Annotated in this window: 43 protein-coding genes; 11 read left to right on the forward strand and 32 right to left on the reverse strand. The window is 67.7% G+C overall.

Translation table 11 applies throughout. The features are described from left to right. The 3 genes from RJ03_RS16555 to RJ03_RS16565 form a co-directional block, all read right to left on the reverse strand. A partial coding sequence (locus RJ03_RS16555; RefSeq protein WP_157163441.1) for an LLM class flavin-dependent oxidoreductase occupies window positions 1-619 on the reverse strand: 619 nt, incomplete at its 3' end. Window positions 620-662: 43 nt separating this feature from the next. After that, entirely contained in the window at window positions 663-1,907 is a 1,245-nt protein-coding gene (locus RJ03_RS16560; RefSeq protein WP_036503383.1) for an LLM class flavin-dependent oxidoreductase, read from the reverse strand. Continuing rightward, window positions 1,904-3,178, reverse strand: a complete 1,275-nt coding sequence (locus tag RJ03_RS16565) for an acyl-CoA dehydrogenase family protein (protein ID WP_036503386.1) — start codon at window positions 3,176-3,178, stop codon at window positions 1,904-1,906. Before RJ03_RS16565 ends, RJ03_RS16560 begins: the two co-directional genes overlap by 4 nt. 329 nt (window positions 3,179-3,507) lie before the next feature. Between RJ03_RS16565 and RJ03_RS16570 the strand changes: the two genes are divergently transcribed. Both RJ03_RS16570 and RJ03_RS16575 read left to right on the forward strand, forming a co-directional pair. Further along, the gene (locus tag RJ03_RS16570; protein WP_083870870.1) at window positions 3,508-5,328 is read left to right on the forward strand and encodes an ABC transporter ATP-binding protein; all 1,821 of its coding nucleotides are present in this window, start codon (window positions 3,508-3,510) and stop codon (window positions 5,326-5,328) included. Then, window positions 5,325-7,127 (forward strand): ABC transporter ATP-binding protein, encoded by a 1,803-nt coding sequence (locus tag RJ03_RS16575; RefSeq protein ID WP_036503388.1) that lies wholly within the window; start codon window positions 5,325-5,327, stop codon window positions 7,125-7,127. The genes RJ03_RS16570 and RJ03_RS16575 overlap by 4 nt, the downstream gene beginning before the upstream one ends. Before the next feature lie 12 nt (window positions 7,128-7,139). Here RJ03_RS16575 and RJ03_RS16580 read toward each other — a convergent pair whose 3' ends face one another. Further along, window positions 7,140-7,616, reverse strand: coding sequence for a winged helix-turn-helix transcriptional regulator (locus RJ03_RS16580; RefSeq protein WP_051024768.1), 477 nt, complete (start codon window positions 7,614-7,616; stop codon window positions 7,140-7,142). A 77-nt stretch (window positions 7,617-7,693) separates the two neighbouring features. On the opposite strand from RJ03_RS16580, the gene RJ03_RS16585 reads away from it, so the two are divergent. Beyond that, on the forward strand, window positions 7,694-8,554 hold the full coding sequence (locus RJ03_RS16585) for an enoyl-CoA hydratase/isomerase family protein (RefSeq protein ID WP_036503390.1): 861 nt from the start codon (window positions 7,694-7,696) through the stop codon (window positions 8,552-8,554). A gap of 100 nt (window positions 8,555-8,654) precedes the next feature. Here RJ03_RS16585 and RJ03_RS16590 read toward each other — a convergent pair whose 3' ends face one another. The 11 genes from RJ03_RS16590 to RJ03_RS16640 all read right to left on the reverse strand — a co-directional run bounded on the left by RJ03_RS16590 (window position 8,655) and on the right by RJ03_RS16640 (window position 22,260). Then, window positions 8,655-9,689 carry an aldo/keto reductase gene (locus RJ03_RS16590; RefSeq protein ID WP_036503392.1) on the reverse strand — a complete coding sequence of 345 codons (1,035 nt, stop codon included), beginning with the start codon at window positions 9,687-9,689 and terminating at the stop codon, window positions 8,655-8,657. Then, window positions 9,686-10,726: an aldo/keto reductase gene (locus RJ03_RS16595; RefSeq protein WP_036503394.1), complete on the reverse strand. Its 1,041-nt coding sequence runs from the start codon at window positions 10,724-10,726 to the stop codon at window positions 9,686-9,688. The genes RJ03_RS16590 and RJ03_RS16595 overlap by 4 nt, the downstream gene beginning before the upstream one ends. An 11-nt stretch (window positions 10,727-10,737) precedes the next feature. Continuing rightward, window positions 10,738-12,081, reverse strand: a complete 1,344-nt coding sequence (locus RJ03_RS16600) for an NtaA/DmoA family FMN-dependent monooxygenase (protein WP_036503396.1) — start codon at window positions 12,079-12,081, stop codon at window positions 10,738-10,740. Then, window positions 12,078-13,415, reverse strand: a complete 1,338-nt coding sequence (locus RJ03_RS16605) for an LLM class flavin-dependent oxidoreductase (protein WP_036503457.1) — start codon at window positions 13,413-13,415, stop codon at window positions 12,078-12,080. The genes RJ03_RS16600 and RJ03_RS16605 overlap by 4 nt, the downstream gene beginning before the upstream one ends. 103 nt (window positions 13,416-13,518) lie before the next feature. Further along, window positions 13,519-14,424 carry a LysR substrate-binding domain-containing protein gene (locus RJ03_RS16610; protein WP_036503399.1) on the reverse strand — a complete coding sequence of 302 codons (906 nt, stop codon included), beginning with the start codon at window positions 14,422-14,424 and terminating at the stop codon, window positions 13,519-13,521. A gap of 102 nt (window positions 14,425-14,526) precedes the next feature. Then, window positions 14,527-16,143: a dipeptide ABC transporter ATP-binding protein gene (locus RJ03_RS16615; protein WP_036503401.1), complete on the reverse strand. Its 1,617-nt coding sequence runs from the start codon at window positions 16,141-16,143 to the stop codon at window positions 14,527-14,529. Then, on the reverse strand, window positions 16,140-17,030 hold the full coding sequence (locus RJ03_RS16620) for an ABC transporter permease (protein WP_245552302.1): 891 nt from the start codon (window positions 17,028-17,030) through the stop codon (window positions 16,140-16,142). Before RJ03_RS16620 ends, RJ03_RS16615 begins: the two co-directional genes overlap by 4 nt. 221 nt (window positions 17,031-17,251) lie before the next feature. Beyond that, complete coding sequence (locus RJ03_RS16625) at window positions 17,252-18,205, reverse strand: ABC transporter permease (RefSeq protein ID WP_036503405.1); 954 nt, start codon at window positions 18,203-18,205, stop codon at window positions 17,252-17,254. Between the two features lie 2 nt (window positions 18,206-18,207). Further along, window positions 18,208-19,863: an ABC transporter substrate-binding protein gene (locus RJ03_RS16630; protein ID WP_036503407.1), complete on the reverse strand. Its 1,656-nt coding sequence runs from the start codon at window positions 19,861-19,863 to the stop codon at window positions 18,208-18,210. A 191-nt stretch (window positions 19,864-20,054) separates the two neighbouring features. Further along, complete coding sequence (locus tag RJ03_RS16635) at window positions 20,055-21,353, reverse strand: LLM class flavin-dependent oxidoreductase (protein ID WP_036503410.1); 1,299 nt, start codon at window positions 21,351-21,353, stop codon at window positions 20,055-20,057. A 22-nt stretch (window positions 21,354-21,375) separates the two neighbouring features. Beyond that, on the reverse strand, window positions 21,376-22,260 hold the full coding sequence (locus RJ03_RS16640; protein WP_036503412.1) for an LLM class flavin-dependent oxidoreductase: 885 nt from the start codon (window positions 22,258-22,260) through the stop codon (window positions 21,376-21,378). A 521-nt stretch (window positions 22,261-22,781) separates the two neighbouring features. Between RJ03_RS16640 and RJ03_RS16645 the strand changes: the two genes are divergently transcribed. Beyond that, entirely contained in the window at window positions 22,782-24,248 is a 1,467-nt protein-coding gene (locus tag RJ03_RS16645) for an NAD(P)-binding domain-containing protein (RefSeq protein WP_051024769.1), read from the forward strand. Window positions 24,249-24,360: 112 nt separating this feature from the next. On the opposite strand, the gene RJ03_RS16650 is transcribed toward RJ03_RS16645, so the two are convergent. After that, window positions 24,361-24,618: a hypothetical protein gene (locus RJ03_RS16650; protein WP_051024770.1), complete on the reverse strand. Its 258-nt coding sequence runs from the start codon at window positions 24,616-24,618 to the stop codon at window positions 24,361-24,363. Between the two features lie 82 nt (window positions 24,619-24,700). Then, entirely contained in the window at window positions 24,701-25,126 is a 426-nt protein-coding gene (locus tag RJ03_RS16655) for a pyridoxamine 5'-phosphate oxidase family protein (protein ID WP_036503414.1), read from the reverse strand. Between the two features lie 171 nt (window positions 25,127-25,297). Here RJ03_RS16655 and RJ03_RS16660 point away from each other — a divergent pair, with 171 nt between their 5' ends. Continuing rightward, on the forward strand, window positions 25,298-25,927 hold the full coding sequence (locus tag RJ03_RS16660) for a GrpB family protein (protein WP_245552303.1): 630 nt from the start codon (window positions 25,298-25,300) through the stop codon (window positions 25,925-25,927). Window positions 25,928-26,023: 96 nt separating this feature from the next. Here the strand turns inward: RJ03_RS16660 and RJ03_RS16665 are convergent, their stop codons facing one another. Both RJ03_RS16665 and RJ03_RS16670 read right to left on the reverse strand, forming a co-directional pair. Further along, window positions 26,024-26,920 carry an aminoglycoside phosphotransferase family protein gene (locus tag RJ03_RS16665; RefSeq protein WP_036503417.1) on the reverse strand — a complete coding sequence of 299 codons (897 nt, stop codon included), beginning with the start codon at window positions 26,918-26,920 and terminating at the stop codon, window positions 26,024-26,026. A gap of 43 nt (window positions 26,921-26,963) precedes the next feature. After that, a complete protein-coding gene (locus tag RJ03_RS16670) occupies window positions 26,964-27,329 on the reverse strand; it encodes a VOC family protein (protein ID WP_036503419.1) in 366 nt (121 codons plus the stop codon). 371 nt (window positions 27,330-27,700) lie between these two features. Here RJ03_RS16670 and RJ03_RS16675 point away from each other — a divergent pair, with 371 nt between their 5' ends. Together RJ03_RS16675 and RJ03_RS16680 are read left to right on the forward strand one after the other, a co-directional pair. Further along, window positions 27,701-28,789, forward strand: a complete 1,089-nt coding sequence (locus RJ03_RS16675) for a terpene synthase family protein (protein WP_083870878.1) — start codon at window positions 27,701-27,703, stop codon at window positions 28,787-28,789. Between the two features lie 135 nt (window positions 28,790-28,924). Beyond that, complete coding sequence (locus RJ03_RS16680; protein WP_063820395.1) at window positions 28,925-30,211, forward strand: sensor domain-containing diguanylate cyclase; 1,287 nt, start codon at window positions 28,925-28,927, stop codon at window positions 30,209-30,211. Between the two features lie 10 nt (window positions 30,212-30,221). Here the strand turns inward: RJ03_RS16680 and RJ03_RS16685 are convergent, their stop codons facing one another. Both RJ03_RS16685 and RJ03_RS39065 read right to left on the reverse strand, forming a co-directional pair. Then, the gene (locus RJ03_RS16685; protein ID WP_036503467.1) at window positions 30,222-30,764 is read right to left on the reverse strand and encodes a dihydrofolate reductase family protein; all 543 of its coding nucleotides are present in this window, start codon (window positions 30,762-30,764) and stop codon (window positions 30,222-30,224) included. A 102-nt stretch (window positions 30,765-30,866) separates the two neighbouring features. After that, window positions 30,867-31,475: a cytochrome P450 gene (locus tag RJ03_RS39065; protein WP_373281706.1), complete on the reverse strand. Its 609-nt coding sequence runs from the start codon at window positions 31,473-31,475 to the stop codon at window positions 30,867-30,869. An 853-nt stretch (window positions 31,476-32,328) separates the two neighbouring features. Here RJ03_RS39065 and RJ03_RS16695 point away from each other — a divergent pair. Then, window positions 32,329-33,192 carry an alpha/beta fold hydrolase gene (locus RJ03_RS16695; RefSeq protein ID WP_036503422.1) on the forward strand — a complete coding sequence of 288 codons (864 nt, stop codon included), beginning with the start codon at window positions 32,329-32,331 and terminating at the stop codon, window positions 33,190-33,192. Between the two features lie 31 nt (window positions 33,193-33,223). On the opposite strand, the gene RJ03_RS16700 is transcribed toward RJ03_RS16695, so the two are convergent. Further along, window positions 33,224-33,859, reverse strand: a complete 636-nt coding sequence (locus RJ03_RS16700) for a TetR/AcrR family transcriptional regulator (RefSeq protein WP_036503424.1) — start codon at window positions 33,857-33,859, stop codon at window positions 33,224-33,226. Window positions 33,860-34,062: 203 nt separating this feature from the next. Here RJ03_RS16700 and RJ03_RS16705 point away from each other — a divergent pair, with 203 nt between their 5' ends. Then, entirely contained in the window at window positions 34,063-34,836 is a 774-nt protein-coding gene (locus tag RJ03_RS16705) for an IclR family transcriptional regulator (protein WP_245552304.1), read from the forward strand. Window positions 34,837-34,907: 71 nt separating this feature from the next. Here RJ03_RS16705 and RJ03_RS16710 read toward each other — a convergent pair whose 3' ends face one another. Genes RJ03_RS16710 through RJ03_RS16735 form a run of 6 tightly spaced genes read right to left on the reverse strand, consistent with a single transcriptional unit; the run spans window position 34,908 to window position 40,552 of the window. Beyond that, entirely contained in the window at window positions 34,908-35,237 is a 330-nt protein-coding gene (locus RJ03_RS16710; RefSeq protein ID WP_218000974.1) for an SDR family oxidoreductase, read from the reverse strand. 49 nt (window positions 35,238-35,286) lie between these two features. Then, a complete protein-coding gene (locus tag RJ03_RS16715; protein WP_051024777.1) occupies window positions 35,287-35,517 on the reverse strand; it encodes a hypothetical protein in 231 nt (76 codons plus the stop codon). Window positions 35,518-35,549: 32 nt separating this feature from the next. After that, window positions 35,550-36,686, reverse strand: a complete 1,137-nt coding sequence (locus RJ03_RS16720) for a 3-ketosteroid-9-alpha-monooxygenase, oxygenase component (protein ID WP_036503433.1) — start codon at window positions 36,684-36,686, stop codon at window positions 35,550-35,552. A gap of 2 nt (window positions 36,687-36,688) precedes the next feature. After that, entirely contained in the window at window positions 36,689-38,398 is a 1,710-nt protein-coding gene (locus RJ03_RS16725) for a 3-ketosteroid-delta-1-dehydrogenase (protein WP_036503436.1), read from the reverse strand. A 14-nt stretch (window positions 38,399-38,412) separates the two neighbouring features. Then, window positions 38,413-39,318 (reverse strand): VOC family protein, encoded by a 906-nt coding sequence (locus RJ03_RS16730; RefSeq protein ID WP_036503439.1) that lies wholly within the window; start codon window positions 39,316-39,318, stop codon window positions 38,413-38,415. Between the two features lie 49 nt (window positions 39,319-39,367). Continuing rightward, window positions 39,368-40,552 (reverse strand): acyl-CoA dehydrogenase family protein, encoded by a 1,185-nt coding sequence (locus RJ03_RS16735; RefSeq protein ID WP_036503442.1) that lies wholly within the window; start codon window positions 40,550-40,552, stop codon window positions 39,368-39,370. Between the two features lie 215 nt (window positions 40,553-40,767). On the opposite strand from RJ03_RS16735, the gene RJ03_RS35055 reads away from it, so the two are divergent. Both RJ03_RS35055 and RJ03_RS35060 read left to right on the forward strand, forming a co-directional pair. Beyond that, entirely contained in the window at window positions 40,768-44,451 is a 3,684-nt protein-coding gene (locus RJ03_RS35055; protein WP_051024772.1) for an NACHT domain-containing protein, read from the forward strand. 375 nt (window positions 44,452-44,826) lie between these two features. After that, the gene (locus RJ03_RS35060; RefSeq protein WP_051024773.1) at window positions 44,827-46,491 is read left to right on the forward strand and encodes a phospholipase D-like domain-containing protein; all 1,665 of its coding nucleotides are present in this window, start codon (window positions 44,827-44,829) and stop codon (window positions 46,489-46,491) included. A 334-nt stretch (window positions 46,492-46,825) separates the two neighbouring features. Here RJ03_RS35060 and RJ03_RS16750 read toward each other — a convergent pair whose 3' ends face one another. From RJ03_RS16750 to RJ03_RS16765, 4 genes are all read right to left on the reverse strand, one after another. Continuing rightward, window positions 46,826-47,560: an SDR family oxidoreductase gene (locus RJ03_RS16750; RefSeq protein WP_036503445.1), complete on the reverse strand. Its 735-nt coding sequence runs from the start codon at window positions 47,558-47,560 to the stop codon at window positions 46,826-46,828. A 229-nt stretch (window positions 47,561-47,789) separates the two neighbouring features. After that, complete coding sequence (locus tag RJ03_RS16755) at window positions 47,790-48,416, reverse strand: TetR family transcriptional regulator (RefSeq protein WP_036503448.1); 627 nt, start codon at window positions 48,414-48,416, stop codon at window positions 47,790-47,792. Beyond that, the gene (locus tag RJ03_RS16760; RefSeq protein WP_036503451.1) at window positions 48,413-48,799 is read right to left on the reverse strand and encodes a hypothetical protein; all 387 of its coding nucleotides are present in this window, start codon (window positions 48,797-48,799) and stop codon (window positions 48,413-48,415) included. Before RJ03_RS16760 ends, RJ03_RS16755 begins: the two co-directional genes overlap by 4 nt. Window positions 48,800-48,858: 59 nt before the next feature. Next, on the reverse strand, window positions 48,859-49,779 hold the full coding sequence (locus RJ03_RS16765; RefSeq protein ID WP_036503453.1) for an NADP-dependent oxidoreductase: 921 nt from the start codon (window positions 49,777-49,779) through the stop codon (window positions 48,859-48,861). Window positions 49,780-49,963 lie beyond the last annotated feature (184 nt).

Genomic DNA, 49,963 nt, shown 5'->3' on the forward strand with positions numbered 1-49,963 from the left:
ACGACGGACCGTCCAAGGGCCCGGCGACGCGATAGCCGCGGCCCTCGTGATCGATTCCCGCGATCAGCGCCGGATCGACGACCCGCGCACGCTCCCGATCGCCGAGCAGCGCCGCGCGGGGAAACGATTCCCACAGGCGGGCAAGGACTTCCGTGTACTCCGCCCAGCGTCGTCCGGGAGGCAGCGGAGGCGAGGGCACGGTGACCGCATCGCTCACCTCGTCACCGTCACCGGGACGCAGCACCACTCCCGAGCGGCCGCCGGTGGCCCGGTCGAAGGACAGCACCCGGCGGGCGACGTTGTAGGGCGCGTTGTGCGTGGTCGCGATATCGACCAGATAGCCGATATCGCCGGCCTGCCCGGCCAGATAGGCGGCGGCGATACTGGGATCGAGGGCGCGCCGGCCCCCGGCCGAGTCGAGAATCCGCAGGGCGGCGACACCGGCCTGCTGCGCGGCAGCGGCGATACGCGCCGCCCACTCGATCGACATGAGCTCACCGGCATCGATTGCCGATGCGGCAGCGCCGGAAGCGGATCGGGCGCCGGACTCCGAGGCGGTCGCATCCGATGCCGCCGCCCCGACGGCGACATCGATCAGGATCGGAACGGTGCTCATCATGCTGTCCTCCGTTCGGGCTGCGGGTCCGGGGCGAGCGGAATGCTCATCGCGCCACCTCCAGTGGTCCGCGGTCCCACACCCCCACGGGGACATCGGGAATTCCCAGACCGAGGTGATCGCGCAGCGTCCTGCCGTCGTATTCGGTGCGGAACAACCCGCGCCGGCGCAGTTCCGGGATCACGTGGTCGGCGAAATCATCGAATCCGGACGGCAATACGTCGGGCATCACGTTGAATCCGTCCGCCGCGCCGGCCCGGAACCACCGTTCGATGTCGTCGGCGATCCGTTCCGGGGTGCCGACCACGATGCGGTGCCCACCGCCACCGGACAGCTTCTTCAGCAGCTGCCGCAGTGTCGGGCGCTCCCGATCGATGATGTCCTTGACGACCCGGTAGAAGGTTTGCGAACCGCCGGCGTCGTCGGGTTCGGGCAGCAGGCCGGCGGGGATGCGCTCGTCGTCGGCGAGACCGTCCAGCGAGATGCCGAGTTGTCCGGCCAGCCGGGTCCGCGCATAGGCGTCGGGCAGGAGTTCGTCGAGCAACTCACGGCGCCGAGCCGCCTCCGCCTCGGTGCTGCCCACCACGGTGGACAGCCCGGGCAGAACCACGATCTCATTCGGATTCCGGCCGAACGCCCGTGCGCCGTCCCGCAATTCGGTGCGGAACGCCCGCGCGGTGTCGAGGTCCTGTTCGGCGGAGAAGATCACCTCCCCCACCCGCGCGGCCAGCCGCTTACCGTCACTGGAGCCACCGGCCTGCACGACCACGGGCCGGCCCTGCGGCGAACGGAATTCGGTGCGCTCGGCCCAGCTCGCGACGACCCGCTCGACGAATTCCGCGGCCCGGCGATACCGCAGCGCGTGGTCGGGTTCGGCATCGCGGCCGAAGTTGCGCGCAGCGACGGGCCCGGCCGTGGTGACCACGTTCCAGCCGAAGCGGCCACCACTGAGATGGTCGAGATCACCGAGGCGGCGGGCCAGTTCGACGGGATCGTTGTACGACGACGAGAGCGTGGCGATCAACCCGATCCGCTCGGTGCGCGCCGCGATCCGGGCCAGCACCGTGGTCGGCTCCAGATTGTTGCCCGGGCGATATTCGATGCTCGGATCCAGCGCCGGCCCGTCGGCGAGGAATACCGCGTCGAGGGTGGCTTCCTCGGCCTTCTTCGCGATCGAGGTGTAGTGGTCGATGCCGTAACTGGCCAGCGGGTCGGTCCCGGGGAAGCGCCACGACCCGCCGAACACTCCGGCGTTGAGGATGTTGACGTTGATGTGCAGACGGTCGCTCACCGGTCGTTCCCCACCTCGGCGGCCGCCTCGCCCGCATCGGCGACCGAGGGCCGGTCCCGGTAGTAGCCCGGCTGCGGCGTCACCCCGTTGACCAGATGATCGCCGATGAGCCGCGGTTTGTAGACGACGGGGTTGTGCGAGGCGAGCGTGCGCGCGTTGCGCCAATGGCGGTCCAGGTGCACGCTGTTGCGCACCGCCGAGGAGCCGAGTGCGTCGAAGGCGGTGGTCGCGGCGTCGAGCACCGCCTCGATGACAGCCACCTGGGCCGCGGACGTCTCGACGTACGCGTACCCGAAATCGGCCTCCGCCCCGCTGGTGTGGGCCGCCTCCAGGGTCACCGCGGCGTGGCGCAGCAGGGTTTCGGCGGTGCGGCGCCGGACCTCCAGCCGCCCGACGACACCGAGCACCTCGGGATCCTCGGCGGCGTTGCGGGTCAGCGCGTGCAGACTGGTGCGCGTGCGCCCGCGCACCAGATCCACGGTTTCGGCGACGATACTGCGCGCGATACCGGTCAGATTCGCCAGATGCACGATCTGCACGAACGAGTCCAGACCGCGCAGCGACTCCCGGTAGCGGCCGATGTCACCGTGCTCCTCGACCGGAACATCGTGGAAAAGTGTAGTGCCACTACCGGTTTGGCGTTGCCCGATACCGTCCCAGTCGTCGGCGTGGGTGACCCCCGGATGGTGCGCGGGCACGACGACGAAACCGCGATTGCCGTCCTCGTCGGCCACCGCCGCGCGGATGAAGTCGGCGAAACGCGAGCCCGTGGAATAGAACTTCGTTCCCGAAACGAGCCGCCGGCCGTGTTCGTCGATACGCACCCGGGTGGTGGTCGAGCCCCATTCACCGGTCACGGTGCCGGCGGCCTCCGCCGCGGCGATCACGGCCGACGGTTCCGATTGCGCATTGCCGAATACCGCGCCGGCGCCGATCCGGTGCAGCCAGTAGGCCCGCACCTCGGAGTCGGTTTCGGCGCGCAGGATTTCGGTGGTGGTGAAATGTCCACGCCAAATCTGCGGAATGTTGGAGTCGGCGCGGCCGGCTTCGGCGAGCAGATCGAACAGTGTCGGCAGGTCGACGTCGAAGCCGCCGAATTCGACGGGCACCCGCAGGCGTCCGAATCCGGCGTCACCCAGTGCGCGGATCAGTTCGTCGGGGTGTTCGAAGGACAGGTCGCGTTCCCCGGCGCCCTTCGCGAATTCGGCCAGCACCTCGCGGATGCGTACCAGTGCTTCGGCCGGCGAATCCGGTCGTGATATCGGGGTCATGACAGTCCTCCTGGAGCCGGAATCGTCCGCGGCCTGAGTGGTCGCCACAGTGGAACACCCGAGCCGGGAGAAATCGACGGGTGCGCTCACGATGATTGAAATCCCTTGCCCTGCCTAATCATTGACGCCCGAAGCATTCAGTTGAACTGAACGATTCGATAAGCGGAACTGTCTTGTTCTCCCCCGGCCGGGACACCGATGGTGGTTTTGGAATCACGCCGATCAAGTTCGTTGCCATAAACAACGAACTTCGCGACAGTGGACGAATCGACAGATGAGGAGGTGCCGGTGGCACGCGTGGCAGATTCGGTGCACCGGCAGTCGGCTTCATGAGCATGGGGGGCAATCCCGTCCTGGCCGTGGCGGGGATCGAGACCGAGCGGGGCGCGAACACGCTGCGCCGCGGGCTGGCGAGCCTGGCGCGCGGCTGCCGCCGGCATCCGCGGATGGCGGCGATCGCCTTCTTCTGCAGCATCGTCAACGGCGGCTGCATGGTGCTGGGCGCCAAGGCGGTGGGCTGGTGTACCGACCACATCGTGGTAGCCGGATTCGCCCACCACGGGTTCGGGTGGGCCGCCGGGGCCGTCGGCGCCGTCTTCGTACTCGGGGTCTCGCTGCTGCGAGCGGTCACCATCATCGGGCGGACGGTCGCGACCGGGAACATCCAGTTCGGGTCCACCGCGGCGGCCCGCAAGGCCGTGGTCGCGCAGTATCTACGCCTGGGTGTGTCCTGGCATCGGCGTCACCAGGCCGGATATCTCGTCTCGCATGCGGTTTCCGACACCGAGATGGCCTGGGATCCCATGCAGCACTTCCCGTTCGCCGTCGGCATGACCGGGATGCTGACGCTGGTGATGGTCGATATCGCGCTCGCGGACGCCTGGCTCGCGGTGATCGCCGTGATCGTCATACCGCTGGTACTGGCCGCGAATCTCACCTATCAGCGCGTGCTGGCACCGCGAGCACAGCGGGCCCAGCAGCAGCGCGCCGTACTCAGCGCTCTGGCGCACGAGGCGATCGAGGGCCGTCAGGTCATCGCCACCCTGGGCATCACCGACCAGGAGATCGCGCGGTTCGAGGCATCGGCCGACCGGCTGCGGGTGGCGAATCTGCGGGTCGGCGGCGCCACCGCGATCTTCGAACCGGCGATCGAGCTGCTGCCGCCGCTGGCCGCGCTGGTGATCCTCGCGGTCGGGGTCGGCCGCATCGAAGCCGGGCAGCTCGGCGTCGGCACGCTCGTGGAGGTCGTCTATCTGCTGATCACCACCGCGATCCCGCTGAACGTCCTGGCGCGCTTTCTCGGGGTGCTCCCCCTGGGCGTCGCCGGACAGGACAAACTGGCGGCCACCGCGGCCGAAACCGAACGCCCCGCGCAGGGGCGATGTCGGCCCGGACTGCCTGTCTCCGGAAGCGCGGTCCATCTCACCGCGGCCGAATTCGGCTACACCGCGGCGCGGGTGGTGCACGACATCGCGCTGTGTATTCCGCCCGGCGGCCTGGTCGCCGTCGTCGGCCCGACCGGCTCCGGGAAGACCACCCTGCTGGCCCTCATCGCCCATCTGCTGGAAGCCGATCGGGGCACGGTAACCGTCGACGGCGTCGACACCCGCGAGCTCAGCCCCGCGGCATTGCGCGATCGCACCGCCCTGGTGACGCAGAACGCCTTTCTGTTCACCGACACCCTGCGGGCCAACATCACCCTCGGCGCGACCGCCGGCGACGACGCGGTCCGGCGCGCGCTGCGTGTGGCCGGCGCGGACGATTTCGTCGCGGCGCTCCCCGGCGGGCTCGACACCGTGGTATCCGAATCCGCGCAGCTGTCGGGCGGGCAACGGCAACGAATCGCTCTGGCCCGCGCGGTGTTTCGGAGACCGCGCCTGCTGCTGCTGGACGACACCACCTCCGCGTTGGACCCTCTGGTCGAGCACACCGTGGTGGAGCGGCTACGCACGGAATACGCGGGAACCGACCGGCACACCACCGTCGTGCTGGTCGGCCATCGGGCCGCGACGATCTCCCTCGCCGACACCGTCGTCTACCTCGAGGCCGGTCGCATCGTCGCGCACGGCCCGCACGAGGAACTGGCGGCGACCGTACCCGGGTATCGACATCTGCTCGGCGCCTACGACACGGCGGAGACTCTGCGATGACATCTGCTGTAGCGCACCGTGATTCGATTCCCGCACTGCTGCGCCGGCTCGACCGCCACGCGCCCGTGCCGCGCCCCGCACTGCTGGGTATCGCGCTGCTGGTCGTGGTCGCCGGCGGCGGTCGCATCGTCATCCCGGTCACCATTCAGTACGCGCTCGATCACGCCCTGCTCGCCGACACCACGCCGTCCGCGCGGTCCCATATCGTGTTCGCGGCGGTCGGTGTCGGCGTGGTGGCAGTCCTGGCCGCGATGCTGAGCTCTTCGCTGGTGAACCGCCGCCTGATCCGGATCGTGGAACGATTCCTGTTCGAATTGCGCACCGCGGCCTTCACCCGCGTCCTGCGTCGTGATCCCGCCGACCGCGGCGCCGATTCCGGCGGCGACCTGGTCGCCCGCGTCACCAACGACCTGGACATGGTCACGGTCTACGCGCAGTCGGGCGGAGTCACCCTGGTGCAGAACATCTGCCAGATGGTGCTGGCTCTGGCCGTGATGGCGGTGTACTCGTGGCCGCTGGCGGTGCTGGTGCTGATCATCGGCACGCTCGTCCCGATCGCCGGTCGCCGGTTGCAGCGACTGGTATCGCAACGCTTCGACGCGGTGCGCGTGCGCATCGGCGAACTGTACGCCGGACTACTGGAACTGCTGCTCGGCATCGACACCATCCGGGGCTACGGCATCGAGGAGCGGATGCGCGCGGGTACCGAGCGGCGCATCGACGCCGTCCTCACCGCACAGCGGAAAACCCTGTGGCCGGTGGGATTCAACATGTCGGTCGGTGAGTGGGCCAGCGGACTGATCACCACCTCGGTGATCGTGGTCGGCACCGCCGCGGGCATCGGCCCGCTGCACGCGAGCGCCGGTGACATCGTGGCATTCCTGTTCCTGGCCACCTTCTTCGTGCGGCCCATGCAGTTCGCCGTCACCAGCCTCGCCGATGCCCGCAACGCCGAGGCCGGACTGCGCCGGGTGGCGGCCGTTCTGGACGCTCCGACCAGCTCGCGGACGCCCCGGCATACCGCCCTTCCGTCCGGCGCGGCGACCGTCGAGCTGGCCGGGGTGACGTTCGGCTACGTGCCGGGAAGGCTCGCGCTGGGTCCGGTGAATCTGCGGATCGGCGCGGGTGAGCACATCGCGGTCGTCGGCGAAACCGGTTGCGGTAAGTCCACATTCGCGAAACTGATCACCCGGCAGCTACTGCCCTCGGGAGGGCGGGTCGCACTGTGGGATATCGATACCGGCGACATCGACGGCGGGGTGCTCGCGCGGCGGGTGGCGATCGTGCCGCAGGATCCGTTCCTGTTCGACCGGAGCATCGAGGACAACATAGCGCTCGGGCGCGACGGCGCCTCCCGGGAGGCGGTGCTCGACGTGCTGGACCGGCTCGGCCTGCGCGAATGGATCGACCACCTTCCCGACGGCCTGCAGACAGTGGTGGGCCGCCGCGGCGAAGCGCTGTCGGCGGGTGAACGGCAACTGGTCGCCCTGGCGCGCACCGCCCTGACCGATCCGGATCTGCTGGTGCTCGACGAGGCCACCAGCGGCGTCGACGCGGCCACCGATGTGCGATTGCAGCGCGCCTTGGTGCAGCTGACCTCCGGCCGCACCACCGTCACCATCGCCCACCGGCTGCACAGCGCGGAGATCGCCGATCGAATCCTCGTCTTCCACGCGGGCCGGATCGTGGAAGACGGCCCCCACGAGCAGCTTTCGACCGCCGGAGGCCGCTACGCCAGGCTGCACGCCGCCTGGGCGCCCGATGCCGCGAACCGTTCCCGCGGGGAGCTCATCGGCTGAGCGCCGACACCCTCACTCCGGCCCGCCGGCGACCCGCCGAATCGATGCCCCGGCGATCACCTCGATATCGGCGGGATCGCAGGCGGGCGTGTCGGCGGGTACCACCGCGGCGACGACCTCTTGCCCGGTGCGGCCGTCGACAAGGCGCACCGGCGGGCCTTCCGGATCCGCGAGATAGCGGTCGCCCCATTGCGTCAGGCCCACGACCACGGGATACAGATCCCATGCCTTTTCGGTGGGCAGATACTCGTACCGTTCGCGCCGTCCGTCGGCACGGTAGGGCCGCCGCTCGGCGAGCCCCTGGTCGACCATGTCCGCCAGCCGCTTGCTGAGCACCGAGGTCGACACCCCCAGATGCTGCTGGATGTCTTCGAAACGCCGGACGCCGTTGAACAGTTCGCGCAGGACGATCAGCGTCCACCGGCTGCCGACCACCTCCAGTGCGCGGACCACCGGGCAGTTGTCCAATCCGACCGATGCCCATTCCATGGCGGCGATTCTACCGGTTGAGTTCTGAATGCGAAGTCAGCTAGGGTCTGAGTTCTACAAAAGAAGTCAGGAGTGTCATGTCCGCTCACTTCACCGCTCTGACCGTCGATTCCGACCGCGGCGTCACCACCGTGACCATCGACCATCCCCCGGTCAATCTGCTCGACGAAGCACTGGTAGCCGACCTCGACCGGCTGCACACCGAATTGCGCGACGATCCCGGCACCCGGGTCGTCGTCTTCGCGAGCGCGAACCCGGAATTCTTTCTCGCGCACGGCGATATGCGTCTGGTCACCGATCCGCAAGCGCTCGAAACCTATGCCACCGGTCCCGGGCCGACCCTGCTCGAACGCTACCGAGCTCTGCCGCAGCCGACGATCGCGAAAATCACCGGACGGGCCCGCGGCGGTGGTGCGGAATTCCTGCTCGCACTCGATTTGCGTTACGCCGCAATCGATCACGCGTGGTTCGGCCAGCCCGAGGTGGCGCTCGGCATCTTTCCCGGTGGTGGCGGCACACAGCTGCTGCCACGGCTCATCGGCCGCTCCCGGGCGCTGGAGGTCGTCCTCGGGGCGCAGCTCTACGACGCGCGCACCGCCGAACGCTACGGCTGGATCGACCGCGCCCTGCCCGCCGATGAACTCGACGCCTTCGTCGACGACCTCGCCCGCCGCATCGCCGGTCATCCCCCGGCCGCGGTCGCCGCCGCCAAACGCGCCGTGCGGGCCGCGGGCGAGCTGCCGTTGACCGAGGGCCTGGCCGCCGAGCTCGAGCTGCTCATGCCGCTGTTCACCGGATCCGATGCGGTACAACGGTTTTCCGCCGCACTCGAGGCGGGCGCGCAAACCCGCGCCGGGGAGCTCGAGTTGGAAGAGTTGATCGAGCGCACCGGCTCGGCCACGCCACAACCGTCGCGCGGTCGTCACACCGGCGCCTGAACTAATCGTGCAAACCTCGACGAGATTGCGAGAAAACTGCGTAACAGGGCCAAGTTTGCACGATTAGTTCAGGCCTCCCGAGGCGGCGGACCGAACCGCGTCAGGCCGAGCGGCGCAACGCCGGATCGGCGAGGGCGTCGGGGATCTTGCCGGTGTCGCGTTCGTGGAAATACGTACCGGGCGGGACGATCTCGTCGATCCGGTCCAGCACCTCGGATTCCAGCACCACATCGGCGGCGCGCAGGTAGGTGTCCAGATGCTCGCCGGTGCGGGGGCCGATGATGATGCCCGAGACGTCCGGATGCGAACCCGCGAAACCGATCGCCAGCTCGATCAGGCTCAGGCCCGATTCCTCGGCCAACCGGCCCAGCGCGTCGGCGGCGGCCAGTTTCGCCGCGTTGGCCGGGGCGTCGATATCGAAGCGGCCCGGGATCAGGTCCGCGCGGTGCGATGCCGGCTGGTCGGCGCCGATCCGGTACTTACCGCTGAGCCAGCCGGCGGCCAGCGGACCGTAGGTGAGGACGCCGAGACCGTATTTCCTTGCGATCGGCAGAGTTTCGCGTTCGATGCCACGGACCAGCAGCGAGTAGGGCACTTGTTCGCTGACCGCGCGGTGCCACCGGCGCCGATCGGCCGACCACTGCACCTCGATCAATTCGGCGGGCGAGAACACCGAGGTGCCGTAGTAACGGATCTTGCCCGCGCGCACCAGATCGTCGAGCGCACCCACGGTCTCGTCGATCGCGGTGATCGATTCCGGCCGGTGCACCTGATACAGGTCCAGATGATCGGTGCCCAAGCGGCGCAGCGAATCCTCCACCGCGCGCACGATCCAGCGCCGGGAGTTACCCCGATGCGACGGATCGTCGTCGACCGAATTGTGAAATTTGCTGGCCAGGATCACCTGGTCACGACGACCGGCCAGCGCTTTGCCGACGATGATCTCCGATTCACCCCGCGAGTAGGTGTCGGCGGTGTCGATGGTGTTGATCCCGGCGTCGAGTGCGCGATGGATCAGGGCGACGGATTCCTCGTGGCTGGTGTTGCCGCGCGCCCCGAAGTTCATGGCGCCCAGGACGAACGGGCTGATCCGCACGCCGGTGCGGCCGAGGGTGCGCAGGTCGGACAGGCTCATCGGCGGGCTCCTGGCTGGTGGCGGCGAAGGGTGGATTCGGTCAGTGACGGCGGCAGGTAGCCCTCGTCGGCGGGGCTGATCGTGACGCCGGGCGCGACGATCTCGTCGATGCGGTCCAGCACATCGGTGCTCAAGCGCACGTCGACCGCGCCGAGCTGGCCTTCGAGCTGGTCGAGGGTGCGTGGTCCGATGATCACCGAGCTCACCGCCGGATGCTGCAGGACGAACGCCAGGGCCAGGTGGACGAGCGAGAGCCCCGCCTCGTCGGCCAGTTTCGCGAGCTCCTCGGCCACGGCGCGTTTGCGCTGATTCACCGTCAGTGCCGGATCGTGACGATGCGGCTGGCGTTGCAGCCGTGAGGATTCCGGCGCCTGCCCACCGTCGCGGTAGCGTCCCGACAGCCAGCCACCGGCCAGCGGACTCCAGGTCAGCACCCCGAGCCCGTAGCGCTGGGCCACCGGCAGCGTGGCCCGTTCGGCACCGCGCGCCAGGATCGAATACGGCGGCTGTTCACTGACCGGCCGGTGCAGCTGCCGATCCTCGGCCACCCATTGCGCCTCCACCAGCTGATGGGGTTCGAACGTGGTGGTGCCGTAGTAGCGGATCTTGCCGGCTCTGACGAGATCGTCGAGCGCGCCCAGCGTTTCCTCCAGCGGGACGTCCGGATCGGGCCGGTGGATCTGATAGAGATCGAGGTGATCGGTGCCGAGGCGGCGCAGGCTGTCCTCGACCGCGCGCAGAATCCAGCGGCGCGAATTGCCGCGGCTGTTCGGATCGGTGCCGATCTGCCCGTGGAATTTCGTGGCCAGGAACACCTCGTCGCGCCGGCCCGCGAGTGCCTTTCCGACGATCTGCTCGTTCTCGCCCTGCGAGTACACGTCGGCGGTGTCGACCACCGTGATGCCGGCGTCCAGTGCGCGATGGATGATCCGGATCGCGTCGTCGTGATCGCGGTTGGCCCAGGCGCCGAAGTTCATGGCGCCCAGGGTGAGTGGGCTGACCAGTACACCGGTGCGGCCCAGATAGCGGGATGTCATGCGGTGGGTTGTCACTTTCTGTCGGCGGCCGCGAGGGCCGGTGCGAAGGAATTCGACGGCTCCGCCAGCCCGAGGTGGTGACGCAGGGTGGTGCCGGTGTATTCGCGCCGGAACAGTCCTCGGGTGCGCAGCAGCGGCACCACCTGGTCGACGAAATCGGCCAGCGACGCCGGCAAGACGGCGGGAATGATGGTGAGCCCGTCCACCGCGCCGGTACGAAACCAGTGCTCGATGTGGTCGGCGACCGCGTCCGGCGTAGCGGCGACGACACGGTGACCGCCGAGGAATTCGGTCAGCAACCGCCGCACGGTATATCCGGTTTCGGCGGCGTACCGGGTCAGCGAATAGAAGAAGCCCTGCGGGCCGATCCGCCCCTCGGGCAGCGTGAGCAACCGTGGCGGCAGCGGTGCGTCGAGATCGAGCACCTCGTCGGGATGTCCGAGCCAGGCGGCCAGCGATCGCACCGGATCGCTGTCGGGGTGCAACCGCTGCTGCAGCCGATCGAACGCCGCCTGCGCCTCCCGCTCGGTCGAGCCCAGCACCGGGATCAGGCCGGGAAGAATCCGGACAGCATCCGGATCGCGGCCGGAAGCTGTTGCGGCGCTGCGGATCTCGGCGGCGAACTCCTGCGCACCGGTCAGGCTCAGATGGGTGGTGTAGATCGCCTCGGCCCACGCCGCGGCGAAGGACCGGCCGGGCCCCGACGCACCCGCCTGCACGAGCACCGGCCGCCCCTGCGGCGAGCGCGGCACGTTCAGCGGCCCGGCGACCCGGTAGAACTCACCGTCGTGGTCGACCGCGTGCACCCGGGCCGGATCGGCGAACCGACCGGCGGCCTGGTCCCCGATGAGGGCGTCGTCCTCCCAGCTGTCCCAGAGCCGGAGGGTGAGGTCGACATATTCGGCGGCACGCCGGTAACGCTCCTCCCGCTCGGGCAGGTCGTGGAGACCGAAGTTGCGGGCGGCATCCGGGGCGAAGGTGGTGACCACGTTCCATCCCGCCCGGCCGCCGGAGATCCGGTCCAGCGACAGGATTCGCCGCGCCAGGTTGTAGGGCCGGTTCAACGTCGTCGTGGCGGTGGGGATCAAGCCGATCCGCTCGGTACTCACCGCCAGGGCGGAGGTGAGCAGGATGGGATCGAGGGTGGCCGCCGGCGCGCGGGCGATCGACGGTTGCTGCACGGGGATGTCCGGGAACAGCAGCCCGTCCAGCGCACCCCGTTCCGCGATCTCGGCCGTCCGGCGATAGTGCGACAAACGGATGAAGGCGTCGGCGGGCAGATCGTCTTCGCGCCAGGCCGCGGGGTGGTAGCCGGAGCTGCCGACATTGACGAAGAAATGCAGTTCGCGCGTCATCGCGCCACCTCCGGGGTGCGGATCGGTTCCGGTATCGGCAAGCCGAGATGCGATCGCAGTGTGCTGCCGCGGTATTCGGCGCGAAAGACGCCGCGCCGCTGCAGAATCGGCACCACACCCGTCACGAAGTCGTCCAGGCCGCCGGGGAGCACATCGGGCATCAGGTTGAATCCGTCGGCCACCCCGGCCTCCACCCACTCGACGATGGTGTCGGCGACCTGCTCCGGTGTGCCGGTCACGATGCGGTGCCCGAGCCCGCCGCCGAGGCGTCGCAGCAGCTGCCGCACGGTCAGGTTCTCGCGACGGGCCAGGTCGACGGCCACCCGGCGGAAGGTGTGCGAACCACCCGCCGCCCGCGGATCGGGGAGGCTGTCGAACGGCAGCGGCGAATCCGGTTGCAGCACTTCCGGATCCACACCGAGTTGGTCGGCCAGACGATTGAGCGCGTATTCGGTGGGCACCAGTTCGTCCAGCAGGGCTCGGCGCTCGGCCGCCTCACGCTCGGTGGCGCCGATCACCGTGGACAACCCCGGCAGCACCAGGAAACTGCCGGGCGGACGGCCCGCCGCTGCCGCGCGCGCGGACACATCGCGTCGGTACTCGGACGCTTCGGCGACGGTCTGCGCGGCGGTGAAGATCACCTCGCCGACCGTCGCGGCGAGCGCCCGCCCCGCGTCCGAGGCGCCGGCCTGGACGATCACCGGCTCACCCTGCGGTGAGCGCGGGACGTTCAACGGCCCTGCCACATCGAAAAATTCACCGCGATGGTCGATCCGGTGGATGCGGTCCACATCGGCGAACCGGTGGGCCGCTTTGTCCCCGACGAGGGCGCCGGGTTCCCAGCTGTTCCACAGTTGGCGCACCACGTCGACGAATTCGGCCGCGCGGCGATATCGCGTGGCGTGGTCGAATTCGTCGTCGTAGCCGAAATTGCGGGCCGATTCGGCGCCGGCGGTCGTGACCACGTTCCATCCGGCCCGGCCGCCGCTGAGCAGGTCGAGCGTGGCGAAGCGGCGCGCGACGTCGTACGGATCGTTGTAGCTCGACGACAGTGTCGCGATCAATCCGATCCGTTCGGTAGCCGCCGCCACGGCGGCCAGGATCACCGACGGTTCCAGGCTGTTGAACGGCCGGAACCGGATATCGTCGCGGAGCGCGGGCCCGTCGGCGAGGAAGATCGCGTCGAACTTCCCGGCCTCCGCAGTCCGCGCGATCCGCACATAGTGGTCCAGGCCGAAACTCGCCTCCGGATCGGCCCCCGGGAAACGCCACGCCCCGCCGAAGACGCCCGCATTGAGAATATTGACATTGAGATGGACCTGGCGACGCGCCACGGTCACTCCTTTCCGGATCGCCGGCCCAGCAGCCGCGCGACCGTATCGGGATGAACGATTCCCTTCGACCTGCGACAGCTTCGCGGCGACGCAGGCCGCGATGTCACGACGCCAGGCGCAGCGGCTGGGCGACCGAGCGCAGCGCACGGATCGCCGCCGCCACGGCCGGTCGTTCCAGCGAGGCTTGCCGATACGTCACACCGACGTGCCGGACGCCGTTGTCGATCGAGCACGCGACCAGTCCGGTATGCCGGTCGGCGACCGAGATCTCCGGCACGATCGTCACTCCCAGCCCGTGCTCGACCATCTCGGCCATACCTTCGAAGCTTCCGCTGCGATGTTCGATCCGCGGCGCGAATCCCGCTTCCCGGCAGGCGAAATGCACCGACGCCACCGACGGCTCCCCGTCCAGGGCGGTGATCCAGTCGGCATCGCGAAGACTGCTCAACCCGTGCTCCCGGACCCGCTCCCGCCACTGCGGCGGGGCGAGCAGGACCAGCGGGTCGCTGAACAGGTATTCCGAGGCCAGCCCCAGGGGCAGATCCCGGGAGCGGAACGAATACGAATAGGTGATCGCCAGGTCCACGTCCTGCTGACGCACCGCCGGAACGGAATCCACCGGCCGCAGATCCACCAGCCGCACCCGCAGCCCGGGATGGTCGGCGCGCAGTCGCACGGTAACCGGCAGCGCCAAGCGCATCTGAGCGGTGCGGAAGGTGGCGACGGTCAATACCCCGGTCACCGCCTCCGAGGTGGCGCTGACCGCGGATTCCGCCTCCTCCAGCGCTGCCACGATCCGCGACGTGTGATCCACCAGGACACGCCCGGCGTTGGTCAGCCGCAGTACGCGGCCCTCGCGGCGGGTCAGCACGACGCCGACCTCGTCCTCGAGGATGCGCAGTTGCTGCGATACCGCCGAGGTGGTGATGCCGTGCAGTTCGGACACCGCGGTCATCGTCGTATGTTCGGCCAGATCCCGCAGGAGGATCAGCCGTCGAATGTCGTACATGGTCCCTCGCTTCGACTGCGGGACATCCGGTGTTCATCATTGCCAGCGGGTGATCGTGGAGGAAATCCTTACGATCAGAACGATTCTGTGTAGCTGCCGGTCTCACGCCGGCACCGGCAGCCGTACCCGCGCCCCCGGCACCGCGGCCAGCAGCGTGCGGGTGTACTCCTCCTCCGGCGACTCGAAAACCGAAGTCACCGAACCTGTTTCGACCACCCGGCCGTTGCGCATCACGGTCACGTCGTCGGCGATCAGCCGCACCACACCCAGATCGTGCGTGATGAACAGATAGGTGAGCCCGTGTTCGGCCTGCAGATCGGTCAGCAGCTGCAGAATCTGCGCCTGCACCGACACATCGAGTGCGGAGACGGCCTCGTCGAGCACCAGGACGCGGGGTTCGGCGGCCAGCGCCCGCGCGATCGCGACACGCTGGCGCTGGCCTCCGGACAATTCGGCCGGACCCCTGCTCAGGTGTGCGCGGTCCAGCGCCACCGCGTCCAACAGCTCGGCCACCCGCCGGCGCCGCGCCGCGCGGTCCCGGATCAGGCCGAACGCCTGCAGCGGCTCGCCGATGATCGAAGCGATGTCGAAGCGGGGGTCCAGGGAGGTGTACGGATTCTGATACACCAGCTGGATCTGCCGGCGCAGCGGGCGCGGGCGGCGGCCGTTGCCGTCGACGCGGACGTCGTCCAGCCACACCGCGCCCGCCTCCGGGCGTTCGAGGCCCACCACGAGCCGGGCCAGGGTGGATTTCCCCGCACCCGACTCTCCGACGATCGCATGTGTGGTCCCCGCCCGCACCGCGAGCGAGACCTCGTCCACGGCCCGCACTCCCCCGCCGAACCACTTCGTCACCTCCGACAGCCGCAGAACCGGTGGCGCGGAGGTCACCTCGGCTCGGACGGGCGCCCCCGAGGAGGGCACGAGCCGCCCGGAATGCGCGGCGGGCGCCGCGGCGAGCAGCCGGCGGGTGTACTCGTGGCGCGGCGCGGACAGCACCGCGGCCGCCGCCCCCTGCTCCACGATGCGGCCGCGCTGCATGACCAGCAACCGGTCCGACCGCTCCGCCGCGACCCCCAGATCGTGGGTGACCAGCAGCACGCCCAAACCCAACTCTTCGCGTAATACCGTGAGCCGGTCCAGAATTCGCTTCTGCACGGTGACATCCAAGGCGGAGGTGGGCTCGTCGGCGACCAGCAGCACCGGATCGTTGGCGAGCGCGATCGCGATCAGCACGCGCTGTTTCATACCGCCGGACAATTCGTGCGGATACTGCCGGTACACCCGCTCCGGTGCGGCCAATCCCGCCGCCGCCAGCTTCTCGACGACCAGCTCACGTCCAGCGTCGGCGCGCCGATGCAGTCGCAGCGCCTCGAGCACCTGCCAGCCCACCGGTTTCACCGGATTCAGCGACGTTCCCGGGTCCTGCGGCACGAAGCCGACCACCGGGCCGCGCACCCGCGCCAGTCGCCGGTCACTCCACCGCGACACATCCTGTCCGCCGATCTCGAGTGCCCGGGCGCGCACCTGCGCGGCCGGCGGCAGGAGCCGGAGTGCGGCGTGGATGGTGGTGCTCTTGCCGGAGCCGGATTCGCCGACGATCGAGACGAATTCGCCGGCGGCGACCTCGAGCGACACCCCCGACACCGCGGGCGCGGCGGCATCGCGATACCGGACGGTGAGATCGTCGATCCGCAGCAGGGGTCCGGTAGTGCTCATCGTTGTTCTCCCAACGCGCGTCCGATTCGATTCACCGACAGCACGACCACGGCGATCAGTACGCCGGGGCACAGTGCGATCCACGGATAGGTGGCCAGGAAGTCGCGGCCTTCGGAGACCGCCAGACCCCATTCCGGCTGCGGCGGCGGTGCCCCGTAACCCAGGAAGCCCAGCGCGGCGACCGCCAGCACCGCGGTACCGCATTCGAGTGCCGCCAGCGAGAGCACCGCCCGGATCGAATTGGGCAGCACGTGCCGCACCACCACGCGGACGAATCCGGCTCCGGAGCCGTAGGCGGCGGCCACGAAATCACTGCCCGCCACGGTCAGGACCTGCGAGCGCATCACCCGGGCGAACGAGGCGACCGCCGAAACGCCCACCGCCAGCGCGATATTCACCGTGCCGAAGCCGAGCGCGGTGACCATTGTCATCGCCAGCAGCAAGGCCGGGATCGACAGCAGCACATCGACACAGCGCATGACCGCGGCGTCGGGCCGGCCGCCGACGATCCCGCTGAGCAATCCGATCAGGGTTCCGACCAGAAATCCGAGGGCAACCGCGAGCAGGGTCGCGGTCAGGGTGGTCGAGGTGCCGTAGATGGCGCGGGCCAGCAGATCCCGACCGAGCCGGTCGGTGCCGAACGGATGGGCGAACGACGGCGGCAGGAACCCTGAATCCGGGTCGCCCTCGACCGCGCTGTGATCGGTGAACCAGGACGGAGCCACCGCCCAGCCGATCACCACGAGCACCACCAGCCACGCGAGAACCAGTCCCGGCCGAGTGCGCGCCGTGCGCACCAGCCGATGAAAACGATGGCGCCGCACTTCGTTTGCGTGCAGCTCCACCTCGTCGAGCACAGCCACCGCCTCCGGCCCCGACCCGCTCATGCCGTGTTCGACGGGCACGAGCGGGGGGCCTGCGTGGTGACGCTGCGCTGCCGCCTCCGGCCCCGACCCGCTCATGCCGTGTTCGACGGGCACGAGCGGGGGGCCTGCGTGGTGACGCTGCGCTGCCGCCTCCGGCCCCGACCCGCTCATGCCGTGTTCGACGGGCACGAGCGGGGGGCCTGCGTGGTGACGCTGCGCTGCCGCCTCCGGCCCTGACCCGCTCATGCCGGGCTCCGCGCGTACAGCCGAGCCCGCAGCCGCGGGTCCAGCACCGGATACACCAGATCGACCATCAGATTCACCACCACGAAAATCACTGCCGCGAGCACCACCACGGCCTGCACGACCGCGACGTCCTGGGTGCGCACCGCCGTCTCGGTCAATCGGCCCAAACCCGAACGGGAGAACACGGTTTCGACGATTACCGCGCCCGCCAGCAGATTCCCGAAGGTCACCCCGGCGATGGTCAGCGCGGGCAGTGCGGCATTGCGCAGCACCTCGCGCACCACCACCCACAGCCGGGTCGCGCCCTTGGCCAGCGAGACCGTCACATAGCCCGCCCGCATTCCACTGTCGAGGTTCTCCAGCAGCAACCGCGCGATCGGGGCCGACACCGGGATCGCCAGCGTCACCGCCGGCAGCACCAGGCTGGCGACGCCGTCGTTGCCGATCGGCGGAAACCAGCCCAGCCGGAACGAGAACACCTGCAGCGCCGCCAATCCCAGCAGGAACACCGGAATCGACACCCCGGCCGCCGGCAACGTCGCGAACAGTTCCGCCAGCCACCGCCATCGCGTATACGCGGCCACGATCGCGACCACCGTGGCCAGGACCACCGCCAGCACCAGCGCGGTGACCGCGAGCACCGCGGTCTGCGGCAGCACCCCGCTGATCATCGCCCACGCGTCCAGTCCGGTCCGGGTGGAGCGCCCGAAATCACCGTGCACGGCCTGCCCGAGACGGTGCAGGTACTGGCCGAACAGCGAGTGGTCCAGACCGTAGTAGACCCGGGCCTTCTGCTTGTCGCCCGCCGTGATCAGATCACCCTGGGCCGGATCGAACAGCACGTCCACCGCGTCGTAGGGCAGGACGTAGAGCAGCGCGAAGGTCACGGTGTAGGCGCCCCACACCACGAACACGGCCTGCGCGAGTTTCGCGGCCACATAGCGCAGCACGACTACCCCTGCTCGATCCAGGTGTCGTAGAACACATTTCGCGACTGCGCCTCGTAGCCGATGTTGTGCACCTTGGCACCGGCGGCGGTCACCTGCGCGGGGTTGTACACCGGCACGGTCAGCACCTGCTCGTCGAGCAGATACCGCTGCGCCTGCTCGGCGGCCTTCGCCCGCTGGGCGGGGTCGAGGGTTTTGCTCAGCGCGCTGAGTTTCGCGACCGCCTCGTTCGCCTCCGGACTTCCCAGCGCGAGTTTGGCCATATTCCCGTACTGCGGGGAGTACACCTGCTCGAGCACCGAGATATCCGCGCGACTCTGGTTGGCGACCTGGATGTTCCAGCGGCCCTGCTGGGTACTGGCGGCGGTGTAGTCGGGAATCGGCAGCACATTGAGCTGCAGGTCGATGCCGATCTTGCGCAGATCCTGCTGGATCAGCTGGTAGGCGGGCTTGTTGTTGACCAGATTGTCGATGCCCAGCAGATCGAGTTGCAGGCGCCGCCCGTCCTTGACCCGGATGCCGTCGGCGCCCTTGTGCCAGCCGTCGGCCTCGAGGATCTGTTCGGCCTTGCCCTGGTCCTCACGCAGATGCGCGGAGAAGTCCACGTATCCCGGAACACGCTCCGACACAACCGAACTCGATACCTTGTAGCTGGACGTCAGCACCGTCTTGACCAGCGCGTCGCGGCTCCAGCCCAGCTGCACCGCCTGACGCACGGCCTTGTCGTCGGTCGGGAAGCGGTCGGTCTTGAGATCCAGCGAGATGTCGCGGCCCGGAATGAGCTGCGGCACGATCCGGTATCCCTGCGCCTGCAGTGGCGCCTCGTCGGTGTTGTTGACGTCGAGGATGGCGTCGACGGTTCCCGATCGCAGCGCACCGGTGCGCACCCCGGCTTCGGGGATGACGTCGATCTCGACCGCGTCCAGATACGCGTCACCGTTGTGTTTACGGCTCGCCGGCGCCCAGTGGTAACCGGGCCGCTTCTTCAGGACCGTCTTCTGCTGATAGACGTGCTGGGCGAGGGTGAACGGCCCGGTTCCGACGACATTCTGGGCCTGGCTGCGTTGTTCTTTCGGCAGAACCAGCGTCGAATGCGCCACGATTCCGGAGAAGTACAGCGACAACGCTTGCAGAAACCCGGCACTGGGCCGATCGAAACTGACCCGCACCGTCGTCGGATCGACCACCTCGGTGCCCTGATATCCCACCCAGTAGGCGGTCACCGGAACGATTCCCAGTCGCTGATCGCCCCGGCCGAGCAGATCGAAGTTCTCTTTCACCGAATCGGCGGTGAACTTCGTTCCGTCGCTGAAGGTGACGTCGTCGCGCAGGTGGAAGGTGAACTGGGTCAGAGTGTCGTTGTACTGCCACGAGGTGGCCAGCCACGGCTCCAGCGCACCGGTCTTCGGATTCTGGTAGACGAGCTTGTCGGTGATGTTGCTGGTGATCAGCGATTCGGGATAGGAACTGCCGGAGTGCGGGTCGAGATTCGCCGGAGCGTCGAGCACGCCGAAGCGCAACGTCCCGCCGGGTACGGGCGTGGCGTTGTCGTCGCTCACGGCGACCTGCCGGGCGGGTGTGGCGCATCCGGCGACCACCGCCGCGGTGAGCAGGGCGAGCGCCAGCGCAACCGGACGGCGATGAATTCTTCTGTGTGACATAGGTTTCGATTCGTTTCAGGGGCGGCGCGATGCGCTCGTCAGATCGGACGCCTCGGGGCGTGCGCTCAGGCTAGGCCGGTCTCGGGACGGTTCCGAGGGTTGTGATCGGCCAGATCGACTACACCGTCGTTGAAGCGGATCTGAACGAAGACGAGAGATACCGTGCAGATACGTCGAGGGGCCATATCCGTTCACACTCGCACGGCGGCGGGAGCCGGCACCGGTAACCCGAAGCGTTCCCGCAGCGTCGACTCGCCGTATTCGTGCCGGATCAGCCCGCGGCGGCGCAGAATCGGGACCACTTCGTCGACGAAGGTGGTCAGGCCCGAGGGAAAGGCATCGGGCATGAGATTGAAGCCGTCGGCCGCGCCGCGGCGGAACCAGTCCTCGATCGTGTCGGCGACGTCCTCGGGTGTCCCGATCACCGCGCGATGGCCGGCGCCGCCGTGTAGTTCCCGAATCAACTCCCGCAGCGTCAGATCGCGTTCGCGGGCCAGTTCGACGATCGACTCCCGGAAGCCCAGGGAGGCGGAGAAGGTACTCGGATCCGGCGGACCGGCCAGCACCGCCTCCGGGAGTGGGCGATCGAAATCCAGCGAATCCAGCGGCACGCCGAGAGTCGCCTCCAGCCGTCGTCGCTCGGGGCCCTCGTCGACCGACCGGAACAGGGTCTGAAACCGTTGCAGCGCTTCGGCTTCGGTGGAGCCGATGATCGTGGTCAGTCCCGGCAGGATCTTCACCTCGCCGGGATCGCGACCGGCTTCGCGCGCAACCGATTTCACGTGCCGGTAGTGCCGGATCGCCGCGGCCGCCGTCAGTTCCGCCGAGAACACGGCGTGCGCGCTGCGGCCGGCCAGGATCCGCCCGGCCGGCGAACCGCCGGCCTGGACGAACAGCGGATAACCTTGCGCCGAGGGCGGCGTGCGCAGTCCCCACTCCACATCGAAGTGTTCGCCGTGGTGGTGGACGACACCCCCGTCGATCGCACTGTCCCACAGTGCGCGCACCACGTCGACGAATTCCTCGGCCCGGCGGTAGCGCGCATCGCGATCGGGCATCTCGCTCAACCCGAAATTGCCGGCCGCCGCGGGCGAATAGGTCGTGACCACATTCCAGCCCAGCCGCCCGCCGGAGGCGTGGTCGAGCGACAGCAGCCGCTCGGCCAGTTCGACCGGATCGTTGAATGTGGTCGACAAGGTGCCGATCAGCCCGAGGTGCTCGGTCTCGGCGGCGACCGCCGACAGGATGACGCCGGGCTCGAGCGCGCGTCCGGGTTTGTGCCGGGGATCTTCGCGCAGGGCCGGTCCATCGGCGAGGAACAGCGCGTCGAGGGTGCCGCGTTCGGCAGTCCGGGCGGCCCGCACGAAATGCCCGGCGTCGACGAAAGCGCCCGCGTGCACGTCGTCGAGAGTCCACGCGCCGGGCGCGATTCCTACGTCGAGAACGTTGACGTTCAAGATCACATGCGCGGGCTGCGCGGTGGCGGTCATGGAGTCTCCTCGTCGATCCGGATCAAGCGGCGGGAAAGGCGCTGCGCGCATCGCGCGGAAGCACCGGTGCGGGCGCCGGAAGGCCGAGCCGCGCACGCAGTGTGGTGCCGGGCGGCGGCGCGGCAGTCGCCGTGACATGGCGGGCGGCTGCGGCGACGATCGCCGCGGGCGACCCCTCCCCCGCGATCACGACGCCGGCGGCTTCGGTGGTGGACGATGGGGGCGACCCGGCGTCGACCCATCGCAGCACCGGCCCACGCACCGGCGTAGCCGGCAGGCCGAGCACGACGTCAGCGAGATCGCCGAGGTCGTGGTATTCGGCGGGCACCGGGGACTCGGCGAAGATCGGTGGTTTGATCTGTGGCGGTTCCGGAATGTTCAACGGGCCGGTAATACTGTGTGCACCAGTGTGATCCACATATCGGATGCGCGCGGAATCAGTGAACACGCCGTGCTCACGGTCGTCCACGACGGCGTCCGGCGGCCAGCTCTCCCACAGTTCGCGGACGGCGCGCACCGCGTCGGCCGGAACGTCGCCACGCAGCGCCGAGGTCCACACACTGCGCCCGTCGGCGGCCGCCGGCTCGCCGAGCAGCACCAGCCAGCCGACCCTGCCACCGCTGGCGTGGTCGATCGAACCCAGCCGCCGGGCCAGGTTGTAAGGGTGATCGCGCAGCGGGGCGGCGGCCACCACCAGGCCCACCGACCGGGTGTGCCGCGCCAACACCGCGGCGGCGACCGAGGGGTCGAATCGCACGGTCGCGGAGTCCGGGCGCAGCACGACGAAATCGATTCCCGAACCGTCCAGGAGGGCACCGAATTCCGCTGTTCCGGTACCGTGCCGATCGAATATCGCTGCTACCTGCGCCCCGTCCAGGGCGGCGCCGACAATGTGGTGATGGGTCACGGCAGGTGAACTTTCGTCGTCGCGGTCATCGGCAATTCCGGCTCGGGAGAAATGCGGGCCGCCATTTCAGGAGCGCCCGCAGAATTTCGGCGGCACGGTGATGGCGGCAAGGTGGCCGAATGGCGAATCGGCCACTGCGGCTCGGTTTGTCATCGCGCCGACCACCTGGAGGTTCGATGTTTGGATGTCCGGCCCAGACTATGCCCACCGCTTCGAATCGCACCCGTTTGCGATCGGCAAGATTATCTACACGGTCACTACAGTCGGCCTTCACGTGCGGTGGCCAGGATTCCCATAAACGTTCGACCGCAGCGAATCAGGCTTTAAATTTGGCCGGACCGTAAATCGTGTGCGCGCCGGGCTCCGCCCCTACATTGTCGAAGGCGGCGCGCGGTGTTCCGTCGCCGTGACCGCGTGACGCATCGGGTGTCACGTGAAGCTCCCGGTGTGCCGACGGCCGCCGCGCCGCGCGGTGGTGACAGTCGGGCAGTATCCCCGGGCCGAGTGAAATGGGTTGTCCTGTGGTCGAATCCAATACATCCGCCGATCGGCATACGACGCGTGTGCTGCGCCGTTTCGGTCCCGATCCGGCGAACTGGGTGCAGCCCTCGGCGGCCGATCACGATGTCGTTGTGGTGGGCGGAGGCCAAGCCGGTCTGGGCATCGGATTCGCGCTGCGCCGTGCGGGTATCGCCCGCGTCTCGGTTATCGACGCCGCCGCGCCGGGTGCGAAGGGAGTGTGGACCACCACCGCGCGCATGATCGATCTGCGCACGCCGAAGCAGTGGCCCGAGCCCGAATTCGGCTATTCCGAACTGAGTTTCCAGGCCTGGTACGAATCGGTGCACGGGGAGGAGGCCTACGAGAGCCTGTCGCGTATTCCGCGGTTGACCTGGGCACGCTATATCGAGTGGATCGAGACCCACCTCGGCGTCCCGGTGCGCCACCACACCCGATTGACCGATATCGCGCCGGCACCGGACGCCCTCACCCTGACGGTGCGCCGACCCGACGGCACCGAAACCACCATCCAGGAGACCACTCGAAAGCTGGTGCTGGCCAACGGTGTCGAGGGAACAGGCGGCCCGTATCTGCCGCCCGAACTCGGCGACATTCCGGCGAGCCTGCTCGCCCACACCGGCCACCACATCGATTTCGCCCGGCTGGCCGGGAAAACGGTCGGCGTGCTCGGCGCCGCGGCCTCGGCCTTCGACGCGGCGGCGACCGCACTGGAGGCGGGCGCCGCCGAGGTGCATCTGTTCACCCGCAGGCCCGATCTGATCGTGCAGGGCGCGGGCGGGGCCGGACCGTCCGGAAATCTCGGCGCCCGCAACAACTATCATCGGCGCGGTGACGAGGCTCGCTGGCGCCAGCGGGTGCTCGCCGCTCGGGCGGGGCGCAGCGTGCCGCTCGAATCGGTCAGGCGCGCCACGGCATTCGCCGGTTTCCACATCCACCTGGACGCACCCTGGTCCGCCGCGACGCAGGCCGGCGACCGGGTGGTCGTCGAGGCGGCCGACGGCAGGCACATTTTCGACTTCGTGATCGCCGGAACGGGATACCAGTACGATCCGCGCACCCGCGCCGAACTGCGCGGCATCGCCGACGATATCGCGCTGTGGGGCGACCGGCACCGCCCCGGCCCCGATCTCACCGATCCCGCCTTGGCGCAAACCCCTTACCTGGACAACGGGTTCCAGCTGACCGAGAAACACCCCGGCCGAGCGCCGTGGATCGGCCGCATCCATATCTTCTCCGCGGCAGCACATCTCAGCTTCGGCTATCCCATCGGCGACACCCAGAGCCTGGCTCACCACATCCCCCGGCTGGTCGACGCCCTGGGCCGCGATCTCTACTTCGAGGACCAGCAATCGTCGCCGACCCCCTCCCCCGCAACACCACCCGCGTCGTTGCGCGATCACTATCGCCACTCGATCTGGTCACCACAACAAGCGCACGAGCGAGACTTGGGTGTCCCCCTCCCGTAGAAACATGTCGACCTCGGGTGCATCACGTCGCCCGTCCGTCGGGAAGATCCACAGTCTCGGCTCCCATCCTGCTCTCTCGAGGTTCACGGCGGGGTTCGCCGGTCGAGAAGACTCACCCAGCAGTTCGGGCAATCGCCAGAAGATGCGCGCTGGTGTTGATGATGTCCGGATCCTGCTCCAGCAGTCGTGCGCACCGTAGCGCGGCTGTCAGGAGCGCAGGGACGTCGACCGGGTCGGCGCGGTCGAGCGCCGGCCAGGTCGGCCCCTCGATGCCGTAGATCTGGACCTCGCGGAGCCCAGCGGCTTCGATTTCGTCGCTGAGAAGTTCCAGGCGGCCGTGGACAGATCTGGCCAGGCGATCGCTCTCCACGCAGTCGAATAGTGTTGTACGAGATTGGAAGTCATACCGAATCCTGTCGGCAGAGCGTGTGCGGCTTCAACGGAATTCCCGATCAAATACTCGCGACGGCCGTGATGGTGCGCGGAACCACCGTGATAAGTGCCCTTTCCCGGTGCGCCGCGTGCTGGGCTGCGAGGGTCACGGCATCGACATACTTGGTTCGGATGCGTGCGGTCCACACGCTGCCACGATCAGGCGACACGGTAGCGTCACCGATCACCCGGACCTGCTTGTTCGGACGCTCGCCGTCGGGACGGAGCGCGGCCTCCACGTCGATGACCAGGCCCACCCGTGGATTTCGCACGATTCGGTCCAGGTGCGGGCGGCCCGCGTAACTGGTCAGGTAGAAGACTCCGTCGACCCACAGAAACCAGATCGGCGTGACGTGCGGATAACCGTGCGAATCGATCGTCGCGAGGCGGGCGACAGTGTCGGAGAACAAGAGGTCTTCGACTTCGAGTTCGTCGAGTCGGCGCATGGATACCCGACCTTCGTTGCCGGTGAACAGGTCTCATCACTATGCTTTCGGACCCCGCGCCATGCATGTCATGTCGATGCCAGAGGCCGTCTCACCAGCCAACGAACTCCACACCCTCGCCGGCGAGGTAGGTTCATAAGCTTGCTATCGGTGCCAGGAGGTGTGTCTACCGTGCCGTTTCCGCCTGAAATCACCCAACGACTGCGCAGTACCCCCGAACAGATGGCCGCCGCGTGGGTCGGAGGAAGTCCCCCGAAGGGCGAACCTGTCGTGCTCGTTCCCTACGACCCGTGCTGGCCCCGAATATTCGACGAGCAGGCCGCCGCGATCCGGCGAGCGCTGGCCGGTCGAATGATCACCATCGAGCATGTCGGCAGTACCGCGGTCCCTGGCCTGGCCGCGAAACCGATCATCGACATCGACCTCATCGTGGCCGACTCCGCCGACGAGCCTGCCTACGTTCCCCACCTGGAACGGGCCGGTTTCCGCCTGGTTCTGCGGGAGCCCTCCTGGCACCAGCACCGCATGCTCACCCGTACCGACCCGGCCGTGAACCTGCACGTCTTCAGCCCGAACGCGCCCGAACACATCCGACATCTGATCTTCCGGGACTGGCTACGCACCCACCCCGCCGACCGAAACCTCTACGAAACCGCCAAGCGCGACCTCGCCGCGAAAACTGTTGCTACTCCGGCCGACTACAACCTGGCCAAGAACCCGATCATCGACGAAATCTACGACCGCGCATTCGACCACGCTGCCCACAATGAACCCACCCAACGCGGCCCCTCCCCGGCGTAACGGAGCCACCGGCACCACGAAACCACCGCACACCTCGTCCTGTTGGTGGTTTTCGCGGGGTGGTGATTCAAGTCTGGTGGATCTCGCGGATGGCTGTCAGTTTTCGTCGCTGATTATTTCGTCGACGAGGCGCTGTGCCCGACCGGCCAGTTCGTGATCAGTGGCGCGATACTCGGCGAGGGTGAGCAGTGCCTTCCACAGCGCCCAACCGCGGGCACGCGCCCAGGTGGCGCCGTCGTGGTCGAGTGCTCGGCGGAAGGCTTCGCGGCTGTCGCCGGACAGCATCGTCCACGCCAGGACCAGGTCGCAGGCGGGGTCGCCGACCCCGCAGGTGCCGAAGTCGATGACCGCCGCCAGCTTCCCTCGGTCGACAACCAGGTTGCCGGAGGCGATGTCGCCGTGAAACCACACCGGGTCCCGGTCCCACTCGGTGGCCAAGGCTTTCTCCCAGACCGCCGTGGCCGCTACGGTGTCGACGCAACCGGTGAGGATGGTCAGGCAGTGACGGGTCTGCGAGTCATAGTGACCCGGTGCTCGGCCTCGGTAGAAGCTGTGCGCACCGGCCGACGGAGCATCGGTGGTATCGCACCGCTGCAACGCGCGGATGAATTCCGCGACAGCGACGGCGAATTCGGTCATATTCTCGATCTCGGCGCGATCAGCGGTCTCGCCCCGGATCCAGCGGCGCACCGACCACGGAAACCGATATCCGAGGGCGGGTGCTCCCTCACCGAGGACCGTCGGCACCGGTATCGGCAGTGCGGGGGCCAATCGCGGCAACCAGCGGCTTTCCTTGGCGACGGCGGGCGCGTAGCCGGCTGCGGTCGGCAACCTGACGGCCATGTCCTCGCCGAGGCGGTAGGTGCGGTTGTCCCACCCGTCGTCGGCCACCGGCCTGACCGGTAACGCGCTCCAGTGCGGAAACTGTCTCGCGATCAAGCGCGCCACCAGCTCCGCATCGATTCCCGCGCGCCCGTCCCCGGAAACTGTCACCGCGCCATCCTGACCACAGCCCGGCGTAGCCGGAACGGGCTCCTCAGTCGAGACAGAACTCGTTGCCTTCGATGTCCTGCATCACCAGGCAGGACTCGTTGACGCCATCAGCACGCAGCAGGCGCACCCGTACCGCGCCGAGCGCGACCAGTCGCGCGCATTCGGACTCGAGTGCGGTCACGCGCTCCTCACCCACCAGCCCGGTCCCCACCCGCACGTCCAGATGCAGCCGATTCTTCACAACCTTTCCCTCGGGCACGCGCTGGAAGTACAGGCGCGGCCCCACGCCCGAGGGATCGACGCATGCCGAACCCCGATGCTCGTACCCCAACACCGAAGACCAGAAACGAGCGACGCGCTCAGGTTCCGCGCAGTCGAAGGTGACTTGGACCTGTCTCACCGAGGCCATCGCCCCACCCTAGAGACGGGCTCTGACACCGTCTCCACTTCGAATCGCCATGCTAGTAATAGGAGCCGCGCCCGAGTTCGCCGGTAGCCCCACCCGACAGGCTGGCCGATTCCGATGTCGCTTCGCCCGAACTCGAGCAGCTGTCGATCTGCGCGAAAGTCGTTGCGGTATCGATGATCGTCGACGGTCGGCACCTGTCCGGCCTTCCGCGGGCCACGAGTACGAGTTCGCGCTCCGAAACTGCGGACCGTTCGCCGAAAGCCCAGCGCCCTTCGACCCCGGTGAAATACTGGTACCGGGTATCGCCAACTGTCGGCGACACTTTCGGGTCGGCTGATGCCACTCTTGGTTGGGAGACGTTCGTGCAGTACATGCCTCATATCGAATCGGATATCGCCGCCATGCACACCGAGTACCAGTCACTTCTTCACGGGGATCGATGGTCGTTGCGCACTCTGTTCAGCACCGACGACTGCGATATCGCGGAATACTGTGGCACTTTCGCGCCGAACCGGTTCGGCGCCCAGGCGTGCGAGGCGGTCGAGACGTTCTGTCGCAGACACCGGATCTGGCTGGAAAGCGGTGGTGCCGCCTACAATTCGATGACACCCTACCTGCATCCGCGCACGATAGACCTGCCGCGGATGACGACGATCGGTGTCTACAACGCGATCCTGTTCGCACTCAACGACACGGTGGGCCGCGAGAAGTTCAGCCATCTGTCCGAGGACGAACGAGCACAAGCACAGCGGGAAGTCGACCATCTGTGTCGATTATTCGAGTCCGGCCGGATCCGGCCGGACAACTCCACGCCCATCGTCGAGGCGAGCCTCGAATTCTTGACGACCCTCACCGAACAAGCCGAGCCCGTATGGTTGCAGCGATTCCGCGCATCGACGATCGACCACCTGCGCTCGGCGATCCGCGATCAGAACGTCGGCGCACGCGGTGACCTGCTCAGCGTCGACGACTACATAGCCCTGCGCAACGAAGTCTCGGGGATGTACCCCGCGATCCAGCTGTGCGAGTTCGCGCGCGACACCACCCTGCCCTGGGAGCAGCTCGCAGCCGCCGGCCTCGCCGAAGACCTGCGCACGCTGGAGCGCCTGACCGCCGAAGTCGGCGCCCTGATGAACGATGTCTTCTCCTTCGAGAAGGAGGTCATCGTGGACCGTTCCGATTTCAACCTCATCTCGATTCTGCTGCTCAATACGCCCGGCGCGACGCTGGCCGACGCCGTACTCGGCGCCGCGCAGATCGTGCGTGAGCGATTCACACACTTCCGCGGGCTGCGCCGCGACCTGCTCGACCGCTGCGCCACACTCGGTCCGCCGCTGGCCACCGCCGTCACCGCCTATACCGACGACCTCGACCAATGCGTGCAGGCGAGCTGGGTGTGGCAATGCGCCACCTCGCGCTACAAGGGCCGGTCGATATTCGCCGAGGCCCACCACCCATAGGTAGTCCGCCGATGACGTGACGAATCGGGCATGCAGTACCTTTGACTGCAGCGTCTCGATCAGCAGTACCAGCCGGGGGACTATCGCCGGGCACCCGAAGTAGCAGCACAAGCGCATCGGACATGGGGAGTTGGAGTGGATGATCTGAGCACGGCACTCGCCCAGCAATGGGAGCGCGCGCTCGCGACGATCACCGCCCACCCTTCCTACGCCGACGTAGAAATCTCGTTTCTGCGCGATCTGCTGGAAGAAGTCCACGCCGGTCTCACCGCGGAGGTCTTCGACGCGGCCGCCGGCTCCCGGGTGGGAGCGGCGCTGGCGGGTGCCCAGCTCACCGATCCGGCGGTCCCGGTCGTGTCCGCCCCGGTACTGCACAGGCTCACGGAATTCAGCGACCACCCCGACACCGGCCGGCGCATGGCCGCCCTGCTCGTCGCGTTCGGACACGGCCACCATTTCCTGGCCGAAGCGATCCGGGCCGACGATGTCGAGGAAGGCCAGCGCCGGTTCCGGCTCGTGTTCGACCACGCCTCCATCGCCATCGCTATCGGCGACACCAACGGTGTTCTGCTGGAAGCCAATCCACATCTGGCCGACATGATCGGCGTACCGGTCGACTCACTGCGCGGGATCAGCGTCTACGACTTCGCCCACCCCGACGATCAGGCCGCGATCCGCCAGATGGTCTACGACGACCTGGTACCCGCCAGGGCGGGTACCGCGAAGATCGAACGGCGCCTGCAGCGCGCGGACGGCAGCACCGGCTGGGCCACATTCGCGATCACCTATGTCCGGAGCGCCTTCGGCCCGGACTATCTGCTGGCCATCGGTGAGGACGTCACCGAACGCCACCAACTGCAGGAGCAGCTCCACTACCAGGCGCGCCACGACGCGCTCACCGAGCTGCCCAACCGCCGCCACCTGCTCGACACGCTCAGAGCAGTGATCTCCACGGCCGGCGAGAACGATCAGATGGGGCTGTGCTTCACCGACCTGGACCACTTCAAAGAGGTCAACGACCGATACGGTCACGGCGTCGGCGACCAGGTGCTGGCCACCGTCGCCCGTCGCCTGCACGACAGCCTGCAGGACGACGGATGCCTGGTCGCACGGATCGGCGGCGACGAATTCGTCACCCTCATCCCGCCCCCGGCCGACACGCGACGGGTCTCCGATGTCGCAGATCGCCTGCGCGGCGCACTGTCGCATCCCCTCATCGTCGGCGGGCACAGGCTCCACATTTCCGCCAGCATCGGCGCCGTCGTCACACCGATCGCCGGCAAGGACCCGGAATGGCTGCTCGACGCGGCCGACACCTCGCTGTACGACGCCAAATCCGGCGCCCGCGGCAACTGGATCCTGCACACCGTCCACGCTGCCGAGTCCGCCGACGACGGCCCCGCCAGATACGGAAACGCCTGAGGACCCCGGGCTACGACGGCTGCTCGGCGGCCGGCAACACTCGATAGACGATCTCCACGCCACCACCGTCCAACGGCCGCGAGCTCTCGAATGCGAGATCGGTCCGCGGATCCAGCGAGTCGGTCAGGCGTATGCCGCCGCCGACGAAGAACGGCAGGATCACGAGCTCGAGTTTGTCGAGGACACCGAGCGCGCGATAGGTCTCGATCGTGGCGGGCCCACCGATCAGATGGACATCGCCGCCGCGATTGGCCGCACGTACCTTCTCCAGCAGCCGCACCGGATCGTCGTCGACGGTCACGTCGTCGGGGGTGCCCTCGGGCCGATGCGAACCCAGCACGAAGACCTCGAGATCCGGCCACGGCCAGCGATCGGCGGACAGCGCCGGTTCGAAGGTCGTACGGCCCATCAACGCGGCCTCGCAGGTACGCAGGAATTCGGCGATGCCGTGACTGCCCGGACCGTGCACCGGATCGATGACCTGAGGCGGCCAGCCATCCGGAGTCGTCACGTAACCATCGGCGGTCATACACAGGCGGGCCAGGATCTGCATCGGTTCATCCATTCTGTCGAGTCGCAGAAGAGACGATGCGTGCGTCCGAAAATCATCGGCGGTCGGTGCGTCCACGCCATCCGGCCGGTCGGAGACGGCCCTTCACTCGCCCCGGTAGCGCACCTGGAATTCCTTGATGCCGTTCAACCAGCCCGACCGCAACCGCCGTGGGTCGCCCAGCTTGGTGATGTCGGGGAGGTGGTCGGCGACGGCGTTGAAGATCAGATCGATCTCCAGTCTGGCCAGGTTGGCGCCGATGCAGAAGTGCGCGCCCGTGCCGCCGAAGGCCAAGTGCGGGTTGGGGTTCCGGGTGATGTCGAAGGTGAACGGAGCGTCGAAGACCTCTTCGTCGAAATTCGCGGATCGGTAGACGATCAGTATCCGCTGCCCCTTCCGGATGCGCACGCCGCCGAGTTCGGTGTCCTCCAGCGCGGTTCGCTGGAACGTACTCACCGGTGTGGCCCATCGGACGATCTCGTCGACGGCGGTCTTGGGTCGCTGCGACTTGAAAAGCTCCCATTGGCCGGGGTTTTCGAGAAACGCGATCATTCCGTGCGTGATCGCGTTACGCGTGGTCTCGTTGCCGGCCACGGCCAGGAGGATGACGAAGAAGCCGAATTCCTCCGAGGTCAGCGCTTCGCCGTCGACGTCGGCGTGGACCAGTTCGGTCACGATATCGTCGGACGGCCGCGACTTTCTCGCTTCGGCCATCTGCCAGGCGTAGGCGAGGAGTTCTGTGGAAGCGGCCAGCGGGTCGACGCCGGCATACTCCGGGTCGTCGTAGCCGATCATTTCGTTGGACCACCGGAAAATCTTCATCCGGTCCTCCTGCGGCACGCCGATCAATTCCGCGATCGCCTGCAACGGCAGTTCGCATGCCACCTGCGTGACGAAGTCACCCGCGCCCGCCTCGGCCGCCGCCGCCACGATGGCCTCGGCGCGGGCGGACAACTCCGCGCGCAGCCCGTTGACGGCCCGCGGGGTGAATCCCTTCGAGATCAGCTTGCGCATCCTGGTGTGTTGCGGCGCATCCTGATTCAGCAGAACGAGCCGCTGCATCTCCATCCGCTCGGGGGTGAGTTCGACGCCGTACCGCGGCAGCGCGGTGTTCTCGGCATTGGAGAACACATCGCTGCGCCGAGACACCTCTTTGACGTCGGCGTGTTTGGTCACCACCCAGAATCCGTCGTCCGGAAAACCGTCGCTGTGCGGCGGCTTCGAATTCCACCAGATCGGAGCCGCACGACGCAGTTCCGCCAGCTCTTCGACCGGCACCCGCCGGGCCCACATATCCGGATCCGTGACATCGAAATTCGCCGGGATATCGGGACGTGTCGCACGCATATCAACCACCGGGCCGTCATCGCTGACTGAAACAGGTTCTAGACACATTCAAGCACAATCGCAGGGCCCTGGGACGCGATCTACGGCGACCGCCACGACGGTTCGGCCGAGCCCGCGGGGGTCGCCGATCTATGCCGGCAACCGAAACGACGGCCTACGCGTCGACCGCTGACCGGGAAATGTCGGCAGTGCAGCGGCACGGCGATGGCAGGCTCGGGATATGACCTCCGTCGATACCCGCTCGGTACCCGAACTACTGGAATTGCCCACCGAACACGGCGTGCTGCGCTACCGCGACACTGGCGAGGGCCCGCCACTGCTGATGCTGCACGGGTCCGGGCCGGGTGTCACCGGCTGGCGTAACTTCAGCGGTAACGTGCCGACCTTCGCCCGGCATTACCGCACGCTGGTGCTCGAGTTCCCCGGATTCGGGGTCAGCGACGACTTCGGTGCGGCACATCCGATGATGTCGGCGCAGCTGGCGGTCACCGCGTTCCTGGACGGGCTCGGACTCGAGACCGTCCGGATCATCGGCAACTCGATGGGCGGTTTCGTGGCAACGGAATTCGCTCTCGCCGCGCCGCAGCGGGTCGAACGTCTGGTCACCATCGGCGGCATCGGCACGAACATCTTCAGTCCGCAGCCGGGCGAGGGGATCATCCGGCTCAGCGAGTTCGTCGAGAATCCGACCCGCGACAGTTTGGTCGCCTGGCTGCGCTCGATGGTCTACGACCAGGCGCTGCTCACCGAGGAACTGATCGAGCAGCGCTGGGAGCAGGCCACCGAACCCGGCGTCCTGGAGAATTCACGGCGGATGTACGGCCGCGCGGCGCTGGCGCGCATGGCGGAGGCAGCGCGCGCCGCCGATGCCACTCCGGGCTGGGCGAATCTGCGCCGGATCTCCGTTCCGACGCTGATCACGTGGGGACGCGACGACCGGGTGAGCCCGGTCGACATGTCGCTGATCGCGATGCGGACCCTGCCCCACGGCGAGGTGCACATCTTCCCGAACTGCGGACACTGGGTGATGATCGAGCAGAAGCAGGCGTGGGAGGCGACCGTCTCGGCGTTCCTCGCCCGCTAGCCACCACATCGGTGCCGGTTCCGCCGCGCGATTACGGGACCGGCACCGACGGCTGGGCCATCACCGCCCGCAGACCGACGAGCAGCATCTTCATACCGCGTAGCTGCAGGGCCTCCACCTCGGAGAAGTCGCCGCCGCCCTCCTCGTCGACCCACTGGATGTAGGCCTGGCGGCTGGTGTGCACGATCAGCTCCGCCGGGAGTCTGCGCAGGAACGGATCGTCACCGAGTTCGACTCTCGCCGAAAGGAATTCCGTGATCGGCTCGCAGAGTTGCTCGCCCCATTCCAGCCAGCGCAGACGGTACTGCGGCGTATGGATCATCAGCGTCATGAATTTGCGGTCGGATTCGGGTGTCCGGCGCTTGTACACCTCGGTGGTGAACGCGCGCGCCAGTGTTTCGGCGACGTCGGCGTCGGCCGGCGCGTTCTTCAGGAAGTCGATGATGATCGCCTGGCTGCGCCGGAACAGCGGCCCCATGACGTCTTCCTTCACCGGGAAGTGGCGGTGGAAGGTCCTCGGCGCGATGCCGACCGTCTCGCAGATGCGTTCCACGGTCGCGGAGGTGTCACCGTCGGCGACGAACATATCGCGCGCGGTATTCGCGATGGCCAGGCGCAACTCCTCCGCGCGGCGTTCGGTCAGCGTCGGCCTGGACGACTTGCTCACGACCTCTGTCCTCCTTGATCGCAGTCCACAGTAACGCGGTCGGGAAAACGTCTGGAGGGGTTCGCATTCGTCGATCCGTTCGAGCACATCGATGTGATCTGCTTTACATCCACCTGCACCCTCCTTAGACTCAGACCTGTCAGAATCTGACAGGTAGTCATATTCTGCACATGTCTGGCGGTTGGAGGCAACAGGTGGCAACGGTGCAGCTCGAACAAACCCCCAACGCGATGATCGATCGCGTGGCGTCCCTGCTGGAGGCCTTCGTCGGGCAGCGGCCCATGACGCTGGCCGATATCGCCCGGCGCTCACATCTCCCGCGCTCGTCGGCGCATCGAATCCTGCAGCGGCTCGTGGAACTCGGCTGGGTGGAACGCCACGGCTTCGAATACGCCTTGGGCATAAGGATGTTCGAGCTCGGGTCGCAGGTGGTGCGCCAGCGCAGCGTCAACGACGTGGCGATGGCGGTCATGACCGCACTGCACCGGCGCACGGGCCTGACAGCACATCTGAGCCTGTTGTCCGGCGCGGAGATCCTGCATCTGAACCGGGTGGGCGCCTGGCCGACGCCGGGGCGCCAGTGGGCGGTCGGCGCTCGCCAGCCCGTCGAGTTCACCGCGGCCGGGCACGCGTTGCTGGCAGCGATGGAACCGGAGCAGTGGCCGGAGCTCGCCTTCGCCAGCGCGCCGACCTGCTACAGCATGCGGACTCGCCGGCAACTGGAGCGTGAACTGGAGAAGGTGCGCGATCGCAGCGGGGTCGCGGTGGACTCGCAGGGCTGCGCGCTGGGAGTGACGGTGGTCGCGGCCGCGCTCGACATCGATGTCGACCGAGGGCGCGTGGCGGTGTCCCTGTGTGGTCCGACGCGCTCGATCAAAACCAGCGCGGTCGTCTCGGACGTGCGGCTGGCGGCGAGCGAGATCCGGCGCGTGGCGCTCGCGGCGCCGCGGAGAGGCCCGCAGCCGGTGCGCGTCTGACCGTCACGAGTAACGTTGCGGCACAGGGGCTTTCGCCGCAGAGAGCATCGGTGCGCCCGCTGTCCCTTAGGTCAGGCGGGCTGGCCGATCGGACGGATCGTGACCGTGTTGAGGTCCACGCCTGCCGGTTGGCCGAGCGCGAAACCGATCGCCTCGGCCACCGCATCCGGGCCCATCGCGAGGGGCGGAACCTGTCCGTGCCAGAACGCGGTGTCGATCATGCCCGGGTTCACGACCGTGACTCCGATGCCGCGGGTCGTGGCGTGCAGGCGGAGGTTTTCGGCGAAGCCGACCACTGCCCACTTCGTGGCGGAGTAGAGGGTGCCCGGGCTGTTCTTGATTCCGGCCACGCTACCGATGAGCACCAGCGGGCCGCCGGATCGATCGAGGAGATACCGCACGGGCCCCTGTCGTCCAACGACGGCAGGGGCCCGCGGTCTCGATATCCGCTCAGCGCGCCGCGCTGTCGAGCACGCGTAGATCTCCGGATTCCGCAGCGGCCCAGATCGATTCACGAAGCTGCGAGCAGTGCCGCATCGCCGCGTCCGAGAGTGTGCCGGCGGCGTGACGTTCCACGCACGCGGCACTCGATTCCGCGTCCCACTGAATGCTCGTCTGCGCCCAGCTGCTCTTGCGAGCGAGCACGCGCGCACCGCACTGCCGGCACTCGACCGGCGCCATGGGCACTTCCCGGATGCGTTCGTCGATCGGCGTCACGAGGTCGCCTCCGCGGCTTTGCGGGCGACGTTCTCGCGGACCTCCTCCTGCCAGGCGGCCAGCGGTCGCGTGGTGTCGAGTTCGAATTCGAACCGGTCGACCATTTCGGGGGCGACATCGGCGACGTCGACGTAGAACTGCTGATACCAGCGGCGCAGCTGGTAGACCGGGCCGTCCTCCTCGCAGAGCAGCGGATTGTCGATGCGCGCCTTGCTCTTCCAGATCGCGACGTCCTGCTCGAAGCCGAGCTTGACCCAGTCGCCGAGCGCGACGGCGGTGGCCATCGCCTGATCCTCGGGCAGCGTGTCGGACTTCTCGACGATGATGCCGTACTGCAGCACGAACGAATTCTCGTCGATCGGATAGTGGCAGTTGAGCAACACCGTCTTGTAGTCACCGTGCTCGTAGTGATAGACGAGGTCGTCGATCATGAACGACGGCCCATAGTACGAGGCGACCGACGAGGTGCCGAGCAACTGCGGCTGCCCCACCGGTCCGGGCAGATCGTCGCGGGCGCCACTTTCGAAATACTGCGTCGCCACCGGTCCCTCGAAAACATTCTTGAAAAAGGTCGGCAGGGAACCGTGGATGTAGAAGAAGTGCGCCATGTCCACGACATTGTCGATGATTTCCCGGCAATTCGTGTCGACGACCGTGGTGTACCAATGCCAATCGGTCCAGTTGGGGTCGCCCGCGCCCGCGATCCGCGGGATCGTCACTCCCTCCGGCGGCGGATTGCCCTCCGGATCGTTCCAGACGAACAACATGCCGTCCTGCTCGAGCGTGGTCCACGCCCGGGTCCGTGCCAGTGGCGGCACCCGCCGGGCATACGGGATCTGCTTGCAGCGCCCGTTGCCGCCCCAGCGCCAATCGTGGAAGGGGCAGGCGATCTCGTTGCCCTTGACCTCGCCGTCGGACAGGTCCCCGCCCATATGCCGGCAGAATGCGTCGAGGACGTTGACCCGGCCGTCCTCACCGCGGAACACCACCAGTTTGGTGCCGAAGGCCTGCACCGAATGCGGCCGGCCGTCGGCGAAGTCCCGGATCAGCCCCAGACAATGCCAGCCGCGCGCGAATCGCGTCGGCACCGTCCCGGCCTCGATCCGGCGAACCTCGTCATGCGTCGTCGTCATATCTACCGTCCTTGAAAAGAGAGATGTCCCGCAGCGGTTTTCGCGGCGATGTAGCCGAAGACCAATCCCTGGCCGATGGTGGCGCCCGCGCCCGGATAGGTGTTGCCGAAGGCATTGGCCGCCGTATTGCCGATGGCGTACAGGCCCTCGATGACGCTGCCGTCCTCACGCAGCACGCGGGCCGAACCGTCCGCGCGCACACCGCCGCACGTTCCGAGGTCGGACAGCACCAGCTTCACCGCGTACAAGGTTCTGTTCCTGCCCAGCGGCCGCAGATTGGGATTCGGACCTATGGTGGGGTCGCCGTAGTAGCGGTCGTAGGCGCTTGCGCCCCGGGCGAATTCGTGATCGACACCCAGTTCCGCGGAGGCGTTGAAGGTGTCGAAGGTCGCGGCGAACGCGTCCGCGGGGACACCCATCGCCCGTGCCAGGCTTGCCGGATCGGTGGCTGTCGCCGCGATGCCGTTGTCGTACCAGGGCTGAGGCAACGGCTGACGCGGGAACAGGCCCGCGGCGAAGATGTAGCTGTTGCGGTAGCGCTGATCGAAGACGAGCCACATCTCCTCCACCGGATCACCCGCGCGCTCGCGCTCGAGTACCCGCTGACCGAAGGACATGTAGTCGGTTGCCTCGTTGACGAAGCGCCGCCCGCTCTGGTCGACGATGAACGATCCGGGCAGCGCACGCTCGGCCAGCAGCACCGCCGGCTGCCCGCCGGGCAGCGCGGCCACGGCCGGAAACCACCACGCCTGATCCATCAGTCCGATCGCCGCGCCGGCCTCCTGCGCCACAGTGATGGCGTCGCCGGTATTGGTGTCGCAGCCCAGGCTCGCATGCTCGACCAGCCGGTCCGACTGGTACTTTCGCCGCATCTCGGTGTCGTGGTCGAACCCACCGGCGGCCAGCACCACTCCGCGCCGGGCGGTGACCTCGGTGCGGACGCCGTCACGGTCGACGACTGCTCCGGTGACCGCGCCGTCCTCCCCCACCAGCAGTCGCACCAGCGAGGTGTCGGTCCAGATCGGAATCCCGGCGCGAATCGCACCCGCGAACAGGCCCGCCGCGAGCGCCTGCCCACCGGCGATGTACTCACGTTTGAGGGCGAGTCCGCCCACGCCGATCGCCATGGCCTTCATGCCGCGCCACAGTGCCTTGCGCGGGGTGCGGGCGATCAGGTTGAGCCACTTGTAATCCGCGCCGGTCACCGGCATCGGCAGCCCGGATGCCTCCATCACCCCGGGACGCAGCCGCGACCGGTGCGCACCGAGCTGGGACGCGTCGAACGGCTTGCACTCGCAGGTGCGTCCCGCCGCCGATCCGCCCGGCAGTTCGGGGTGATAGTCGGAGTAGCCGTCGGCCCACATGAATGTCATGGGAGTCGTTCGCGCGAGCATCTCGACGGCGGCGGGACCGTGTTCGAGAAAGGCCGCGCCGCGTTCAGGTGGTGCCGAATCACCCACTACCGCTTCGACATACGTCGCTGCGGCGCGGGCATCGTCGGCCGGTTGCTGTTCGCGCAGCAGGAAATTGCCCGGTACCCAGAACGCTCCGCCGGATCTGGCCGTGGAACCGCCGACATATTCCGACTTCTCCACGACCAATACCGACAATCCCGCCTCGGCGGCGGTGAGTGCGGCGGCCAGACCGGTGCCCGATCCCACGACCAGCAGATCGACTTCGTGCTCGGCTGTGTGGTCTTCGCTGGAGTTCATCGCCGATCGGCCTCTCATGCTTGCTTCATCTGCTTGGCCCACAACCATTCATGGCCCCAGTAGCTGTCGGCGGTGATCTCCTCGGCGGTGTAGTAGGACTCGTCGACCAGTTCGCCCGCGGTCCCGTATTCGATATCCCAGCCACCGGGCACCCCGACGTAGAAGGAGATCATCTTGTCGTTGGTGTGGCGGCCGAGCGTCGAGGACACCGGGAAATCCCGTGCCATCACCCGATCGAGGGCACGCCCGACGGCATCGAGCGAGTCGACCTCGACCATCACGTGGATCAGCCCGGGGTCGCGTCCTTCCAGCGTGGGCATGATCGCCAGGCTGTGGTGGCGCTGATTCACGCCGAGGAACCTGATGCGCAACGGCCCGGTCCCCGGAGGCGAGGGCATCCGGAATGCGCCGCGGGACAGGAAGCCCAGCGTTTCGGTGTAGAAGGCGTAGGACTCCTCGAAGTTGGCGGTCGGCATCACCACGTGCCCGAGTCCCTGTGCGCCGGTGACGAATCGCTGCGCGTACTTGGTGACGACCGGACTGTGTTCGAGGACCGGTCCGTGGAAGAACTCCAGCGGTGTGCCACCCGGATCGGTCATGCAGATACCGGCTTCGACCTTGCGGCGGTCGGCCAATTCCTGTGACATGGGCGTGAATTCGTATCCGGCGGCGCGCAATGTCGCTTCCAGCCGGCGCAGCGCCGGTCCGTCGCGCAATTCCCAGCCGACCGCGCTCACCCGGTCGACATCGGCGCGTTCGACGGTGATCCGCGAAGGCCGCTCGTCCATACGGAAATGCAGCGCATCCGTCTCGTCTCCGAATCCCGGTGCGAATCCCAGCACATCGAAGCCCAATTCGCGCCAGCGATCCATATCGGTGGCGAGCACCCGGACATAGCCGAGCCCCTTGATTTCAGTCATGGACAACCGCTTTCGGTCATGAAGTAACTCGCGTTCTGTTCGGGCTCGGTCAGATCATCACGCGCAGAGGACCCTGCGGCACTTCCACACCCAGCGAAGCCATGGCCGCGGCGTGATAGGTCGTGCTGGAGACGTGAATGGCGTGGTGCAGCCCGGCGTGGGCATCGCGCCAGAATCGTTGCAGCGCATTGTCCATGCGCAGCGCGTTGCCGCCGGCGCGGTCGAAGATGTCGTCGGCGGCGCGGACCGCCCGCCACGCCGACCGGATCTGATCCCGGCGCACTCGGGCGCGCATTTCGAAATCGATCTCCTTGCCCGCGTCGACCAGGTCCCAGATCCGGTCGACGTTGGCCAGCAACTGCTGCCGGGCGGCATCGATCTCAGAGGCCGATTCGCCGAGTGCGTGCAGGACGTAGGGGTCGTCCTTGACCAGAGTTCCGGTGGCCCCCACCCGATTTCGCTGATAGTCGATGCCGGCGGCCAGCACGCCCTCACAGATGCCGATCGTCGCCGAGGTGATGCCCAGCGGGAACATCGTCGACCACGGCATCTTGTACAGCGTTTCCGTGACGCCGTATTCCGCGGCCGCGCTCCCGTCGATGACCTTGCCCTGATCCATCACCCGGTACTCGGGGATGAACGCGTTCTTCACCACGATGTCCTTGCTGCCGGTGCCGCGCAGCCCGACCACATCCCACGAATCCGCCACGATCTCGTAGTCCGAGCGGGGCAGGATCACATGCAGCGGCTGCGGCGGCATGACCGGTGTGCCGTCCGCATTGCCCACCAAGGCGCCCAGGAAAATCCAGTCACAGTGGTCGGTGCCGGAGGAGAACTGCCAGCGCCCGCTCATGACGTATCCGCCGTCGGCCGGCACCGCGACACCGCCCGGCATATACGGCGAGGCCATCCAGGTGTCGGTGTCCTCGCCGAGAACCTCCTCCTGCACCTTCGGATCGGCGAAGGCGAGCTGCCACGGGTGCACGCCGACGATCCCGGCCACCCAGCCCGCGGATCCGTAGAGGCTCGCGGTCTTCATCACCGTCTCGGCGAACTCGCGCGGATGCGACTCGTAGCCGTTGTACTTCTTGCGCTGCAGCATCCGGATGACGCCGGCGTCCTTCAGCCCTTTGGCCATGTCGTCGGGCAGCCGGCCCAGCGAATCACCCTCGTCGGCCCCGTTGCGAATCTCCTCGGCGATGCTGTCGATACTGCCGATCACTGTGTTGGACATACGGCCCAGCTTGGCGGCTCGGCCCGCATTTGTGACCTGAGTCTCCTACTCATCGGAACACCCGATCCCGGTCTGAGAGCCGCCCGATCGATTGAGGTAGCGGACTACTCGTGTGGAACACACGCGGGCGAGCCACGCTGAGCACGTTGCTTCACACCGAGGCGAGCCGCCGGCTCGGACGTACCGGTGGCCTTTCCGAACGAGGGAATGGTGTCGTGGGTACCACGTGGGCGCGCCGACTGCCTGTCGGAATCGCCCTGATCGGAGTGACCGGACTGCTGCTGTGGGTCTGGCTCGCATCCGGATGGGAAACCATCGGAAAGGTCGCGGGCCTGATCACCGCGGTCATCGGCGTGCTGACCGCGGTGGCGGCACGATGGCCGGGACAGCGGACCACCGTCGATCCCGATGCCGCCTTGGAGGCGCTGGCCGGCGCGGTGCGCGAGCAGTGGCAGGCGGAGGAGAGATTGCGCCGGCTGCCCGACCCGCGGCCGCTGCAACTGCACTGGGAGAACTGTCGACGAGACGGGGTGATGGATTACTGGGAGGTGATCCGCGGCGTCGAGGGCTGCGACACCCCGATCGAACTGGGAGGACGGCTCCGCGAGATCGTCGAGGTCTTCGAGCGGATCCCCTCACGGCGGCTGGTGGTGCTCGGCGAGCCCGGATCGGGAAAATCGGTGCTCGCGATGCAGTTCACCCTGACCGCGGTGCGACGCCGGAGCCCCGGCGATCCCGTCCCGGTATTGATGCCGGTCGCGTCGTGGAATCCGGGCGAGGCGAGCCTGGCGACGTGGATGGAAGCGCGGTTGTGCGTGGACTATCCACTGCTCGGCGGACGCGGCGCCTCGGGATCGACGCTGGCGCACGATCTGATCATCCGGGGCCGGATCTGGCCGGTTCTGGACGGCCTCGACGAAGTCCCCGAAGAGCTGCGTGCCGAGGTGATCACCGCGTTGAATCGCACCCTCACCGTCGGTGACCCGCTCCTGCTGACCAGCCGCTCGGCGGAGTACGAGGCCGCGGTCGACGCTGCCGGCGACGTCGTGACGGCCGCCGCGGTGATCGAATTGACCCCGCTCGGGCTCGAGGAGGTCGCGTCCTATCTGCGAGTCACGTCGGCGCCGCGGCGGGGACGGAACAAGTGGGATCCCGTCCTCGCCCATCTCCACGAGCATCCGCGGGATCGCCTGGCCTCGGTATTGACGACTCCGTTGATGACCTCGCTGGCGCGGTCCGCCTACAGTGACGGACGCGCCGACCCCGGTGAGCTGCTCGACGCCACCGCCTTCGATACCCGGGAGGCCGTCGAGACGCACCTCCTCGACCAGGCGATCCCCGCCGGCTATGCGGGCGAAAGCTCGCCCGCGGGTCGCAACGGCGACGCGGTGGTCGACGCCGAACGCCGACTTCGGCTCCTCGCCGGTGACCTCGACCGCTGTGGCGATCGTGAATTGGCCTGGTGGAAGCGCCATCTCGCCATTCCCTCGCCATTGTTCGCGGTGGTGTCGGGAGTCGCGGTCGGGATGCTCGTGGTGGCAGTGACGCTCGCAGCGGCATGGCCGACCGACAGCTTCACATCGACCAGATGGGGGGAGAGTGTCGAGTGGTCTGTTCGGCTGGGATCGCTCGCCGCGGTCGTCATCGGCTTCTTCACCTTGGCAGACCTGGACCGCGAGAGACCGACATTCCGCCGCCAGGCTGGGCGCTTCACCACGGTGATGGCATTCGGTTCGATCGCCGCGCTCGCCGTCGGCGGGCTGACCTACCGCGCATGGATCGACACGAGCTATCGGTCCGAGATAGCCGCCAGTGCACTCGGCGCCGCGCAATACGTCGCGGAGACCTTCTTGCTCATCGCCCTCGTCGTCGGTTTCCTGCGCGTACCTCCGGCACGGTCGCCCACCGCTGTCCTCCGAGAATCACCTCGAATCGCCGATACGACTGCCGGGCGCTTCCGGGCGAGAATCGGGCCGATCGCCGGCACAGCGGCCGTCGTCGGGATCGTTTTCGGGCTGATCCACGCAATCGGCGCGTCGGCTGAAAGTGTTGCGGTACGGCACGAGTCGGTGCGGGACGGAGTTCTCGACGTGCCGAGCGAGTGGTTGACGGTGGGACCGATCGTCGGGCTCTGCTCGGCACTCGGCGTGCAGCTCGGCCGTCGCATTCTGCGGCCGGTTTTCGCCGCCGGCGCCGGACGGACGACGACGGGCCAGCCACGGATTCTGGCAGCGGTCACGGTCACCGTGGCCGGGGTACTCGCCGGCGCGTTCGTGCTACCGATCGTGAGAGACATGCTCGGTGGTGGGAAGGCAGTATGGGAACCGGCACTGCGCGCCGCGAAGGCCGGTGTCCGGCTCGGCATCGCCCCTGCGGTCATCCTCGCATTCCTGCCGTGGGAAACCCGGCCGATGAGCCTGCAACTGCGGCTACGAGGCAGGCTGCTGCGTTTGCTCGTCGTTTCGGCGATCGCCGCGACAGTGGGAGCGGCGGCGCTCTGGTTCGCGGCAGACCTTCCCGATGCCGGACAGAAGGCACGAGACTGTGTGCTCGTCGGTCCGCCGTTCGGCCTCGCCGTCGGAATACTCGCCGTCGCGCTGGATCGGCCGGTCACCTTGGACCGGCCGATGGGACCCCTGGCATCGCTGCGCCTGGATCGACGAGCGGCCGTCATCTACAGCCTCGCCTATGCGGTCGCCGCCGGCGCGGCCACCTGGCTCCACGCCGCGATCAGCTCGGCCGCCGCGCTCGGCGCCCAGGACATCGGCGTCTTCGCCGTCGCGTTCTTCGTGATCTCGTATTTCCTCACGGCCTCCGGCCGGCACACGATCGCATCCGTCTGGTTATGGCTGGCCGGGCGAATGCCGTTGCGGGACATGGAATTCTATCGCACCGCCCATCGCCGCGGGGTGCTCCGGCAAGTCGGCAGCGTCTACCAATTCCGGCATGCCCTGTTGCAGGACCGGCTCGCCGCAGGCGCGCGACGGCCGTTCCGACACAGTCGCGCGCACGCCGCGCTCGTCCTCGTCGCCGCCGCGGCGCTGGTCCTTTCGTCCGTCGCCGCGCTCGTGCACCAGGCGTACGAACACCGGGAGCGGCTCGCGCGGAGCAATGCGGCCGCACTCCCCTTCGACGACGTTTCCTTACCCCTCGGTGTCGCGATCGACCACGCCGGAACCCTCTACGTGGCGGGCACGAGGTTCGCGACGAGCACCAACCACGTCGACAGCACCACCCGCGGCCGGTTGTGGCGATGGGAGAAGGGTGCGCCCACACCGTCGATGCTCCCTCTCACCGATTTCGGACTGGCCTTCACACTGGCGGTCGACCGAGCGAACAACCTCTACGTCGCCGACAGCGACAACCATCATGTTCTCGCGTTGAGTGCGCGATCGATCGTCCCCGCGACATTGCCCTTCCCCGAACTGGTGGAGCCCATCGGCCTGGACGTCAGCGAATCGGGCGACGTGTACGTTTCCGACAACGGCACCGGTACGGTCTGGAAACTGCCGACCGGATCGACGACCGCGACTCCCCTTCCGTTCCCGACACTCGACCATGTCACCGGTGTCGCGATCGACTCTACGGGGACGGTGTACGCCAACGAAGCCGGCCGCAATCGCGTATTGAAGCTGACCACCGGCTCGACCGTTCCAACGACACTGCCCTTCGACGGCCTCGACAAACCGACAGGGATTGCCGTCGATTCCGAAGACACCCTTTATGTCTGCGACTGGAACGGCCGAGTGATGAAACTTCACGCCGGGTCGGCCACCCCCGAGGCGGTGCACATGACCGGACTGAACCGTCCGCAGGGCATCGCCGTCGACGATGCGCACAACCTGTACGTCACCAACCCCTACGACAACCGCGTACTCGAACTACCTTCGCCCCGATGAAGGGTGAACCGGCGACGCCGGATGTGAATCATCGACCCTGAATCGCGCCGAAACAGTATCGCTCGGCACGGCGCGCCCGGCACCGCACACCATTCCCACCATGGCAGTCGAAACTGTCGAAATCTCGGGTAGCACGCTACCCGGATTCAACCGGAGATATCAGCCGGATTCGAGTAGAAATGGCTCTCCCCACGCGGTGTGGCAGCCACTAAAATTCAAGGGCACCATATCTTTTGGATCACCGGGTGATCCGGTTTCCGGGATTACCGTCCGCATGACAACGGCGGGTTTCGACTACGCCAGCGGGCCGTTCTCCCGGAGTGAACTACGTTTATCCGCTCGCCCTGGTAATCCTTTTCTGAAGGGCGAAAGGACATGTTGGTACGAATTCATCACAACGGCGACGACGCACTGGTCGCATGGAAACCCGACGGGTTCATTCCGGGGTGCCGCGGTTTCGCGCTCATGCGGCGACGCAACGGCATCGAAGAAGTCGTCAGCACTTGGGTCGGCTTCACCGACGATCAGGCCACCGCCGGGGAACGTCGCGCGTCCACGAACTGGCCGATTCAGAAATATCAATGGACCGACTACATGGCCGATCCCGGCGACAAGGTCGCCTATCGGGTCCTGCCGATGGTCGGGGACGACAAAGCCAACCTGCGCCCCGACCCGGACGCGGCGAGCGACTGGACCGACGAGATCACCCTGACGCATATGGCATCGCCCGATATCGAGGCGGTATTCAACCGCGGAATCGTTGCCGCACAATGGGTCTCACGCCGATTGGGGGTCACCGGCCACGAACTGCAGAACGCGAAGCTGGAAACCGTGCTCGAGACCACCGGCGATCCACTCCGGAACTACCTCGCCGGACCATTGGGCACGCGGTTGTTCACGCTGCTCGACAAGGCCGCCGGGGACGGATCCGAGGTATACGCGGCGTTGTACGAACTCGACGATCCTCAGCTGGAAGCCGCCCTGGCCGAGCTGGGCGAGCACGCGCACGTCGTACTGGCGAACGGAAGCGTGAAGAAGAAGGGGGACGATCAGAACGCCGAGGCGCGCGGCACACTGCGTGGGCAGATCGACCTGCACGATCGCATGTGTTCGCCGCGCGCTCTGGGACACAACAAGTTCCTGGTCGTCTGCGACCAGGAATCCACACCGCGATGGGTGTGGACCGGCAGCCAGAATTGGACCATGACCGGGTTGTGCACTCAGGCCAACAACTCGCTCCTGATCGAGGACCCGGCCCTGGCCGAACAATATCGGCACCAGTGGGACCTGCTCGAGCAGGCGGGCGACGCCACACCGGCGAGCCTGCGCACCGACAACAGCACACCCCGGGACGAGACCGTGGATCCGGCCCGGGTGCGACTGTGGTTCACCCCGACCGTCGGACAGGTCGACCTCGACGACGCACGCACGCTCATCACGGGCGCGGAGACCGGCATCCTCTTCCTGATGTTCAATCCGGGACCGAAGGACACCCTGCTCAACACGATTCTGGACACGGCTCGCGCGGGACGACCCGACGACCGACGTCTCTACATTCGCGGCGTCCTCAATCAGGACCCGAGCACTACGGCCAATCCGGTGCACCTGTTCGATCAGGACAACACCGAGAAGGCCGACTTCGACGTCGTCCTCCCCGCGGCCATCGACGCGCCGACCATGTTCTTCCGCGAAGAATTGAAGAAGCTGGACCGAGCATTCGCGATGGTGCACAGCAAGGTCATCGTGATCGACCCCTTCGGGGCGAACCCCGTCGTGCTCACCGGGTCGCACAACCTGGGCCCGAAAGCCAGTGGGACCAATGACGAGAACCTGCTCCTCATTCGCGATACGCCGGGCTTGGCGGACGCGTACGCGACGAACATCATGTCCGTCTACAACCAGTACCGGTGGCGCTTCCGCCGGCACCTGCAACCACCGAATCTGCGATGGCAGGGCCTGGTCGACAGCGACTCCTGGCAGAGCTGGTACCTGAAGCCCGACAGCCCTCAGATCCGCGAGATCGACTTCTGGGTCGCATAGCCGGCGCGGAGCGCGAACGATGGGTTGGCCCGCAACCACCGCGCGGGCGGATGCCGCAGATGAGCAACCATGACGCCGGAACCCGAGGCGCTCGGCGTCTTTCGAGAGAGGCATCGCCGACGGCTCCGGACACCAACGAGCACCTCGCTCAGCTCGATCACCGCGGGAGTGGCCGGGAACGAGAGAGGGACAGATGACCGATCCATCCGGCGGCAGCGGTCGCGCAGATCAGCTCGAACCGCCTGTGCCCGAACCGCTTTCGGAGCCGGAGGTGCTCGCCTGCCACCGGATCACCCACGAGCGCTGATCATCTCCGCCCGGCAGGCACATTCGGTCAGTGCGAGCGCAGCCAGTCGCGGTAGTGCGTGGCGGCCAGCTGGGCGTCGGGCGGCGCTGTCAGTTCGTCGCCTTCGACCGCGGCGAACAGGCCCGCGGTGTTGTCGGTGACGACGTGGCGGCGGTCGCCGGTGGCTTCCAGCGTGAGACGGCCGAGTTCGTCGAGAGCGAAGACGTCGGGGCCGGCGATGTTGCGAATGCCCTGCAGCGGTGAGCCGGTGGCCACCGCCGCGACCTCGGCGGCGACCTCCGCGGAGCTGATGGGCTGGATCGGGGTGGCGGGCAGGTGGACGGCGTCGCCGTCGGTGGTCGAATCCATCGTCGGCGCGATGAACTCCATGAACTGGGTGGCGCGCACGATCGAGTACGGGATCGGTCCCGCCTCGACGAGGTTCTCCTGCAGGGTCTTCGCCCGGTAGTAGGCAAGGGCGGGCACCCGGTCGACGCCGACGATGGACAGCGTCACCAGGTGCCCGACACCGGCGGCCTGCGCGGCGGCCAGCAGGTTGGTCACCGTGGTACGGAAGAAGTCGACGGACGCGTCGTCGAAGGTCGGCGAGTTGGTCACGTTCACGACGACCTCGGCGCCGTCCAGCGCGCCGTCGAGGCCCTGCCCGGTGAGCAGGTCGAGGCCGGTCGAGCGGGAGTGTCCGGTCGCCTCGTTTCCCGCAGCGGTGAGACGCTCGATGACCTGGGAGCCGATCAGTCCGGTGCCGATGACGGAGACTTTCATGAATGCTCCTACCCGTTGGGTTCGAACTCGGAGGCCCGGATCACCGGGGCCACAGGTGTCAGGGCGTTGCGCCTGCCTCGGCCGGTGGAGCGTAAGCGCCGTGGCGGCTTCGTAGTTCAGCGCAGCAATCGTATCGGCGTGCGGTCGCGAGCCAACTCGATGCGCTGAGGGTTTCGACGGCGCTGCCGAGTTGCCGCCGTCTCGTGATCCGACGAGGAGCGTGCCCGGTTCATCGTTTCCGCGCCGGGGTGATCCCGGCCAGGAGTACGTCGGCGACGTGGTCGGCGTAGGTGAGGGGGTCGATGTCCGGGTTCGTGTCGAGGTATTCGAGCATGCTGTCGACCATCCCCTGGTAGGTCACCGCCAGCAGGTGCGGATCGAGATCAGCGCGCAGCCGCCCCTGTGCCTGACCGCGCCGCAGGAGTGTGGCCTGCCGGGCATACAGGGCGCTGTACTCGCGGTCGCGAAGCGCGGCACCGCCGCCGAACGCGCCCAGATTGAGCACGATCTGGCGGATCGTTCGCAGCTCGGCGCCGTGAGTCGCGGGCAGTTGCGCCGCGCGCCGAATCGCCGCTCGCAGCAGATCGTCGACATCGGCGTCGAGGTCGATATCGGCCGCTACGTCCGCTTCGAGCGAAGTGAACGCGCGCCGGGCGGCATGTGCCATCAGGTCGTCGAAGTCGGTGAAGTAGTGCCAGAGCAAGCCTTTCGACACCCCGGCGGCGCGCGCGATCGCATCGGCGGTGGCCGCGGCCAGCCCGTCCCGTCCGACGATCTCGATCGCGGCGGTCTCCAATTGGAGGCGGCGGGCCTCGGCGCTGAGCCGCTGCCGAGCGCGCTGATTCGCGGCCGTCATATCCGCTCGCGAACGACCAGGAGGATGATCAGCGCCATCAGCACGGCGATGCCGAGCATCTCCAAACGCATCCACCCGGGGACGAAATGCGGTAGCAACGCCTCGATGACGTTCACCAGGAACAGCGCGGCCGCGATTACGCCGACGGCACGCAGCGCCGTGACGCTGCCACGACGTGCCGACCGGAACCGCAAGGGCAGCAGCACCGCGAACGCCGCCACGATCACCGCGTGCCCCCACGCCTCGCGCGGTGCCTCGTGCGGGGCCGTCACCGTCAGAATCGCCAGGGCGACAACGGTCGCGACCGCAGTCACGAGATAGGCCCACACCAGCATGCCGAGACGATCGGGCTCGACCGGTGCGGCGGACGTCTTATTGACCATGTAGTCAATACTAATGACCAGCCAGTCAATACGTCAATGCGCTCCTCGGCACATCAGCGCTATTCGTCGGCGACCCGAATGATCGTTCTGCCGGGCGTGCGGTGGCGGCGGGCGAACGCGGACGCGGTCTCGGTGAGCGGTCGCACGGAGCCGACGATGGGCTCGAGCCGCCCCTTCCTGACCCGCTCGGCGAGGTCGGCCAGGCGCGCACGGTCGGGTTCGACGACGAAGAAGACGGCCCGCCCGTCCCTGGGCTGCGTGGTGGGCGGCATGGCGATGGTGACGAGAGTGCCACCGGGACGGACCAATTCGGTCGATCGCTCAAGGATTCGGCCGCCGATGACGTCGAATACCACGTCCACCGCACCGGCGTCCCGCAGGTCGTCGCCGTCCAGGTCGAGGAAGGCCTGTGCGCCGAGTCCGAGCACGATGTCACGGTCGCCGGCTCGGCCGGTGCCGATCACGTGTGCGCCCACCTCGCGCGCGAGCTGCACGGCGATCGAGCCGACACCGCCCGCGGCGCCGTGAATCAGGACCGTCCGGCCGCACGTCAGGTGCGCGTGGTCGAACAAACCCTGCCATGCGGTCAGGCCCGAAATGGGCAGCGCCGCGGCCACGGTGTAGTCGATATCGGCCGCGAGCGGGGCGAGGTTGCGAGCCTCCACCGCGGTGTATTCGGCCAGCGATCCGTCGCGCGCCCAGTCGGTCGGCCCGAAAACCCGCTGGCCGACGGTGAGACCGGTGGTTCCGTAGCCGAGTTCGACCACGACCCCGGCCAACTCGTGCCCGGGGATGGTGGGTGTCCGATCGCGACCGGCGCGGTCGGACCAGGTCGCCGGCCACTCGAGTTCGCCGGGCGTGAAGCCGGCGGCGTGCACCCGCACCACGACATCGTTCTCCGCGGCGTGCGGGTAGGGTATGTCGGTCAATGTGAGCCCGGCGATACCGGAATCACGGTCGCGCACGGTGATCGCTCGCATGCTGGAGTCCTTTCCGGGACACCGTTCGGGCCGGAATGCGCGGTGTGGTGGGCAGCCGTCGAGAAGCTCTGCACCACAGGGCAATTCCGCGCGTCGTCGGCACCGTGGAGTTGGAAACGCTGAACGCCGTCGGCGACCTCCGGCACGACGGGCGGCCTTTCGACCGACTACATACCTCATCCCC

It is taken from the genome of Nocardia aobensis NBRC 100429, from assembly GCF_000308375.1.
GTDB classification, from domain to species: domain Bacteria; phylum Actinomycetota; class Actinomycetes; order Mycobacteriales; family Mycobacteriaceae; genus Nocardia; species Nocardia aobensis.

Excerpts from the sequence above, each read along its gene's own strand:
- RJ03_RS16565 (WP_036503386.1), bottom strand. The coding sequence starts at position 3,178 with ATGACCCCGATATCACGACCGGATTCGCCGGCCGAAGCACTGGTACGC.
- RJ03_RS16570 (WP_083870870.1), top strand. The coding sequence starts at position 3,508 with ATGAGCATGGGGGGCAATCCCGTCCTGGCCGTGGCGGGGATCGAGACC.
- RJ03_RS16575 (WP_036503388.1), top strand. The coding sequence starts at position 5,325 with ATGACATCTGCTGTAGCGCACCGTGATTCGATTCCCGCACTGCTGCGC.
- RJ03_RS16580 (WP_051024768.1), bottom strand. The coding sequence starts at position 7,616 with ATGGAATGGGCATCGGTCGGATTGGACAACTGCCCGGTGGTCCGCGCA.
- RJ03_RS16585 (WP_036503390.1), top strand. The coding sequence starts at position 7,694 with ATGTCCGCTCACTTCACCGCTCTGACCGTCGATTCCGACCGCGGCGTC.
- RJ03_RS16590 (WP_036503392.1), bottom strand. The coding sequence starts at position 9,689 with ATGAGCCTGTCCGACCTGCGCACCCTCGGCCGCACCGGCGTGCGGATC.
- RJ03_RS16595 (WP_036503394.1), bottom strand. The coding sequence starts at position 10,726 with ATGACATCCCGCTATCTGGGCCGCACCGGTGTACTGGTCAGCCCACTC.
- RJ03_RS16600 (WP_036503396.1), bottom strand. The coding sequence starts at position 12,081 with ATGACGCGCGAACTGCATTTCTTCGTCAATGTCGGCAGCTCCGGCTAC.
- RJ03_RS16610 (WP_036503399.1), bottom strand. The coding sequence starts at position 14,424 with ATGTACGACATTCGACGGCTGATCCTCCTGCGGGATCTGGCCGAACAT.
- RJ03_RS16615 (WP_036503401.1), bottom strand. The coding sequence starts at position 16,143 with ATGAGCACTACCGGACCCCTGCTGCGGATCGACGATCTCACCGTCCGG.
- RJ03_RS16620 (WP_245552302.1), bottom strand. The coding sequence starts at position 17,030 with ATGAGCGGGTCGGGGCCGGAGGCGGTGGCTGTGCTCGACGAGGTGGAG.
- RJ03_RS16630 (WP_036503407.1), bottom strand. The coding sequence starts at position 19,863 with ATGTCACACAGAAGAATTCATCGCCGTCCGGTTGCGCTGGCGCTCGCC.
- RJ03_RS16635 (WP_036503410.1), bottom strand. The coding sequence starts at position 21,353 with ATGACCGCCACCGCGCAGCCCGCGCATGTGATCTTGAACGTCAACGTT.
- RJ03_RS16655 (WP_036503414.1), bottom strand. The coding sequence starts at position 25,126 with ATGCGCCGACTCGACGAACTCGAAGTCGAAGACCTCTTGTTCTCCGAC.
- RJ03_RS16670 (WP_036503419.1), bottom strand. The coding sequence starts at position 27,329 with ATGGCCTCGGTGAGACAGGTCCAAGTCACCTTCGACTGCGCGGAACCT.
- RJ03_RS16675 (WP_083870878.1), top strand. The coding sequence starts at position 27,701 with ATGCCTCATATCGAATCGGATATCGCCGCCATGCACACCGAGTACCAG.
- RJ03_RS16685 (WP_036503467.1), bottom strand. The coding sequence starts at position 30,764 with ATGCAGATCCTGGCCCGCCTGTGTATGACCGCCGATGGTTACGTGACG.
- RJ03_RS39065 (WP_373281706.1), bottom strand. The coding sequence starts at position 31,475 with ATGGCCGAAGCGAGAAAGTCGCGGCCGTCCGACGATATCGTGACCGAA.
- RJ03_RS16695 (WP_036503422.1), top strand. The coding sequence starts at position 32,329 with ATGACCTCCGTCGATACCCGCTCGGTACCCGAACTACTGGAATTGCCC.
- RJ03_RS16715 (WP_051024777.1), bottom strand. The coding sequence starts at position 35,517 with ATGGCGCCGGTCGAGTGCCGGCAGTGCGGTGCGCGCGTGCTCGCTCGC.
- RJ03_RS16720 (WP_036503433.1), bottom strand. The coding sequence starts at position 36,686 with ATGACGACGACGCATGACGAGGTTCGCCGGATCGAGGCCGGGACGGTG.
- RJ03_RS16725 (WP_036503436.1), bottom strand. The coding sequence starts at position 38,398 with ATGAACTCCAGCGAAGACCACACAGCCGAGCACGAAGTCGATCTGCTG.
- RJ03_RS16730 (WP_036503439.1), bottom strand. The coding sequence starts at position 39,318 with ATGACTGAAATCAAGGGGCTCGGCTATGTCCGGGTGCTCGCCACCGAT.
- RJ03_RS16735 (WP_036503442.1), bottom strand. The coding sequence starts at position 40,552 with ATGTCCAACACAGTGATCGGCAGTATCGACAGCATCGCCGAGGAGATT.
- RJ03_RS35060 (WP_051024773.1), top strand. The coding sequence starts at position 44,827 with ATGTTGGTACGAATTCATCACAACGGCGACGACGCACTGGTCGCATGG.
- RJ03_RS16750 (WP_036503445.1), bottom strand. The coding sequence starts at position 47,560 with ATGAAAGTCTCCGTCATCGGCACCGGACTGATCGGCTCCCAGGTCATC.
- RJ03_RS16755 (WP_036503448.1), bottom strand. The coding sequence starts at position 48,416 with ATGACGGCCGCGAATCAGCGCGCTCGGCAGCGGCTCAGCGCCGAGGCC.
- RJ03_RS16760 (WP_036503451.1), bottom strand. The coding sequence starts at position 48,799 with ATGGTCAATAAGACGTCCGCCGCACCGGTCGAGCCCGATCGTCTCGGC.
- RJ03_RS16765 (WP_036503453.1), bottom strand. The coding sequence starts at position 49,779 with ATGCGAGCGATCACCGTGCGCGACCGTGATTCCGGTATCGCCGGGCTC.